Annotated in this window: 56 protein-coding genes and 1 tRNA gene (1 of these 57 cut by a window edge); 32 read left to right on the top strand and 25 right to left on the bottom strand. The window is 71.2% G+C overall.

From position 1 onward, the window contains the following. The 9 genes from ACZ6R6_RS06805 to ACZ6R6_RS06765 form a co-directional block, all read left to right on the top strand. A protein-coding gene (locus tag ACZ6R6_RS06805) for a histidinol-phosphate transaminase (protein ID WP_470090889.1) crosses the window boundary here: on the top strand, positions 1–466 show its 3' portion. The gene continues 611 nt to the left of window position 1, outside the view; 466 of the gene's 1,077 nt are visible here — the last part of the coding sequence; its start codon lies off the left edge, out of view; it ends in the stop codon at positions 464–466. Next, positions 463–1,083, top strand: coding sequence for an imidazoleglycerol-phosphate dehydratase HisB (gene hisB / locus ACZ6R6_RS06800; protein WP_470090794.1), 621 nt, complete (start codon positions 463–465; stop codon positions 1,081–1,083). The genes ACZ6R6_RS06805 and hisB overlap by 4 nt, the downstream gene beginning before the upstream one ends. 43 nt (positions 1,084–1,126) lie before the next feature. Next, entirely contained in the window at positions 1,127–1,282 is a 156-nt protein-coding gene (locus ACZ6R6_RS06795; protein ID WP_306857811.1) for a hypothetical protein, read from the top strand. Continuing rightward, the gene (gene hisH / locus ACZ6R6_RS06790; protein ID WP_470090888.1) at positions 1,279–1,908 is read left to right on the top strand and encodes an imidazole glycerol phosphate synthase subunit HisH; all 630 of its coding nucleotides are present in this window, start codon (positions 1,279–1,281) and stop codon (positions 1,906–1,908) included. The genes ACZ6R6_RS06795 and hisH overlap by 4 nt, the downstream gene beginning before the upstream one ends. Before the next feature lie 19 nt (positions 1,909–1,927). Further along, a complete protein-coding gene (locus ACZ6R6_RS06785; protein ID WP_306857814.1) occupies positions 1,928–2,269 on the top strand; it encodes a hypothetical protein in 342 nt (113 codons plus the stop codon). A gap of 4 nt (positions 2,270–2,273) precedes the next feature. Then, a complete protein-coding gene (gene priA, locus ACZ6R6_RS06780; protein ID WP_306857815.1) occupies positions 2,274–2,996 on the top strand; it encodes a bifunctional 1-(5-phosphoribosyl)-5-((5-phosphoribosylamino)methylideneamino)imidazole-4-carboxamide isomerase/phosphoribosylanthranilate isomerase PriA in 723 nt (240 codons plus the stop codon). Positions 2,997–3,021: 25 nt separating this feature from the next. Next, complete coding sequence (locus ACZ6R6_RS06775; RefSeq protein WP_470090792.1) at positions 3,022–3,414, top strand: RidA family protein; 393 nt, start codon at positions 3,022–3,024, stop codon at positions 3,412–3,414. A gap of 13 nt (positions 3,415–3,427) precedes the next feature. Next, positions 3,428–4,198, top strand: a complete 771-nt coding sequence (hisF, locus tag ACZ6R6_RS06770) for an imidazole glycerol phosphate synthase subunit HisF (RefSeq protein ID WP_470090790.1) — start codon at positions 3,428–3,430, stop codon at positions 4,196–4,198. Between the two features lie 155 nt (positions 4,199–4,353). Next, positions 4,354–4,752, top strand: coding sequence for a cupredoxin domain-containing protein (locus ACZ6R6_RS06765; protein WP_470090788.1), 399 nt, complete (start codon positions 4,354–4,356; stop codon positions 4,750–4,752). Positions 4,753–4,889: 137 nt separating this feature from the next. Here the strand turns inward: ACZ6R6_RS06765 and ACZ6R6_RS06760 are convergent, their stop codons facing one another. The 7 genes from ACZ6R6_RS06760 to ACZ6R6_RS06730 form a co-directional block, all read right to left on the bottom strand. Further along, on the bottom strand, positions 4,890–5,558 hold the full coding sequence (locus ACZ6R6_RS06760; RefSeq protein WP_470090786.1) for an SDR family NAD(P)-dependent oxidoreductase: 669 nt from the start codon (positions 5,556–5,558) through the stop codon (positions 4,890–4,892). A gap of 8 nt (positions 5,559–5,566) precedes the next feature. Beyond that, the gene (locus ACZ6R6_RS06755; protein ID WP_470090785.1) at positions 5,567–6,022 is read right to left on the bottom strand and encodes a nuclear transport factor 2 family protein; all 456 of its coding nucleotides are present in this window, start codon (positions 6,020–6,022) and stop codon (positions 5,567–5,569) included. A 271-nt stretch (positions 6,023–6,293) separates the two neighbouring features. Then, entirely contained in the window at positions 6,294–7,013 is a 720-nt protein-coding gene (locus ACZ6R6_RS06750) for a VOC family protein (protein WP_470090784.1), read from the bottom strand. 200 nt (positions 7,014–7,213) lie between these two features. Further along, positions 7,214–8,215, bottom strand: a complete 1,002-nt coding sequence (locus ACZ6R6_RS06745) for a hypothetical protein (protein ID WP_470090782.1) — start codon at positions 8,213–8,215, stop codon at positions 7,214–7,216. Positions 8,216–8,312: 97 nt separating this feature from the next. Beyond that, a complete protein-coding gene (locus ACZ6R6_RS06740) occupies positions 8,313–9,722 on the bottom strand; it encodes a glutamine synthetase family protein (protein WP_470090781.1) in 1,410 nt (469 codons plus the stop codon). A gap of 158 nt (positions 9,723–9,880) precedes the next feature. Further along, positions 9,881–10,042, bottom strand: a complete 162-nt coding sequence (locus tag ACZ6R6_RS06735) for a hypothetical protein (protein ID WP_306857830.1) — start codon at positions 10,040–10,042, stop codon at positions 9,881–9,883. Positions 10,043–10,597: 555 nt separating this feature from the next. Next, the gene (locus ACZ6R6_RS06730; protein ID WP_470090780.1) at positions 10,598–11,230 is read right to left on the bottom strand and encodes a TIGR03085 family metal-binding protein; all 633 of its coding nucleotides are present in this window, start codon (positions 11,228–11,230) and stop codon (positions 10,598–10,600) included. A gap of 188 nt (positions 11,231–11,418) precedes the next feature. On the opposite strand from ACZ6R6_RS06730, the gene ACZ6R6_RS06725 reads away from it, so the two are divergent. Together ACZ6R6_RS06725 and ACZ6R6_RS06720 are read left to right on the top strand one after the other, a co-directional pair. After that, positions 11,419–13,200, top strand: coding sequence for an ABC transporter ATP-binding protein (locus ACZ6R6_RS06725; RefSeq protein WP_470090778.1), 1,782 nt, complete (start codon positions 11,419–11,421; stop codon positions 13,198–13,200). A 70-nt stretch (positions 13,201–13,270) separates the two neighbouring features. After that, a complete protein-coding gene (locus tag ACZ6R6_RS06720; protein WP_470090777.1) occupies positions 13,271–15,043 on the top strand; it encodes an ABC transporter ATP-binding protein in 1,773 nt (590 codons plus the stop codon). Between the two features lie 38 nt (positions 15,044–15,081). Here ACZ6R6_RS06720 and ACZ6R6_RS06715 read toward each other — a convergent pair whose 3' ends face one another. The 7 genes from ACZ6R6_RS06715 to ACZ6R6_RS06685 form a co-directional block, all read right to left on the bottom strand. Beyond that, positions 15,082–15,597, bottom strand: coding sequence for an IS110 family transposase (locus ACZ6R6_RS06715; protein WP_470090775.1), 516 nt, complete (start codon positions 15,595–15,597; stop codon positions 15,082–15,084). Between the two features lie 98 nt (positions 15,598–15,695). Next, positions 15,696–16,535, bottom strand: coding sequence for an SDR family oxidoreductase (locus ACZ6R6_RS06710; RefSeq protein WP_470090774.1), 840 nt, complete (start codon positions 16,533–16,535; stop codon positions 15,696–15,698). A gap of 78 nt (positions 16,536–16,613) precedes the next feature. Further along, positions 16,614–18,476 (bottom strand): CocE/NonD family hydrolase, encoded by a 1,863-nt coding sequence (locus ACZ6R6_RS06705; RefSeq protein WP_470090772.1) that lies wholly within the window; start codon positions 18,474–18,476, stop codon positions 16,614–16,616. Between the two features lie 60 nt (positions 18,477–18,536). Further along, positions 18,537–18,944 (bottom strand): hypothetical protein, encoded by a 408-nt coding sequence (locus ACZ6R6_RS06700; RefSeq protein ID WP_470090771.1) that lies wholly within the window; start codon positions 18,942–18,944, stop codon positions 18,537–18,539. Positions 18,945–19,139: 195 nt separating this feature from the next. After that, positions 19,140–19,514, bottom strand: a complete 375-nt coding sequence (locus tag ACZ6R6_RS06695; RefSeq protein ID WP_470090769.1) for a VOC family protein — start codon at positions 19,512–19,514, stop codon at positions 19,140–19,142. Between the two features lie 652 nt (positions 19,515–20,166). After that, positions 20,167–21,060, bottom strand: coding sequence for a LysR family transcriptional regulator (locus ACZ6R6_RS06690; protein ID WP_470090767.1), 894 nt, complete (start codon positions 21,058–21,060; stop codon positions 20,167–20,169). Positions 21,061–21,232: 172 nt separating this feature from the next. Then, on the bottom strand, positions 21,233–21,808 hold the full coding sequence (locus ACZ6R6_RS06685; protein WP_470090765.1) for a TetR/AcrR family transcriptional regulator: 576 nt from the start codon (positions 21,806–21,808) through the stop codon (positions 21,233–21,235). Positions 21,809–21,919: 111 nt separating this feature from the next. Between ACZ6R6_RS06685 and ACZ6R6_RS06680 the strand changes: the two genes are divergently transcribed. Next, positions 21,920–22,615: an SDR family oxidoreductase gene (locus tag ACZ6R6_RS06680; RefSeq protein ID WP_470090763.1), complete on the top strand. Its 696-nt coding sequence runs from the start codon at positions 21,920–21,922 to the stop codon at positions 22,613–22,615. Positions 22,616–22,875: 260 nt separating this feature from the next. Here ACZ6R6_RS06680 and ACZ6R6_RS06675 read toward each other — a convergent pair whose 3' ends face one another. Genes ACZ6R6_RS06675 through ACZ6R6_RS06660 form a run of 4 tightly spaced genes read right to left on the bottom strand, consistent with a single transcriptional unit; the run spans position 22,876 to position 26,155 of the window. Next, positions 22,876–23,427, bottom strand: coding sequence for a GNAT family N-acetyltransferase (locus tag ACZ6R6_RS06675; RefSeq protein ID WP_470090761.1), 552 nt, complete (start codon positions 23,425–23,427; stop codon positions 22,876–22,878). Then, a complete protein-coding gene (locus ACZ6R6_RS06670; protein WP_470090760.1) occupies positions 23,424–24,434 on the bottom strand; it encodes a transporter substrate-binding domain-containing protein in 1,011 nt (336 codons plus the stop codon). The genes ACZ6R6_RS06675 and ACZ6R6_RS06670 overlap by 4 nt, the downstream gene beginning before the upstream one ends. A gap of 42 nt (positions 24,435–24,476) precedes the next feature. After that, positions 24,477–25,241, bottom strand: coding sequence for an amino acid ABC transporter ATP-binding protein (locus ACZ6R6_RS06665; RefSeq protein ID WP_470090758.1), 765 nt, complete (start codon positions 25,239–25,241; stop codon positions 24,477–24,479). Next, positions 25,238–26,155: an amino acid ABC transporter permease gene (locus ACZ6R6_RS06660; RefSeq protein ID WP_470090756.1), complete on the bottom strand. Its 918-nt coding sequence runs from the start codon at positions 26,153–26,155 to the stop codon at positions 25,238–25,240. The genes ACZ6R6_RS06665 and ACZ6R6_RS06660 overlap by 4 nt, the downstream gene beginning before the upstream one ends. A gap of 360 nt (positions 26,156–26,515) precedes the next feature. Here ACZ6R6_RS06660 and ppk2 point away from each other — a divergent pair, with 360 nt between their 5' ends. Continuing rightward, entirely contained in the window at positions 26,516–27,472 is a 957-nt protein-coding gene (gene ppk2 / locus ACZ6R6_RS06655) for a polyphosphate kinase 2 (protein ID WP_470090754.1), read from the top strand. Positions 27,473–27,496: 24 nt separating this feature from the next. Here ppk2 and ACZ6R6_RS06650 read toward each other — a convergent pair whose 3' ends face one another. The 4 genes from ACZ6R6_RS06650 to ACZ6R6_RS06635 all read right to left on the bottom strand — a co-directional run bounded on the left by ACZ6R6_RS06650 (position 27,497) and on the right by ACZ6R6_RS06635 (position 31,502). Continuing rightward, the gene (locus ACZ6R6_RS06650) at positions 27,497–28,306 is read right to left on the bottom strand and encodes an ABC transporter permease (RefSeq protein ID WP_306857849.1); all 810 of its coding nucleotides are present in this window, start codon (positions 28,304–28,306) and stop codon (positions 27,497–27,499) included. After that, positions 28,303–29,064: an ABC transporter permease gene (locus tag ACZ6R6_RS06645; RefSeq protein WP_470090753.1), complete on the bottom strand. Its 762-nt coding sequence runs from the start codon at positions 29,062–29,064 to the stop codon at positions 28,303–28,305. The genes ACZ6R6_RS06650 and ACZ6R6_RS06645 overlap by 4 nt, the downstream gene beginning before the upstream one ends. A gap of 169 nt (positions 29,065–29,233) precedes the next feature. Beyond that, positions 29,234–30,457: an ABC transporter substrate-binding protein gene (locus ACZ6R6_RS06640; protein ID WP_470090751.1), complete on the bottom strand. Its 1,224-nt coding sequence runs from the start codon at positions 30,455–30,457 to the stop codon at positions 29,234–29,236. Between the two features lie 16 nt (positions 30,458–30,473). Continuing rightward, the gene (locus tag ACZ6R6_RS06635) at positions 30,474–31,502 is read right to left on the bottom strand and encodes an ABC transporter ATP-binding protein (RefSeq protein ID WP_470090749.1); all 1,029 of its coding nucleotides are present in this window, start codon (positions 31,500–31,502) and stop codon (positions 30,474–30,476) included. A 144-nt stretch (positions 31,503–31,646) separates the two neighbouring features. Here ACZ6R6_RS06635 and ACZ6R6_RS06630 point away from each other — a divergent pair, with 144 nt between their 5' ends. The 15 genes from ACZ6R6_RS06630 to ACZ6R6_RS06560 all read left to right on the top strand — a co-directional run bounded on the left by ACZ6R6_RS06630 (position 31,647) and on the right by ACZ6R6_RS06560 (position 43,334). Next, positions 31,647–32,369 carry a FadR/GntR family transcriptional regulator gene (locus ACZ6R6_RS06630; protein ID WP_306857856.1) on the top strand — a complete coding sequence of 241 codons (723 nt, stop codon included), beginning with the start codon at positions 31,647–31,649 and terminating at the stop codon, positions 32,367–32,369. A gap of 30 nt (positions 32,370–32,399) precedes the next feature. After that, complete coding sequence (locus ACZ6R6_RS06625) at positions 32,400–33,107, top strand: cache domain-containing protein (RefSeq protein WP_470090747.1); 708 nt, start codon at positions 32,400–32,402, stop codon at positions 33,105–33,107. Next, entirely contained in the window at positions 33,097–33,444 is a 348-nt protein-coding gene (gene hisI / locus ACZ6R6_RS06620) for a phosphoribosyl-AMP cyclohydrolase (protein ID WP_470090746.1), read from the top strand. Before ACZ6R6_RS06625 ends, hisI begins: the two co-directional genes overlap by 11 nt. Beyond that, positions 33,441–34,115, top strand: a complete 675-nt coding sequence (locus ACZ6R6_RS06615) for a Trp biosynthesis-associated membrane protein (RefSeq protein WP_470090744.1) — start codon at positions 33,441–33,443, stop codon at positions 34,113–34,115. Before hisI ends, ACZ6R6_RS06615 begins: the two co-directional genes overlap by 4 nt. A gap of 147 nt (positions 34,116–34,262) precedes the next feature. Then, complete coding sequence (locus tag ACZ6R6_RS06610; RefSeq protein ID WP_470090742.1) at positions 34,263–34,673, top strand: DUF4190 domain-containing protein; 411 nt, start codon at positions 34,263–34,265, stop codon at positions 34,671–34,673. Positions 34,674–34,746: 73 nt separating this feature from the next. After that, positions 34,747–35,178 (top strand): DUF2752 domain-containing protein, encoded by a 432-nt coding sequence (locus ACZ6R6_RS06605; protein ID WP_470090740.1) that lies wholly within the window; start codon positions 34,747–34,749, stop codon positions 35,176–35,178. Between the two features lie 167 nt (positions 35,179–35,345). Further along, positions 35,346–36,155 carry an indole-3-glycerol phosphate synthase TrpC gene (gene trpC, locus ACZ6R6_RS06600; RefSeq protein ID WP_470090739.1) on the top strand — a complete coding sequence of 270 codons (810 nt, stop codon included), beginning with the start codon at positions 35,346–35,348 and terminating at the stop codon, positions 36,153–36,155. A 42-nt stretch (positions 36,156–36,197) separates the two neighbouring features. Next, positions 36,198–37,403: a tryptophan synthase subunit beta gene (trpB, locus tag ACZ6R6_RS06595; RefSeq protein ID WP_470090886.1), complete on the top strand. Its 1,206-nt coding sequence runs from the start codon at positions 36,198–36,200 to the stop codon at positions 37,401–37,403. Positions 37,404–37,469: 66 nt separating this feature from the next. Continuing rightward, positions 37,470–38,264 carry a tryptophan synthase subunit alpha gene (gene trpA, locus ACZ6R6_RS06590; RefSeq protein ID WP_470090738.1) on the top strand — a complete coding sequence of 265 codons (795 nt, stop codon included), beginning with the start codon at positions 37,470–37,472 and terminating at the stop codon, positions 38,262–38,264. 433 nt (positions 38,265–38,697) lie between these two features. After that, complete coding sequence (locus ACZ6R6_RS06585; RefSeq protein WP_470090736.1) at positions 38,698–39,210, top strand: MauE/DoxX family redox-associated membrane protein; 513 nt, start codon at positions 38,698–38,700, stop codon at positions 39,208–39,210. After that, entirely contained in the window at positions 39,210–39,974 is a 765-nt protein-coding gene (locus tag ACZ6R6_RS06580; protein WP_470090734.1) for a DsbA family protein, read from the top strand. Before ACZ6R6_RS06585 ends, ACZ6R6_RS06580 begins: the two co-directional genes overlap by 1 nt. A 26-nt stretch (positions 39,975–40,000) precedes the next feature. Then, a complete protein-coding gene (lgt, locus tag ACZ6R6_RS06575) occupies positions 40,001–41,152 on the top strand; it encodes a prolipoprotein diacylglyceryl transferase (protein ID WP_470090732.1) in 1,152 nt (383 codons plus the stop codon). Further along, a complete protein-coding gene (locus tag ACZ6R6_RS06570) occupies positions 41,149–41,868 on the top strand; it encodes a VIT1/CCC1 transporter family protein (protein ID WP_470090730.1) in 720 nt (239 codons plus the stop codon). Before lgt ends, ACZ6R6_RS06570 begins: the two co-directional genes overlap by 4 nt. Next, positions 41,865–42,674 carry a hypothetical protein gene (locus ACZ6R6_RS06565; protein WP_470090728.1) on the top strand — a complete coding sequence of 270 codons (810 nt, stop codon included), beginning with the start codon at positions 41,865–41,867 and terminating at the stop codon, positions 42,672–42,674. The genes ACZ6R6_RS06570 and ACZ6R6_RS06565 overlap by 4 nt, the downstream gene beginning before the upstream one ends. A gap of 39 nt (positions 42,675–42,713) precedes the next feature. Beyond that, a complete protein-coding gene (locus ACZ6R6_RS06560) occupies positions 42,714–43,334 on the top strand; it encodes a hypothetical protein (RefSeq protein ID WP_470090726.1) in 621 nt (206 codons plus the stop codon). Here the strand turns inward: ACZ6R6_RS06560 and ACZ6R6_RS06555 are convergent. Further along, positions 43,300–44,850, bottom strand: coding sequence for a bis-aminopropyl spermidine synthase family protein (locus ACZ6R6_RS06555; protein WP_470090724.1), 1,551 nt, complete (start codon positions 44,848–44,850; stop codon positions 43,300–43,302). The genes ACZ6R6_RS06560 and ACZ6R6_RS06555 overlap by 35 nt on opposite strands. A 201-nt stretch (positions 44,851–45,051) precedes the next feature. Between ACZ6R6_RS06555 and gltB the strand changes: the two genes are divergently transcribed. From gltB to pyk, 4 genes are all read left to right on the top strand, one after another. Beyond that, a complete protein-coding gene (gltB, locus tag ACZ6R6_RS06550; protein WP_470090722.1) occupies positions 45,052–49,557 on the top strand; it encodes a glutamate synthase large subunit in 4,506 nt (1,501 codons plus the stop codon). 77 nt (positions 49,558–49,634) lie between these two features. Next, positions 49,635–51,113: a glutamate synthase subunit beta gene (locus ACZ6R6_RS06545; protein ID WP_470090720.1), complete on the top strand. Its 1,479-nt coding sequence runs from the start codon at positions 49,635–49,637 to the stop codon at positions 51,111–51,113. A 132-nt stretch (positions 51,114–51,245) separates the two neighbouring features. Further along, positions 51,246–52,907 (top strand): S8 family peptidase, encoded by a 1,662-nt coding sequence (locus ACZ6R6_RS06540; protein WP_470090718.1) that lies wholly within the window; start codon positions 51,246–51,248, stop codon positions 52,905–52,907. A gap of 232 nt (positions 52,908–53,139) precedes the next feature. Beyond that, a complete protein-coding gene (pyk, locus tag ACZ6R6_RS06535; RefSeq protein ID WP_470090717.1) occupies positions 53,140–54,570 on the top strand; it encodes a pyruvate kinase in 1,431 nt (476 codons plus the stop codon). Between the two features lie 425 nt (positions 54,571–54,995). On the opposite strand, the gene ACZ6R6_RS06530 is transcribed toward pyk, so the two are convergent. Together ACZ6R6_RS06530 and ACZ6R6_RS06525 are read right to left on the bottom strand one after the other, a co-directional pair. Beyond that, positions 54,996–55,568 carry a GNAT family N-acetyltransferase gene (locus ACZ6R6_RS06530; RefSeq protein WP_470090715.1) on the bottom strand — a complete coding sequence of 191 codons (573 nt, stop codon included), beginning with the start codon at positions 55,566–55,568 and terminating at the stop codon, positions 54,996–54,998. 188 nt (positions 55,569–55,756) lie between these two features. Beyond that, positions 55,757–55,829, bottom strand: a tRNA-Leu gene (locus ACZ6R6_RS06525). Positions 55,830–55,833: the final 4 nt, after the last annotated feature.

The following is a 55,833-nucleotide window of genomic DNA, read 5'->3' as shown; positions in this document are numbered from 1 at the left end:
GTCCGCGCTGACCCTGCTGCCGGACAACCCCCGGCTCATCGTCACGCGGACCATGTCCAAGGCGTTCGCCATGGCGGGCACCCGGCTCGGCTATCTCGCCGCCCACCCGTCGGTGATCGAGGCGCTGCTCCTGGTCCGCCTGCCGTACCACCTGTCGACGCTCACCCAGGCGGCGGCGCGCGTCGCGCTCGCCCACCGGGCCGAGCTGCTCGGCACCGTCGACGCGCTGCGGGCCGAGCGGGACGCCACGGTGGAGTGGCTGCGCGGCAAGGGGCTGCAGGTCGCCGACTCCGACGCCAACTTCGTGCTGTTCGGCCGCTTCGCCGACCGGCACGCGGTCTGGCAGGCCGTCCTCGACCGAGGGGTGCTGATCCGCGAGGTGGGGCCGCCGGAGTGGCTGAGAGTTTCGATCGGAACGACCGAGGAGATGGCGGCCTTCCGCGCCGCCCTGGAGGGAATCCTGTGAGCAGTCTCGCCGGAGACGGGTCCGCCAAGCGCTTGGGCCGCGTCGAGCGCGTCACCAAGGAGACCTCGGTGCTGGTGGAGGTCGACCTCGACGGCACCGGGCAGGTCGAGGTGTCCACGGGCGTCGGGTTCTACGACCACATGCTGAACCAGCTCGGCAAGCACGGCCTGTTCGACCTGACCGTCAAGACCGAGGGCGACCTCCACATCGACTCCCACCACACGATCGAGGACACCTCGCTCGCGCTGGGGGCGGCGTTCCGCGAGGCCCTGGGTGACAAGTCGGGTATCCGCCGGTTCGGCAGCGCGTCCTGCCCGCTCGACGAGGCCCTCGCCCAGGTCACGGTCGACCTGTCCGGCCGGCCCTATCTGGTGCACACCGAGCCCGGGGGCATGGCTCCGATGATCGGCGCCGAATACGACACGACGATGACCAGGCACATCCTGGAGTCGTTCGTCGCCCAGGCCGCCATCTGCCTGCACGTCCACGTCCCCTACGGCCGCAACGCCCACCACATCGTCGAGGCCCAGTTCAAGGCCCTGGCCCGGGCGCTGCGCGAGGCCTCCGAGCTCGACCCCCGCGCCACCGGCGTGCCGAGCACCAAGGGCGTGCTGTGAGCGGGCGCGGCGGCCCGTCCGTCCGCCCGGCCCGGAGACAGATGTGAGCGACAACTGGACCGCCGTCGCCATGGCCTTCGTGGCGCTCTTCCTGGTCGGCGGCATCATCTCCTTCTTCAAACAGGGGCTGAAGGTCGGCGCGCTGCTGCTGGCCGTCCTGGCGGCCCTGGCGACTACCGCGGCGGTGCTCTGGTGGTGAACGTAACCGTTCTTGACTACGGATCCGGCAACCTCCGCTCGGCGGAGCGCGCCCTGGCCAGGGTCGGGGCCGAGGTCACGGTGACCTCCGACTACACGGAGGCGATGGAGGCCGACGGCCTCGTCGTCCCTGGCGTCGGCGCGTTCGCCGCCTGCATGGCCGGGCTGCGCGCGGTGCGCGGGGAGCGCATCATCGACCGGCGCCTGGCGGCCGGCCGGCCGGTCCTGGGCATCTGCGTCGGCATGCAGATCCTGTTCGGCACGGGCGTCGAGCACGGCGTCACGACCGAGGGGTGCGGCGAGTGGCCCGGCACGGTCGAGCGTCTCGACGCGCCGGTCCTGCCCCACATGGGCTGGAACACGGTCAGCGCGCCCGAGGGCAGCGTGCTGTTCGACGGGATCGACCCCGGCACGCGCTTCTACTTCGTCCACTCCTACGGCGTGCGGAAATGGGAGCTGGAGGCCGGGCCGGGCTTCAGCGACCCCCTGGTCACCTGGTCCGAGCACGGCGTCCCGTTCGTCGCGGCGGTGGAGAACGGCCCGCTCATGGCGACCCAGTTCCACCCGGAGAAGTCGGGTGACGCCGGAGCGCGGCTGCTCGCCAACTGGCTCGGCACTCTCAGGTGAGCCCTCAGGTGAGCCGCCGGTGAGCAAGGAACGTGCCAGGCGCAGGGCCGAGCGTGAGGCCGAGCGGGCGCGTCAGGCGGCCCTGCGCGCCGAGCGCGAGGCCCGGCTGGCCCGGCGGCGCGAGCGGGTCGGGCGGGTCACCGCGCTGCTGCCCCGCAGGCCGGTCCGGATCGCCGTCCAGGGCGGCATCGCCGCCCGCCGCCGCCGTGCGCAGAACGGCCTGGTGGCCGTCCTGTTCTTCATCGTCCAGGTGATCGCCTGGCTGCTGTGGTCCTCGTGGGCCGCGCGGTTCGGCGTGTTCGTTCTCTCGGTGCTCTTCGTGCCGCTTTTCGTCACCCTCGTCTTCGACCGGAGGTCTTGATCAGATGTCGCTAGAGTTGCTGCCCGCCGTGGACGTCGCCGACGGCCAGGCGGTCCGCCTGGTCCAGGGGGCGGCCGGCACCGAGACCTCCTACGGCGACCCCCTGTCCGCGGCGCTCGCCTGGCAGGAGGCCGGCGCCGAGTGGATCCATCTGGTCGACCTCGACGCCGCCTTCGGCCGCGGCTCCAACCGTGAGCTGCTGGCCTCCGTCGTGGAGGCCCTCGACGTCAAGGTGGAGATGTCCGGCGGTATCCGCGACGACGCCTCCCTGGAGGCCGCGCTGGCCACCGGCTGCCGCCGGGTGAACATCGGCACCGCCGCCCTGGAGAACCCCGCCTGGTGCTCCAAGATCATCGCTGAGTATGGCGACCGGGTCGCGATCGGCCTCGACGTCCGCGGCACCACCCTCGCCGCCCGCGGCTGGACGAAGGAGGGCGGCGACCTGTGGGAGGTGCTGGAGCGCCTGGAGGCCGACGGCTGCTCCCGTTACGTCGTCACCGACGTCACCAAGGACGGCACGCTGCGCGGCCCCAACCTCGACCTGCTCCGTGAGGTCTGCGCCCGCACCGACCGGCCGGTGGTCGCCAGCGGCGGTGTGTCCTCCCTCGACGACCTGCGCGCCCTGGCGGAGCTGGTCCCGATCGGGGTCGAGGGCGCGATCGTCGGCAAGGCCCTCTACGCGCAGGCCTTCACCCTCGAAGAGGCCCTGGCCGCGGTGAGCTCGTAGGTTGCGGCCGGTGAGAGGAGACGCGGTGAGCCACCGCTCGGGCACCCGGGTGTTCAGCGGTGGCGTCTGGGAGGAGCGCTACGGCTACGCCCGCGCCGTGGTGGCGGGGCCATGGGTGATCGTCTCGGGGTGCACCGCCACTGTCGGAGGCGAGGTCCAGCACGTCGGCGACGCCTACCGGCAGTCGCTGACCGCCTTCGGCGTCGCGCTGGACGCCATCGAGAAGGCCGGCCTGTCCCGCCACGACGTGGTCCGGGTCCGTTACTTCGTGGTCGACGACGAGCATTACGACGAGGTGGGCCGCGCGCACGCCGAGCTGTTCGGCGAGGTCCGCCCCACCTGCACCGGGGTCCGGGTGGCGGGCCTGATCGACCCGCGCATGCTTGTCGAGGCCGAGCTCGAGGCCTACCGTGAATGAGGAGCTGTAGAAGATGAGTGTCGCGGTAAGAGTGATCCCCTGCCTGGACGTGGACGCCGGGCGGGTCGTCAAGGGTGTCAACTTCGAGAACCTCCGTGACGCCGGCGACCCGGTCGAGCTGGCCCGCCGCTACGACGCGGAGGGGGCCGACGAGCTGACGTTCCTCGACATCACGGCCTCCAGCTCCGACCGGTCGACGACCTACGACATGGTCCGCCGGACGGCCGAGCAGGTGTTCATCCCGCTGACCGTGGGCGGGGGAGTGCGCTCGGTCGAGGACGTCAACCTGCTGCTGCGCGCGGGGGCGGACAAGGTGGGCCTGAACACCGCCGCGATCGCCCGGCCGGAGCTGCTGACCGAGGCGTCGCAGCGCTACGGCGCGCAGTGCATCGTGCTGTCGGTGGACGCCCGCCGGGTGGTCGACGGCCCGCCGACCCCCTCCGGCTACGAGGTGACCACCCACGGCGGCCGCCGCGGCACCGGCATCGACGCGGTCGAGTGGGCCCGCCGTGGCGAGGAGCTGGGCGCGGGGGAGATCCTGCTCAACTCCATGGACGGTGACGGCACCCGGCACGGCTACGACCTGGAGATGATCCGCGCCGTCCGGGCCGTGGTGTCGGTCCCGGTGATCGCCAGCGGCGGCGCCGGGGCGCTGGAGGACTTCCCCCCGGCCGTCGAGGCGGGGGCGGACGCGGTCCTGGCCGCGTCGGTGTTCCACTTCGGCCAGCTCAAGATCGGCGAGGTCAAGGACACGCTGCGCGCGGCGGGTCACCCCGTCCGCTGACGGGCGCGGCGTCCGGGGCCGGGCGTCGGAGCCGCCGTGGCGGACAGTCTGCACACCGTTGAGGATCCCGTGGGCCTGGCGTTGCGCGCGCCCGGGAATACGGATAGGGCATCTGCCATGGCTGACATCGACGACACGGTGAAGGGATGGCGATCATGTTCGCTGCGATCCGTTCCAGGGGCACGCCCCGCCCGGTGGCGGGGATCGCCGCCGCCGCGCTGACGCTGGCGCTCTGCGGTGGCACGGCCGCCGCGGTGGCGCCGCAGGCCCGGGCGGCCGACACCTCTGTGAAGGTGACCGCGTCGGAGTTCTCGCTGAAGCTCTCGACCGAGGACTTCAGGCCGGGGACCTACACGTTCGAACTGGAGAACGTGGGGGCCGCTCCGCACGGCCTGTCGATCAGGGGGCCCGGGGTCGACGCGACCTCCGACGTCATCCCGGCCGGGAGGACGACGGAGCTCAAGGTCGGGCTGCGCAAGGGTGACTACCAGCTGTGGTGCCCGGTGGGCGACCACCGCGCGCGGGGGATGATGACGACGATCAGAGTGAAGTAGCGGACCCGCGGGGCGGCCTCACTTGAGCTCGCGGGTGTGGACGACCCGGTCCACGGGCCGCGCGGACCGGCTCGGCGCCCACATTCCCCGTGCCGCCCATTACCAAGATCATTAAATTCTCCTCCGTGGAGCGGCGCTCACCAGGGGAGCGGGCGACCGTCGCGGAAGAAACCGCCGGTGGGGCCGCCGTCGGGCAGGGTGGCGGCCCACACGACGCTCGCGGCGCCCTCGGGGACGGGGCGGCCGCCGGGCCCGCCCATGTCGGTGGCGACCCATCCCGGGCAGACGGCGTTGACCAGGATCCGGTCGGAGCGCAGTTCGGCGGCGAGCATCCGGGTCAGGGCGTTGAGGGTGACCTTGGACGAGGTGTAGGCGGGGGTGCCGCCGCCCATGTTGGTCAGCGACGCGGCCTCGCTGGAGACGTTGACGATCCGGGGATGGGCGCTCTCGCGCAGCAGCGGCAGCAGCGCCTGGGTCAGCCGCCACGGGCCGTACAGGTTGGTCTCGGCCGCCTGCCGTACGACGTCCAGGTCCGCGGTCGAGGCGCGCTGCCAGGTGTCGTAGGTGATGGCGGCGTTGTTGACCAGCACGTCCAGCCGTCCGAACCGTTCGGCGACCTCTCCGGCCACCCGTACGGCGTCGTCCTCGGAGGTGACGTCGAGCCGCACGGGATGCACCTCCGGTCCGAGCTCCGCGGCCGCGGCGGTGGCCGCCTCCGCCGATCGGGCGGTGAGCAGCACGGTGTGGCCGAGGGCGGCGAGCTGCCGGCAGACCTCCCGCCCGATGCCCCGGTTCGCACCGGTCACCAGCACGATCACGATGTGCCCGCGGCCAGGGCCATCAGGTCCTTGTTGCCGTCGGCCCAGGTGGCGGTCATCACCACACCGCTGATCCGCCAGTCACCGTCGGCGCGGACCAGGTCGAAGCGGTAGGTGCCGCCCAGCGTCCACAAGGGTGACCCGAAAGGGTTCGCCAGGCGGTGGGTGGCCTGGAAGGACGCGGTGCAGACCGCGGTGTCGCCGTCCACGGCCACCAGATGGTTGGTGATCAGATGCTGGGTGGCGTCGAAGCCGCCCAGCACCACCGACCAGGCGCCGACGATCTGCTCGGGGGTGAGCGTCGCGGGCTCGCCGCCGTTGAGACTGGTGTAGTCCAGCGTCACCGTGTCAGAGAAGATCGTCTTCAGCCGGTCCCACTCGCGTTGGTCGGCGTGCCATCCCATCCGGGTACAGACCTCGATGATCGCCAGGCGGTCCTCGACGCGGCTCATGATTCACTCCTCGGATAATCGGTCACCGGTGCTCCCACCGGGCATGAGGATCATGCTGCCCCGATATCTGGCGTGTCCAATATCCGCTGTGATAACCGTCCGTTATGGGCATCCACCTGCGTGACCCGCGATACTTCTCGGTCCTCGCGGAGGAGCTCAACTTGAAGTACTGGCTGTCTCGTAACTGTTCATGACTCTTTCAGCGCCTGGAGATCGAGCATCTGGCAGGCGGCTTGCCGCTGTCCGGCACACAGGCGGGGGAGGCTCCGCGTCAGGCCGGGGTGAGGACGCAGAACTCGTTGCCCTCCGGGTCGGCCAGAACCGTCCACGGGACGTCGCCCTGGCCCACGTCGGCGGGCGTCGCGCCGAGGGCCTTCAGCCGGGCCACCTCCGCCGCGTGATCGTCACCGGGGTACGGCCGGAGGTCGAGATGGATGCGGTTCTTCACGGTCTTCACGGTCTTCGCGTCGGGCGTGCGGAGGAACTCGAGATACGGACCGACGCCCTTGGCGGAGCGCAGCAGCGCATGATCGTCGGTGACCTCGTGCAGGGTCCAGTCCAGCGCCTCGTCCCAGAACCGGGCCATGGCCCGCGGGTCCGCGCAGTCGACCACCACCGTGGCGATCGGCCCGGTGCCCCGGTGGATCTCCCGAGGCTCCAGCACGCAGAACTCGTTGCCCTCCGGGTCGGCGAGGACCGTCCACGGGACGTCGCCCTGGCCCACGTCGGCGGGCGTCGCGCCGAGATCCTGGAGGCGCGCGACCAGGTCCGCCTGATGGGCCGCGGAGGTGGTGGCGAGGTCGACGTGCACCCGGTTCTTCACCGTTTTGGGTTCCGGGACGCGAAGGACGTCGATACAGACGGCGACGGGGTCGGGATAGGTGAAGCCCACGGGTTCGAGGTTGGTCACGCCGGGTCCCTCGCTGGAGACACCCCAGCCGAGCGCCTCCGCCCAGAACCGGCCGACCACGGAGTCATCCTGAGCATTCATCGCAATCTGAACAAGCCGCAACGTCATGCCGCCGATCTTATGCCCACGTGGACGGACCGCGAGGAACCGCACGACCGGCACGCCACCCCTGCGGTGTCCTCCATCAGAGCAGTCCAGGGGTATGTCCGGTGGATTTTCCGCGGTTACTGCGGAGCAGTGGCACGGTGCAGGTGGCGGTCATGAAATGTGAAGAACCAAGATCACGTGTGTCCGTCCGTGGTTTCCGGGGCATCGTGTGCGGCTATGAGCGCCTCGGACACCTGCCGGAGCCCAGGAAGGCCGGCCACCACCGTCCTGGCCTTCTGCCGCATCGCCGCCGGCGTGCCGACGCCCAGATCATCAAGCAATTCTTGCAGGGCGGCGGTGCCGTAGGGGTCGAATGTCAGACACCGCGCGAAGGTGACCACTATCCACCAGGTCGCCTCCCGGTGCAGGCCCCGCTCGATGAGGTCGCGGGTGCCGTCGATGGAGATCTGCCGGGCCTCGGGGGTGAGATCGGTCCCGTACGGCCGTGCCGGGTCGTACGGCACGCGGTCGTAGACGTCGCTCAGCCGCCGCAGGTGCGCGGCGACCTGGGACCTGGAGAAGTGGGCGCACCCGAGCCAGTCGAGCAGTTCCTCGTGGAAGTCGGCTCCGCCGCACCTCATGAGGACCTCTCGGGCCGCCACGTAGCGGCGGCGGACAGTTGGGTTGGCGCGGGCGGCCGTGAGGATCACCAGCGTGGGCAGGCTCGCCGGGAACGCCCAGGAGAGGACCCGCTCGGCGAGCGGTCGGCTGACATCGAGCCGGTCCAGGCTGGCGATGCGGTCTTCCAGCGCCGCGCATCGGGTGCGGACCCAATGCGGGCGGGCGAACTCCCTTGCCACGGCGGTCTGCAGTGCGGCCAGCGATCCGTCCGGGTCGGCCAGGAGGACGCCTCTGCTCAACCCGGGTGCCAGAGCCGGCGAGGCCAGTACGGTCTCCGCGGGCTGCAACGGCGCGTAGCCGACCTCGAGCAGCACGCCCTCATGCCGGAACTTGCCCAGCTTGGGCGGGACCTCGCCGTCCACCATGATGACCAGATCTACGTCGGAGGAGGTCGGAAGCTCCGCCTCGGCCGGGAGCCAGGCGGCCGAGCCGCTGACGTAGGCGCCGGCGAAACCGGGGACCTGGTGGCCCGCCACCCAGCGCGCCGCCACCGCCCGCGCTTTCCCGACCTTCATGGTGTGACCCTAGAGGAGGTCACCGGCCGCTACAACCGATCAGGACCCCATCCGCCCAGGTGGCTCCCAGCTCGCCGCCCCGGCGCCGGCCGGGGTCCTAGAAGACGCGGAAGTGGTGGAACAGCTCGTAGGAGACGTCCTCGGCGGCGAAGGCCCGGGCCTCGGAGCGTTTGACGGCCAGGTAGGCGGAGGAGCGGAGGGGGCCGAGGGCGTCCATGAGGACGTCGTCGGCCTCCAGGGCGCCCAGGGCCTCGTCCAGGGTCGCGGGCAGGCGGCGCACGCCCAGGGCGGCCAGCCGGCTCTCGGTGAGGGTGGCGGGATCGACGTTGACGGCCTCGCCGGGGTCGAGCCCGCGGCGGATGCCGTCCAGGCCCGCGTGGATGACGGCGCCGAGCGACAGGTAGGGGTTCGCCGAGGAGTCGGAGGGCTTGATCTCCAGGTTGGCCGACGCCTCGGCGTCCTCTCCCACCGGGGAGCAGATCCGCACCGCCGCCTCCCGGTTGTCCATGCCGTAGCAGGCGTAGGCGCTCGACCACATCCTCGGCGCCAGCCGCCGGAAGCTGTTCACCGACCCGCAGGTCAGCGCGGTGAGCGCCGGGAGATGGGCGATCAGGCCGCCGATGAAGCAGTAGGCCGTGGCCGACAGGCCGTAGCGGTCGGAGGCGTCGCCGAAGGCGTTGACCCGCAGCGCGGGGTCCCACAGGGACAGATGGAGGTGGGCGCCGTTGCCGGCCTGGTCGGCCAGCGGCTTGGGGGCGAGGGAGGCCCACAGCGACATGCGGGAGGCGACGCCGCGGACGGTCTCACGGTAGATCATCTGGTTGTCGGCGGCCCGCATGGCGGAGGCGTGACGGATGGACAGCTCCTGCTGGCCGTGGCCGAGCTCGGGGTGGTAGTGCTCGACCCGCAGCCCCTGCGTCTCCAGGGCGTGGACCAGGCGCATCGTGTAGTCGTGGGCCTGGTCGAAGCCGGTGGTGGCGTAGCAGAGGCTGTCGTCGACCGGGACCAGCCGGTCCCGCCCCCCGTCGGGGCCGGGCACCCGGCGGCCGAGGGTGAACTCGGGCTCGTAGGCGGCGACGGCGACATGGCCCTCGTCGGCCAGGGCGGCGATCGCCTCGCGCAGGAAGGTGCGGGGACAGGCGGCCCAGGGGGAGCCGTCGATCTGGCGCAGGTCCGACAGCATGGCCGCGGCGCCGGGGGCGTAGGGGAGGGTGACGAAGGTGGCCGGGTCGGGGACGAGACGCACCTCACCGACCGGGCCGAGATGCTCGACCTCCTGGAGTTGGTCGAGCATGTTCATCGCCATCATCGCCACGGTGTGCCCGATGCCGGAGACGAGCCGTTCGGCCAGCCGGGAGCGCGAGGTGGCCTTGCCCCGGATCACCCCGCCGTGGTCGGCGTAGAGGAAACGGACCAGCTCCACGTGCTCCGTCTCGGCGTGTTCGACGACGCGAAGACCCGCCGGGTCGAGCCGATGAACCCCGGTGACGTTGTGACGATCTCCCATGCTCTCTGCGTAACACGTCCTCGGGGACAGTGGAAGCACATCGCGCGGGGCTCGGCGTCACGGGGATGCGGTGGTCCCGCGCTCCCGCGTGGATCGGACGGGAGCGCCGGGTGAGAGAACGGCAAAAGGTCATGGGCGGGGGCCGGCCCCGCCGGCGGTCAGCTCAACACACGTGTGAAGAACAGGGCCAGTTGGTCCGCTCCCCTCACGATCCCGTCGAAGACTCCGTTCACCGCGTTCGCCGCCTCCGCGGGTTTGGTGAACAGATAAAAGGCCACGAACGCCACCGCTACGTAGGTAGCGACCTTCTTGACCTGCATGGGGGCCTCCTGCAGTTCCAGTCCCAGCCTTATATACCCGGATTTTAAGGATCTTTGGCATCTTCGGCCCGGGTGGCTCCCGGATTTTGATGATCATACCTGTCCGGCCGGGGCGATCCATGGCCAGACCGCGGATTGGCATGAGTCCCCCCACGCCATCGTGCGGGGGATGCGGGCTCCTGTCCAACCCCTACTGCCAGATGTACCGCCGGGGCTAGGGAGGCGGCCAGGTCATCGCCCTGCCGGGGCCGGCGCCCCGGACGATCGCCGCACTGTCGGAGTCGCCGCCCCGCCGGGGACGGCCTGCGCGGGAGGGGGCACGGGGCCGGGTGGACGGCCGGTCCGGGAGGCTCCGGCGGCCTTCCCCCAGAAAGCTAAGGGTTCTTGGCAAAGGGGGCGTCCGGATCTCCGACGGCTCGGAACAAGAGATCAAAACGATCCGAGGGGCCCTATATGACCAGACCCGCCCACGCTGCCCTGATCCCGCCCGCCCGCCGGCCGCGCCGCCGGTCAGGCGCCCAGGAGGGCGCGCTGACCCCGGCCGCGCCGGACGCCTCAGACGCCCAGCGGGGCGTCCATCAGCCGGGCCACGGCCTCGTCGGGGCCGGTGACCTCGGCCCGTGCGTGGGACTGGCGGCCGAAGCAGAACAGCAGCAGCTCGCTCGCCGGGCCGGTCACCTCGACCCTGGGCGAGTTCTTGGCGCCGCCGAGGGCGACGCCGCCGCCGATGCGGTGCAGCACGACGCCCACCGGTGACCTGCGCAGGAACAGGCGCCGTCCGGTGCGGATCCGCTTCCAGAAGGTCTCCTCCAGGTCGGCCGGGAGCTCGCGCGGCTCCCAGACCCGCTGTGCGCGCCGTACGTCCTCGTGATGGACGAAGAACTCCAGGGTGTTGACCGCCTGGTCCATGCCGGGCACCAGGCCGTAGATCCCGGCCGGGCCGGAGCGGACCAGCTCGACGAGGCCCGCGTAGCCGTGCCTGGCCTTCAGGGACTCCTGCACCGAGGCGGTGTAGCGGGCCAGCGGCCGGAGCGCGATGCCGCCGGCGGCGTCGGGGCGGCGCTCGCGCAGGACGAGGTGGGCGGCGAGGTCGAAGGTGGTCCAGCCCTCGCAGAGCGTGGGAGCGTCCGGGCCGAGCTGGACGAACAGGTCGCTGAGCGCGAGGCGTTCGGCGCGGGCGTGAGTCATCTGATGATCCTAACAACGTTGCTGTCCGGATAATCGAGGCCTATCACAGCGGATCGGGGCGGGAAACGACACTCCGAGGAGGGGCTTGGGGGAATAAGGACATGATCCAGCGTGATAGTGACTTAAGTAGCAATGTTCCTCTCTGAAAGGACACCCCCCGAGTGGCGAGCAAGGTGACTTCCGCCGTCATGCGTAAGGGACTCCGCGTGCTCGGGGTGGCCATCCGGGCCGAGAAGGCGGTCTTCGCCGCCGCCACCCTGTCCAGCGGGCTGTACGGCGTCATGACGGTCGGATCGGCGTGGGCGCTCGGCTGGGCCACCGAGCACCTCGTGCTGCCCGCGTTCGAGAAGGGGGAGGTGACCACCGGCGCGCTCGTCGCCGGGACGCTGCTGATCCTCGGCGTGGCGCTGCTCAAGGCGCTGGGCGTGGCCGGGCGGCGCTTCTTCGCCGGAGTCATGCAGTACCGGATGCAGGCACGGTCGCGCCGGGAGGTCACCCGGCAGTACCTCAGGCTCCCCCTGGCCTGGCACCACCGGCACCCGACCGGCCAGCTGCTGTCCAACGCCAGCTCCGACGCCGAGGCCGCCTGGGCGCCGCTCGCGCCGCTGCCGATGGCGGTCGGCGTGGTCGTCATGCTGGTCACCGCGGCGGTCGCGCTGGTGCTGACCGATCCCGTCCTGGCCCTGGTCGGCTTCCTGATCTTCCCGGCGATCGCCGTCCTGAACCTCGTCTACCAGCGCAAGCTCAGCCCGCTGGCCACCCGGGCCCAGCAGCTGCGCGCGGAGGTCAGCGAGATCGCGCACGAGAGCTTCGACGGCGCCCTCGTCGTCAAGACCCTCGGCCGCGAGGACGAGGAGACCCTCAGGTTCCAGGCCAAGGCCCAGGAGCTGCGCGACGCCAACGTCGCCGTCGGCCGCATCCGCGGCCTGTTCGACCCGATGCTGGAGGCCCTGCCCACCCTGGGCGTGCTCGCCGTGCTGCTGGTCGGCGCGGCGCGGCTGGAGAGCGGCGCGATCGCCTCGGGCGTCCTGGTCCAGGTCGCCTACCTGTTCACCCTGCTGGCCTTCCCGATCCGCGCGCTCGGCTGGGTGCTCGCCGAGCTGCCCCGCGCGGTCGTCGGCTACGAGCGGGTCCAGGCCGTGCTCGCCGCGACGGGCTCGATGGACTACGGCACCGCCACGCTGTCCGGCGCGTCCCCGGCCAGGCTGGAGGTGCGCGACCTCGACTACGCCTACGACGACTTCCCGGTCCTGCGCGGGGTGAGCCTCACCGCCGAGCCGGGCCGTACGGTCGCGCTGGTCGGGCCCACCGGCTCCGGCAAGTCCACGCTCACCCAGACCTTCGTCCGGCTGGTCGACCCGGCGGCGGGGGCCGTGTCCGTGGACGGGGTGGACCTGCGCGAGGTCGCCCGGGGCGGGGTCAGCGACACGGTGGCGCTGGTGCCCCAGCAGACGTTCCTGTTCGACGACACCGTGCGCGGCAACGTCACCCTCGGCCTGCCGGTGGGCGACGAGGACGTCTGGGCGGCGCTGCGCCTGGCCCAGGCCGACGGCTTCGTCAGCGCCCTCCCCTCCGGGCTCGACACCAAGGTCGGCGAGCGCGGCACCACCCTGTCCGGCGGCCAGCGGCAGCGCCTGGCCCTGGCCCGCGCGCTGGTCCGCCGCCCCCGGCTGCTCATCCTGGACGACGCCACCTCCAGCGTGGACCCGCAGGTCGAGGCCAAGATCCTGTACGGCCTGCGGGACGCGGCCCAGGCCTCGACCGTGGTGGTCGTGGCCTACCGGATGGCCACCATCGCCCTGGCCGACGAGGTCGTCTACCTGGAGCACGGCAGCGTCGTCGACCGGGGACCCCACGACCTGCTGCTCGCCCGCTGCGAGGGCTACCGCAACCTGGTCACCGCCTACGAACGCGAAGAGGCCGAGCGCGAGGCGCTCGGGGCAGAGGAAGAGGAAGAGGTCAGCGCGTGAGCGAGCTAGTCGGTCGACACAGCGGTCCGCAGGGCCCCCGGGGCGGCGGGCCGCTGGGCGAGGTGCGCGCGTGAGCTCGCTGCAGGGGATCGAACGGTCGGCGCTGGCCACCGTCCGGCACGGGCTGTCGCTCACGCCGGAGTTCCGTAAAGGACTGGCCGGGACGCTCGCGCTGGCCGTGCTGGCCACGCTGGGCAAGGTGATCGTGCCGATCGCCGTCCAGCAGACCATCGACCGGGGACTCAAGGGGACGGTCCCGGACCTGCCCTACATCCGCACCGCCGTGCTGCTGTGCGCCGCGGCCGTGGTGCTCACCGCGCTGTGCGCGTATCTGATGAACGTCCGCCTCTACAAGGCCACCGAGACCTCCCTCGCCGGGCTGCGGGTGCGCGGTTTCCGGCACGTGCACGATCTGTCGGTGCTCACCCAGAACTCCGAGCGGCGCGGCGCCCTGGTCTCCCGGGTCACCGGCGACGTGGACCAGATCAGCGTGTTCATGCAGTGGGGCGGACTGATGATCATCATCGCCCTGGGGCAGCTCCTGGTCGCCACCGTGCTGATGTTCGTCTACTCCTGGCAGCTCGCCCTGCTGGTCTGGCTCTGCTTCCTGCCGCTCATCGTCGTGCTGCCACGTTTCCAGCGCTGGCTGTCGGGCGCCTACACGCTGGTCCGCGAGCGCACCGGCGACATGCTCGCCGCCGTCAGCGAGTCGGTCGTGGGCGCGGCGGTGATCCGGGCCCACGGGTCGGAGTCCCGTACGGCGGGGCGGCTGGACAGCGCGATCGACGCCAACCGGGCCGCGCAGGCCCGCACGCAACGGATCGTCGCGACGGTGTTCCCGCTGACCGAGATCGTCGCGTCGGTGGCCATCGCCGGGGTGGTGCTGCTCGGCGTGCGGCTGGGCATCGGAGGCGAGATCACCGCCGGCCGCCTGATCGCCTTCCTGTTCCTGATCACGCTGTTCGTCTCGCCCCTGCAGATCGCCACCGAGGTGCTCAACGAGGCGCAGAACGCGGTCGCCGGCTGGCGGCGCGTCCTGGGCGTCCTCGACACCCCGCCCGACGTCGCCGACCCCGGCCCGGATGGCGTCGAGCTGCCGCGCGGCCCCATCTCGGTCTCCTTCGAGGAGGTCGGCTTCGCCTACCCCGGCGGGGCCCCGGTGCTCCGGGAGGTGTCGGTGGACATCCCGCCGCGCTCGCGGATCGCGGTGGTGGGCGAGACGGGCTCGGGCAAGACGACCTTCGCCAAGCTCCTTACCCGGCTGATGGACCCCGTCTCCGGCCGGGTCACCGTGGACGGTGAGGACCTGCGCACGGTCCGGTTCTCCTCGCTGCGCGAGCGGATCGTCATGGTGCCGCAGGACGGCTTCCTGTTCGACGGCACCCTGGAGGACAACATCCGCTTCGGCCGCCCGTCGGCGACCGAGGCGGAGATCCGGCTGGCCATGACCGAGCTGGGGCTCGCCGACTGGTTGGAGGGCCTGCCCGCGGGCCTGTCCACCCAGGTCGGCCAGCGCGGGGAGTCGCTGTCGGCCGGCGAGCGCCAGCTCGTGGCGCTGGCCCGCGCCTACCTGGCCGACCCCGATCTGCTCCTGCTGGACGAGGCCACCTCCGCGGTGGACCCGGCGACGGAAGTACGGCTGGCCCGCGCGCTGGAGGGCGTCACCCGGGGCCGTACCGCCATCTCCATCGCCCACCGGCTGTCCACCGCCGAGGCCGCCGACGAGGTGCTCGTCTTCGACCGGGGCCGGATCGTGCAGCGGGGCCCGCACGCCGAGCTCGTCGAGGAGCCCGGCGTCTACGCCGACCTGCACGCCTCCTGGGTCTCGGCGGCCCGCTCCTAGTGGGTGTTTGATCCCGCGAGTTCCGTCTGGCTTGGCTTTCAGGTGTTTCGCCAGGTTGGGGTGGATTCGCGGGTGAGGCGGCGGGTCATGAGGTCGATCATGGCGATGTGGATCATGGCTTCGGAGCGGGCTGGCAGGGCTTCGTGGTCACGCGTCAGGCGGCGGTGGAACATCAGCCGGCCCAGGGTGCGCTCGACGGCCCAGCGCCGAGGTGGGACGGTGAATCCCCTGGTGGCGGGGTCGCGGCGGATGGCTTCGACGTCGATTTCGACCCGGCGGCAGGTGAAGGCCTTGACGCCCAGCGGGTGGGCCAGGTGGACCTCGGCGCCGGCCGTCTGGAGGGTGTCGGCGGCCCAGTACCAGCCGTGGGCCGCCTCCAGCACGACCTTCGGCTCGGGGCCCGCCTGGGCGAGCGTCTGGCGAAGCGCCGCCGGACTGTTGTCGATCTTCTCGGTCCACAGGCGCTCGCCGTCGGCGGTCATGGACACCAGCACGCTGCGGTGGCGATGCGGGTCCATTCCCACGTACTGGATGCCGTCGTAGTCTGTCCTCATCAGGGGCCTCCCTCGTCGTGAGGACGCGTGACACCCCAAGCATCCGCTTACGGACCAGGGGACGTCGCGGGGAGCGGAGGCCCCGCTCCTTATCAAGGTCAGCCGGCGCTCCCGGGAGCGGGTATGGCGTGCTCGGCGGCCCGGCTGACCTCCTCCCAGCCCGCCCACTCCGCCATCCGCCGGCGCGAGATGTCAAAGGCCAGGTCGTACACCATGCTCCCGAGCAGCAACCGCAGCGGCGGCTCCGGGCTGTCGACCAGCTTCAGCATCGCCTTGGCGGCCAACCTCGGATCACTGTCGATCGACCCCTCGGCCCACTGCTTGGCCAGCTCGGCACGGAGCGGGTCGTACGGCTCCGCAGGAGCGGTCGAGGTCATGCTGGTGTACAGATCGGTCCAGTAGCCGCCCGGCTGGACGATGGTGACCTTGACCCCGAAGGCCGCCGCCTCCATCGCCAGCGCCTCACTCATGCCCTCCAGCGCGAACTTGCTCGCGCTGTACAACCCCGTGCTCGGGAAGCCTCCCAGGCCACCGATGCTGGAAATCTGGACGATGTGCCCGGCCCCCTGCTCGCGCATCCGTCCCAGGGCCGCCTGGCTGACCCACAGCGCGCCGAAGAAGTTGACCTCCAGCTGGGCGCGGGCTTCGGCCTCGGTGAACTCCTCCACCATGCCCGAGGACATGGTCCCGGCGTTGTTCACCACGACGTCGAGGCGTCCGAAGCGCTCGACCGCGGTGGATACCGCGGCGAACACGGCGTCCCGGTCGGTCACGTCGACCGCCAAGGGCAGCACGCGGTCGCCGTGGGCGTCGTCGAAGTCGCCGCGCACGACGCTTCGAGAGACGGCGACGACCTGGTCACCGCGCTCCAGCGCGGCCTCGGCGTAGGCGCGGCCCAGACCGCGGCTGGCACCGGTGATGAACCAGGTGGTTTGCATATGCGGATACTCCTGAACTAGTAGGAGACAAGACGGACCGCCTTGTCCTGCATGAGTGAAGGGAAACCCGGCTCGCTGTCAGCCGGAGATCACCAGCGGCAGCGCGATCGAGGTGCCGGCCAGGTCGACGGTAACCCTGGCCCCGGTGGCGGTTTCGCCCTCGCCGAGGACGGCCTGATCCAGGTCGGCGTTGGTTCCGGTCAGCACCAGACCCAGCCGGTGCCCCGCCTTGAACTCGTAGTCCTGCGGCAACATCTCCCAGGTGATCTGGTACGGCCGGCCCGGGGCCAAAGGTGCCGGACGGCTCAGCGACCTGCGGTTCTGCGCGTCGATGATGCCGCGGGAGACCACCTGGAAGCCGGAGGTGATCGTGTTGTCCCCGGCCCTGAGGTAACAGCCGTCGTCGTCGGCCGTGCCCTTGCCGACGCAGTCGTGTCCGTCGATGAGCTTGAGGCCTTGCCCCTGGGCGGGGTCGACGCCGTGGATGCGGGTGTCGGTGCCGTAGTCGACGAGCAGGACGCCCAGGTTGGCGGCGGGCTTGTCGATCTTGACCTTGAGGCTCACCTTCGGCGTCCCGGACAACCGCACCGCCTTCTTCAGCGGCGGCGTCAGGTAGGCCAGCCGGTCCGGGTTGACGGTGGCGGGGCTCTCGGCCATCGCGAGCTCGGTCTGCTTGGTGTCGAGGAAGCTGCCCGCGCCCTTGGAGGGGCCGCGGACCAGCGAGCCGTCCTGCCGCGGCCTCAGGGTCACCGTACGCGCCGGCGCCGGCCAGTCGGCCTGGGTGATCCAGCGGTCCGGGCCGAGCTGCACGTCGGCGCGGGGCCGGCGCATGATGTCGTTGGCCACGCCCATCAGCTCGTGGTCGAACCACTTGTGCAGGGTGTCGACCCACGCGTCGCGGCGGGCCCAGAACGGGTCCAGGTGCCCGTACTGCGTGACCCACACCTTGCGCTCGACGCGGCGGGGCAGCGCGGCCCACCACTTGGAGAACTGGTCGCCCATCACGTTGCGGTCGTGCATGCCCACCACCGGGAAGACGCTGGCGCGCACGTTGCGCGCGCTCGAGATCGGCCCGTCCCGGTAATCGAGCTCGTCCCAGTAGGCGTTGTAGTCGCCGGTGGCGTCGTCCGATCCGGTGGTCATCCGCTGGTGCACCGCCGCGCACTTCTCGGGCGGATCGGCGTCGACCCGCTTGGCCAGCCACGCCTGCCCGCCCTTGAAGTCCGTGAGGGTGCCGTTCGCTCGCCACATGTCGTACCAACTGCTCGGCGCGGCGAGCGGCACGATCGTTTCCAGCCCGGCCACCCCGGTGCCCGCCACCCCGATGGCCAACGCGCCCTCATAGGAGTGACCGATCATGCCGGTGCGCCCGGTGGTCCACGTGGCCTTCACCGGGTCGCCGTCGTCGTCGTAGGCGGATGCGCGGCCGTTCAGCCAGTCGACGACCGCTCTGCCGCCCAGCACGTCGGACGGCCCGCCTCCGGTCGGGCAGCCCTCCGACAGCCGGGTGCCGACCATGTCGACCGACACGAACGCGTAGCCGCGGGGCACGAAGTAGTTGTCATAGAACAGCGGAAACTTCGTCAGATTGCCGTTCGCGTCGTATTTCTTGTGATCTAGCTGGAAGCCGACGCCGGGGTTGTCGAAGTACGGGCTCTGGTGCATGATCACTGGGACCTTGAGCCCGGAGCCGGACTCCTTCGGCCGGATGATGTCCACCCGGACCAGGTCCTTCTTGCCGTCGCCGTCACTGTCGAGCGGCGACTGCACCCGGACGTGCTCGCGGATGGCATCGGTGTAGGAGAAGACGGGCTGGGTGACTCCGCCGGAGACCGTGATCCCCGGCTCCGCGGTCGCGGAAGCAGCGGGAGCCCCTGCGACCGCGGTCACGGCCGCGAGGGGGAGTGCGGCGAGCGAGGCTCGCCATGGGGGAACAGACATGGACATCCCTGGTTGTTGTTCGTAGCCGGCCGGCTGTGGTCGCGCTGGGCGACCGGCTCGTCAGACGGCGTCGAGAGCTGTGGTGATCTTGCGGGTCATCTCGGCCGCGGTCGGGCTGGGCTCGCCCCGGTGGGAGCGGGCCGCGGCGTCGACGGCGACCAGGACGGTGTGGCGGAAGTCCCCGGCCACGGCCGGGTCCTGCTGGGTGAGCAGGGTCATGGAGGCGGTCAGGGCGGGCAGCACGTGGTCGGCCATCGCGGCCACCGTCTTGCCCTCCAGGTGGACGCCCGGCTTCTTCTCGGCGAGTACGTGCCCGACCGGCCCGGTCGCGCTGTACAGGGCCAGGGAGCCGGCGGTGGCGGCCTTGTGCGGCGAGCCGGCGGCGTCGGCGGACGCCAGCAGCGTGACGGCGCCGTAGGCGGCGGTGCGGAGGGTGAGCTTGTCCTGGGTGGTGAGGGTGAGGGACATGGTGGTGAGCTCCCGGGGATCGGTTGCGAAGTTCGGTAGGTTGACGATCGCTGGCCGCCCTGATGCGGTACCGTCGCCGCTCTGACGCGGCCGCTGACATCATCCGGCGCGCCTATCGGTGCGCGGTGCGATGGGGACGGGCCGTTGCTCGGCCGCAGCAGCGGCGTGTGCTCCCGGCAGAGCCGGTGGAGTGGATCAGGTGCCGCTCGGCGGGATCCATTCGGTCAGCTCGACGACGATGCCGTTGGGGTCGGTCAGACGTATGAGCCGCTCGCCCCACGGGCTGCGCCACAGCCGCGTGGTGACGGGCGCGCCCTCGGCGCTCAGGCGCGCGGACTCTCTGACCAGGTCGGTGACGGCGAACGCCACCATCGGCTGGGCGATCCGCTCGGGCGGCCGCTCGAGGTCACGCTGGTGCAGCATGATGTCGACGGCCGCGTCATCGCGGTTCAGCCAGACGAGATCCGGCGTGTCGAGCACCTCGCGGAAACCGAGGTGGGTGGTGAAGAAGTGGCGGGACCTCGGCAGGTCGTCGATGGTGAAGACAACTGTGGAGGTGACAATATTCATGAATATGCTCGTATGTGGTTGTATGCCACGTTTTCCCTCTCATGTGCTGATTCGTCCTGGATCAAGACTGCCGGTACGGCTCGCCGTCGGCAATGCGGGATCCCGCAACGCCGCGTTAACCGCAGACTTAACGGGGTTCTCGTAGCAAACGGTGAAAATCCAACAGATTTACGTCTGACCTGTGGCTTCTCGCCTTCCGTGCTTCTTATTGATCATCTCCGCTACGGTTCGTCACGGCCTAGGTGATCTGTAGCGCTTGGAGTGGTTGATCTGGATAAGGTTTCTGCCGGATAAGCAGTCGGAGCGACTTCGGTCGTTCCAGGACATCGGGCGTGAGGGGTTGATCAAGCACGCACGCTGACGTCGCGCGAGCACGCGCTCTTGGACGCGCCGCGTTGGGGACCGGAAGCAGGCTTGGGGCTGGCCGTACAACTGCGCTGATCGACATCATCCAGGAGGCGATCCTGCGCGCCGGCTGCCTGGTCGAGGCGACCGTGGGCACCGGCGCCGGCCACATGAGTGCCCGGGTGCTCGCACCGGTCACCTCTGCCGGTGATCAGCTGAAATGGGCCGCGGTTCTACCCAAGGCGGCGCTGCACCTGATGGCGTCCGGACCGCCTGACGCTTCCGGGTTCACCGTGTTGTTCGGCGATCAGCTCTGTTGCGCGAGGGGGCCGAGGTCGCGGGCGACCTCGGCCAGGGCGCGGATGGGCTCGTTCTCCGTCTCGCTGCGCCACACCAGCGCGTACGGCAGCGGCCCCATGTCGGTGACCGGCAGGTAGGTGATGTCCGGCCGTATCCAGTAGCGGGTCATGTGGGCGGGGAAGAGCACGACGATCTCGGCCATGCTGGCCAGGGTGATGGCGCCTTCGGTGTCCTGCACCAGCGGGCCACGCTCGATCGTGCGGCCGCGGCAGGTCTCGCGCGGAATGGCGGCGTCGTACCAGTAGTCGGGCCGGGTGTCGGACTGCGGGTGCTGGAAGTCGGCGGCGATCTCCAGGGAGACCGACGTGCGGCGGGTGAGCTCGTGGCCGGTGGAGACGGCCAGCACCCGGGGGTCGGCGAACAGGACCGGTCCCACGGTGAGGTCGGGCTCGTCGATGGGCAGCCAGGCGATCAGGACGTCGATGTCCCCGCGGCGCAGCGTGGCGAAGGCGTCGCTGAACTGGATTTTCTGGACGCGTAGCTTCCACTGCGGGTGCCGCAGGCGGAAGGCGTCCCAGTAAGGGCGTAGGTCGTAGGCGTTGGCGGGCAGCATGCCGACGCGCAGGACGCCGGTGATGCCCTGGCCGGCGAGCTGGGCGCGTTCCATGCTGTCCTTCAGCCCGGCGTAAAGAGGCCGGAGGTCGTCGTGCAGCTGCCGCCCGACCGGCGACAGCCGTACGGTGTGGCTGTTGCGCTCGAACAACGGCGCGCCGATCTGCCGCTCCTGCTTCTGGATCGCCTGGGAGATACGGGCGGGTGATACGTGCAGTCGGGCGGCGGTGCGACCGAAGTGCAGTTCCTCGGCCAGGGTCAGGAAGATCTCGATGTCGCGCAGTTCCACGCCTGGCCTGCCCCGTCTACTCCCACTGAAGGTGATCTTTCAGGATTCGTCGTTTTTCCGGGTGTTCACCGTACTGGATTCTCGAAACGCACAAATCAGGACATTCGCACCACGAGCACAAATAGGTGTGGTATCGCAAACTGCCTCGGCGACCCACCCGCGGGGTGGCCGCCTACGGGGCGAACCGGTTGCTGGTGCCGGCCGATGCCGCGCGCGCGGCGGCGAGGATGTCCTCGGACAGCGGGCTGCCTGTGGTGGCGCGGGCGAGGACGAGGGCGCCGACCATGGTGCACAGCCGGGCGATGCCGTCCTGGTCTTCGGTGGCGAGCCAGGCGGCGGTGTCGCCGACCTGCTCGGTGAAGACGCGGCGAGCCTCGGTGTCGCCGTGACCGCGGGCGATGTCGACGGCAAGCCCGGCGACAGGGCAGCCGTCCGCGGCGTTGTCGCGGTGCCCGGTTGAGAGGTAGGCGTCGATGAACGCCCGCTGGGCGGCCTCGTGGTCCCCGGCGTGCCGTTCGAGTGCGGTGGCGCGCAGGCGGGCGTTTTCGTCGAAGGCGTGCGCGGTCGCCTCGCCGATGAGTGCCTCCTTGGAGGCGAACTGCTTGTAGAACCCGCCGTGGGTCAGCCCGGCCGCTTTCATCAGGTCGGCGACGCTGACCTCGGTGCCCTGTTCGCGGAAGAGCCGGGACGCCGTGTCGACGACACGCTCGCGGTTCTGCTGCGCCTGCGCCTGTGATCTGCGACCCATTTGCTCCCCCTTGTTGGATGTTGGACATCATCTATTCTATGTTCCTGCTATAGATTATAGCCATAATCTATTTTGAGGTCCGAGGCCGGGCCCACGCCCAAGGAGGCAGACATGGAACTGAACGGCGCGATCGCGGTCATCACCGGCGCGAACCGGGGTCTGGGACGTCACCTGGCGACTCAGCTGCTGGAGCGCGGCGCATCGGTCTATGCGGCAGTACGCCGCCCTGACGAGCTGGACCTGCCAGGCATCACCCCGCTCCGGCTCGACGTCACCGACCACGAATCAATCCGGGCCGCCGCTCAGATCGCCACCAACGCGAACCTTCTTATCAACAACGCCGGGATCTCCACCGGCACGCCGCTGATCGCCGGCAACATCGACGCGGTGCGCCGGGAACTGGAGACGAACTTCTACGGCCCCCTTGCCGTCACACGGGCGTTCGCGCCGGTCATCGAGGCCAACGGCGGCGGCGCGATCCTGAACATCCTGTCGGTGATCTCGTGGATGCACCCGGCACGGGCCGGGGCGTACGCGGCAGCCAAGGCCGCCGCATGGGCCCTGACCAACGCAGCCCGTGAGGAACTCCAGCCCCGCGGAATCAGCGTCTCGGCGCTCCATGTCGGCTTCATGGACACCGACATGACCGCCGGGATGCCCGGCGTCCCGAAGGCCGACCCCGCCGACGTCGCCGCCCAGGCACTCGACGGTCTCGCCAAGAGCCAGCCGGAAATCCTGGCCGACGATCTCACCCGCCAGGTCCGCCAGGGCCTGGCGCAGGGCCCCGTTCCAACTCGCCTCGCCTAACCAACGGCGCGACCGGGCCGACCAGGGCCTGTACGGAATTCGGCTGAAGGCGGCCGGGCCGGGCCGCTCGCGAGGCGGGCTGACCGGCAAGGTGCATCTGTCGGCCGAACGGTGCATCAACCGGATCAAAGAATGGCGCGGACTGGCCTTCCGCTTCGCCAAGACCCCCCACAGCTACCTCGCCGGCCTTCACCTACGCGGAGCCATCCTGTGGATCCGAAGCCTGCAACCCACCTGAAGATCCGAAGTCCGTACAGGCCCTAGCTCCGCTCCGCGGGCCCGGCCGCGCCCGGCGGCCGGCGGTCGGCGGAACAGACCTGGAGGGCTCTCCCGGGCGGGTCCCGGAGGATCTTCTCGAAGGGGTGGGGGCCGACCGTCTCGGGGTCGGCCCCCAGGTCGTAGAGGGGGACGTACCCACCCGCCAGGTAGAGCCCGGCGGCCTCGGGCTGGCGGGGGCCGGTGGTCAGGTAGATCCTGCGGTAGCCCTGCCGCCCGGCCTCCCGCTCCAGCTCGCGCACCACGGCCAGGCCGAGACCGCGCCGCCGGTGGTCGGGGTGGGTCCAGATCCGCTTGAGCTCGGCGGTCTCCTCGTCGTAGCGGCGGAACGCGCCTCCGGCGACGGTCCGCCCGTCCTCGACCAGGACCAGGAAGGCGCCCCCCTGCGCCGGGGCGAACTGCTCGTCGGGATAGCGGCTGAGCTCCTGGTTGGGGCCGTAGCGGCTGGTGTACTCGTGGTGCAGGTCCTCCAGGAGCGGCCTGACCTCGGGATCGCGGACCGAGACGTGCCGCACCTCGACGGCTCCGACGCTCACTCGGCCTGCCGGGGCAGGCCGGGCGGGTTGATCAGGGACTCGGCCACGGCCTCGTTCTCAAGTCCCCAGCGCTTGAGCGCCTCGGCGTACTTACCGTTGTCGATCAGCGTGTTCAGCGCCTCGCTGACCGGCTTGACGAGGCCGTTCCCCTTGAGGGTCATGGCCGCGATCAGGCCCTCGGCCGAGCCGCCGCCCGAGAGCGTTCCGACGATCCTGCTGTCGCCGCCGACGGCCACCTGGTAGGCGATGGGCGGGTTGGGGCCGAGGTAGGCCTGGAGGCGGCCGGACTTCAGGGCGAGCAGGACGTCGCCGTACTTCTGGTAGTACTGGATCCGGGCGGCCTTGAGACCGGCCTTCTGGTTCTGGGCGTCCCACTCCAGCAGGATCTTCTCCTGGTTGGTGCCCGACCCGACCGCCACGTTCAGGCCGGCGATGTCGGCGGCTTTCTCGATCTTGGTGATCGGACTGTTCCCGGCCGTCTGCCAGGCCAGCTGGTCCACCCGGTAGGTGGCGAAGTCGTAGATGTCCTTGCGCTCCTCGGTCACCGTGACGTTGTTGAAGACCAGGTCGTACTTGCCGGACTTCGCCGCGAGGAACAGGTTCTCCCAGGAGGAGTTCTCCTCCTTGAGCTTCAGGCCCAGGACGTCGGCGACGAGATGGGCGATGTCGGTCTCGACGCCGATCAGCGTGGTGTCGTCGTCGGCCAGGGAGACCAGCGGCGGAGTGCCCTCGCCGTCGAAACCGGCGGCGAGCTCGCCCTTGGCGCGGATCGCCGCCGGGACCTGCGCGGCGATGGAGTCGACCCTGTCGGCGCGGATCCGGTTCTGCTCGGCGGAGGTGTTGATCCTCAGCCCGCCGCTCCCGGACGGGGCGGCGGCGGGTGCGGCCTCGGACCCGGCGGCGGTCCCGGAGGTGGTTCCGCCGGCGCCCCCGGAGGCGCCGCAGGCCGCGGCCAGCAGAAGGGGGAGTGAAGCTGCGACGGGGGCGAACCTTGATAACAGGGACATGTCGATCCTTGCATGGTGACGGGAGCCCGTCCGGTGACGGGGTCAGAGGACTTTGCTGAGGAACAGGCGGGTGCGTCCGTGCCGGGGGGCGTCCAGCACCTGCGCGGGGGTACCCCGCTCGACGACGCGGCCCCCGTCCATGAACACGACCGTGTCGGCGACCTCGCGGGCGAAGCCGATCTCGTGGGTGACGACGATCATGGTGGTGCCGCTCCGCGCGAGGTCCTTCACCACGTCGAGCACCTCCCCGACGAGTTCGGGGTCCAGGGCGGAGGTCGGCTCGTCGAAGAGGATGACCTTGGGCTCCAGGGCCAGGGCCCGGGCGATGGCGACCCGCTGCTGCTGGCCACCGGACAGCTGCCGGGGGTAGGCGCCGGCCTTGTCGGCCAGCCCGACGCGCTCCAGCAGCCGGGTGGCCAGCGCGTCGACCTCGGCCCTCGGCCTGCGCTGGGCGGCCAGGGGAGCCTCGGTGACGTTCTGCCGCACCGTCAGATGCGGGAACAGGTTGAAGTTCTGGAAGACGAAGCCGATCTTGGTCCGCTGCCGGAGGATCTCGCGCTCGGGCAGCTCGTGCAGCCGGTCGCCGACCCGGCGGTAGCCGACGAGCTCTCCGTCCACGCTGATCGACCCGCTGTCCACCTTCTCCAGGTGGTTGACGGTGCGCAGCAGGGTCGACTTGCCCGACCCGGAGGGACCGATGATCACCGTGACCTCGCCGGCGGCGACCTGGAGGTCCACCCCGCGCAGCACCTCCAGCGGTCCGAAGCTCTTGTGCACCTCCCGCAGGTCGACCATCGCGGTGCTCATGCGCGGCCCTTTCCGTAGTGGCGCTCGAGGTAGTGCTGGACGACGGACATGACCGTGGTCATCACCAGGTACCAGATGGTCGCGACCAGCAGCAGCGCGATGACCCGGCCGTTGCGGTTGTAGATCACCTGGACCTGGTAGAAGAGCTCGGGCAGGGCCATGATGTAGACCACCGAGGTGCCCTTGACCAGGCCGATGATCTCGTTGCCGGCGGTGGGCACGATCGAGCGCATGGCCTGCGGCAGGACGATCCGCATCAGCTGCCTCGTCCTGGGGATGCCCAGCGCGGCGGCCGCCTCCCGCTGGCCGTGGTCCACCGACAGCAGCCCCGCCCTGACGATCTCCGCGGCGTAGGCGGCCTGGTGGAGGGCGAGGCCGAGCGCGGCGGCGGTGACCGGGCCGATCAGGTCCATGGTGCCGATGTCGAAGAAGGCCGGGCCGAACGGGACGCCGAAGGAGAGCCGCGGGTACAGCAGTGCCAGGTTGTACCAGAACAGCAGCTGCAGGATGAGCGGGATCGACCGGAACAGCGCGATGTAGCCCCAGGCCACCGACGACAGCAGCGGGTTGCCCGACATGCGCATCAGCGCCAGCACGGTGCCCAGCAGGAAGCCGAAGACGATCCCGAGCGCGGTCAGCTCCAGGGTGAACAGCACCGAGCGCAGCACGGAGGGGGCGAAGAGGAACTCCCCGACCACCTCCCACTCCCACGCGGGGTTGGTGATCAGCGCGCTGGCCGCCATGGCCAGCAGCACGGCCACGGCCACGGCGGCCGCCCACCGCCCCGGATGCCTGGTGGTGACCACCTTCGGCGCGGGGGCGCCGTCGCCCGCCGGTCCCGCCCGCCGGCCGGGGGCGGGCGCCGGTCGCGCTCCGTCGTGCGTGTCACCTACGTCCAGGAACTCCACAGCCATGGTCGAAGCCTCTCCGCAGGTCGTCTGGGGGGTTGGGGACGGCGGGCGCCGGGAGGGCCGGCGGCGCCACGGTGCGGTACGGGCGGCGCGGGCCGATGTGACGCGGGCCGCCGGTCGGAGCCCGGCCTGCATGGCCTTCACTCCAACACAGGCGTCCAATTCCGTCAAGACCTACTTGTTTAGTAGGTTTTTAACACGGCCTCCGGGACCACCCTCCGCCGGGCGCCGGGACCGGCCCGCCGGAGGGCCGGGCCGTGCCTGGAGAGAGGATCGAAGAGCCTGCTCGGCGGGAGGATTAGCGCCCGCACGCGGAGGTAGGTGGCAGGAGTGGGCACGGACCTTTTCCGGGGGTGGGGATTCATGACAGGCGTGCTGGGCGAGGAGCCCGCAGAGGGGCGGTTCCCCGTGCTCGACGTGCGCACGGCCGCGGCCCGCAGCGATCTGCTGGAGGAGCTGCCGAACCTGCGGGTCCTGGACGATGACGACGACGATCCCGTCCTGGTACGGCTGGACGGCACACCGGTGGACACCTGGCGGGAGAAATATCCCTACGGCGAGCGGATGGACCGCTCGGAGTACGACCGCCTCAAGCGACTGCTCCAGATCGAGCTGCTCAAGCTGCAGTACTGGATCAAGGACACCGGCGGGCGGCTGGTCGTCCTGTTCGAGGGGCGCGACGCGGCGGGCAAGGGCGGCACCATCAAGCGGTTCATGGAGCACCTCAACCCTCGCGGGGCCAGCGTGGTCGCGCTGGAGAAGCCGAGCGAGCGCGAGAGCACCCAGTGGTACTTCCAGCGCTACGTCTCGCACCTGCCGGCCGCGGGGGAGATGGTCTTCTTCGACCGCTCCTGGTACAACCGCGCGGGGGTGGAGCGGGTGATGGGCTTCTGCTCGCCCGAGGAGTATCTGGAGTTCATGGAGCAGGCCCCCGAGTTCGAGCGCATGCTCGTGCGCGACGGCATCCGGCTGGTGAAGTTCTGGTTCTCGGTCTCCCGCTCCGAGCAGCGCACCCGGTTCGTGATCCGCCAGGTCGATCCGGTGCGGCAGTGGAAGCTGTCGCCCATGGACCTGCAGTCGCTGGACAAGTGGGAGAACTACACCGAGGCCAAGGAGGACATGTTCCTCTACACCGACACCGAGCACGCGCCGTGGACGGTGATCAAGAGCAACGACAAGAAGCGCGCCAGGATCGAGGCCATGCGCCACCTGCTCAGCCAGTTCGAGTATGACAACAAGGACCACGAGGTCGTGGGCGAGCCCGACCCCAGGATCGTCGTCCAGGCCGCCGACCTGTTCGACGACGACCGCACGCGCTGAAGCGGCGCCGGGACCGCCGCCCGGTCAGCGGGTCCCGGCGCCGCCGCCGGACAGGCGCTGGGCGAGGTAGATGGGGACGACCGACAGGATGATCAGGGCGGCGGCGACCACGTTGACCACGGGGGCCTGGTTCGGGCGGAAGAGGTTCTCGAAGATCCACAGCGGGAGGGTCCTGACCCCGGCCCCCGCAGTGAACGTGGTCACGATGATCTCGTCGAAGGACAGGGCGAAGGACAGCAGGCCGCCCGCGAGCAGCGCCGAGCGCACCATCGGGAAGGTGACCAGCCGGAAGGTGGTGAAGGTGTCGGCCCCCAGGTCGGCCGAGGCCTCCTCGACGGAGGCGCCCAGGCGGCCCAGGCGGGCCAGCATGTTGTTGTAGACCGTCACCACGCAGAAGGTGGCGTGCCCGACGATCACGGTGAACAGGCCCAGGCCCACGCCGAAGGGCTCCAGCACCGTCCGGAAGGCGTTGTTCAGCGCGATGCCGGTGACGATGCCGGGCAGGGCGATCGGCAGCACGATCAGCAGCGAGACCGTGTTCCGGCCGAAGAAGGCGTAGCGCTGGATCGCGAAGGCGACCATCGTGCCCAGCACCAGGGCGATCGCGGTGGCCCCCACCCCCGCCTGGACCGAGGTCCACAGCGCCTCGCGCACGCCGGCGGAGTTCCAGGCCGCCTCCCACCACCGGACGGTGAACCCGGTGGGCGGCCAGCCGAAGGTGCGGTCGGCGTTGAAGGAGTTGAGCAGCACGATCAGCAGCGGCACGTAGACGACGCCGAGACCGGCGGCCAGCGCGGTCCACAGCGCCACGCGGGCCGGGCGGGACAGGTTCACAGGTTCTCCAGGGCGCCGGTGCGGCGGACCGCGGCGAGGTAGACCAGCATGATCATCACGGGGACGGTGGCGACCGCCGCGGCGAACGGCAGGTTGTTGGCGGCGCCGATGTTGTCGTAGACGACGTTGCCGATGAGCTGCGACTTTCCGCCCACGATCTTCACGGCGATGTAGTCGCCGAGCGACAGGGAGAAGGTGAAGACCGAGCCCGCGACCGCGGCCGGGAAGGTGAGCGGCCACACCACCGTCCGGAACGTCCGCCAGCCGCGCGCCCCCAGGTCGCCCGCCGCCTCCAGCAGCGAGCCGGGCAGCCGTTCGAGGCCGGCGTAGATCGGCAGGATCATGTACGGCAGCCACAGGTAGGACAGGGTCAGGACGGTGGCGGTCAGGCCGTATCCCCAGCCGAGGACGCCGTCGGAGGAGAGCATGACCCGCCAGGCGTAGGCCTTCACCAGGTAGGAGGCCCACAGCGGGGTCAGCACCGCGATCACCAGCCAGCGCTGCGCGCGGGGGGAGGCCAGCTTGGCCATCGCGAACGCCATCGGGAACGCGATCACCAGGTCGATCAGCGTCACCGCGGCGGCCACCCCCACCGAGCGCAGGGCGATCGTCCGGTATACCTCGCCGGTGAACAGGTCCTGGAAGTTGGCCCAGGTGAACTCCTTGACCAGGTCTCCGGTGAAGGTGTCGGTGCTCCAGAAGGCCGTGACGAACAGGGCGGCCAGGGCGCCGAGGTAGGCGACGCCGAGCCAGAGCATCGGGGCCGACAGCAGCAGCGACAGCCGTACGCCCGCGTGCCGGTGCAGGAAGGCGGCGAGCCTGCGTCGCGGCGCGCGGCCCGCCGTTGCGGTGGTGTTCAGCGTGGGCTCCTTGCCATGTGGGGGGAGGCGGCCGGTGCGGCGGGCGCCGGGACGCCCGCCGCCGGGGTCAGCCCTTGATCTCGGTCCAGGCCCTGGTCCACTCGGAGTAGTCCTTGCACTTGACGTCCGTGCGGCCGTCCAGGCACTGGGCGATCGGCGTGGTCCAGAACCAGACCTTGGAGAAGTAGGTCTCGTCGGTGGCGTGGAAGGTCTCGCAGTGCTTGGGGTCGGCGGTCAGCTCGCAGGAGGCGGAGTTGGCGGGAGCCTCCCCGAAGTATTCGGCGACCTGGGCGTTGGCCTTGGGGGAGATGATCCAGTCCATCCACTTGTAGGCGCAGTTCGGGTGCTTGGCCGCAGCGGCGACCATCCAGGTGTCCGACCAGCCGGTCGCGCCCTCCTTGGGCAGGGTCACCTCGACCGGCGCCTTGTCGGCCCTGGCCACGTTGGCGATGACCTGCCAGGTGGTGCCGACCACCGAGTCGCCGCTCTTGAAGGCCTGGACCTCCTTGGTGTAGTCGGACCAGTATTCGCCGACGAGCTTGCGCTGCTGCTTTAGCAGGTCCACCGCGGCCTGGAACTGCCCCTCGTCCAGCGCGTAGGGGTTCTTGATGCCGAGGTCGGGCTTGGTCGCCATCAGATACAGGGCCGCGTCGGCGATGTAGATGGGCGAGTCGTAGGCGGTGACCTTCCCCGCGTACGGCGAGGCAGGGTCGAACACCACGCTCCAGGAGTCGGGCGCGGGCTTGACCGTGTCGGTCCGCCACATCAGCAGGTTGGCCCCGCGGCCGTGCGGCACGCCGTAGGCGACCCCGCCGACCGAGTTCCACGCCTTGTTCTTCAGGCCCTCGAAGACGCCGGCGTAGTTGGGGATCAGCGAGGTGTTGACCGGCGCGACCGTCCCGGAGGCGATCAGGCGCAGCGAGGCGTCACCGGAGGCGGAGACGGCGTCGTACTCGCCGGTCTTCATCAGGTTGACCATCTCGTCGGACGTGCCGGCGGTCTTGGAGTTGACCTGGCAGCCGGTGGCCTTCTCGAACGGGGTCACCCAGTCGATCTTGGGGTCGTTGGTGCCGTCTTCGGCGTAGCCGGCCCAGTGGACCAGGTTGACCTGGCCCTCGCCCGCGCCGAGCGACTTCGGCGCGTCGAGCTTGGGCGGGGTGAAGCCGCTCCGGCCCGGGGCGGCGGCGGTGCCGGGCTCCGGGGCGGAGGAGCCGCCGCAGGCGGTGGCGGCGGCGAGGGTGAGCGCGGACAGGGCGACCGCGCCGTTCCTGACGAGAATCCGGGGACGCATGTGATGACGACCTTTCTTACGGGACGATCGCGAACTCGTGTCTGCGGTTCCAGACGAGCCGGACCCTGGTGCCGCGCAGGCCCATCACGTCCATGGACGAGACCTGCAGATTCTGCTGGAGCGCGATGAGCCGTCCGCCCGCGTCGAGGTCGACCACGAAGCGGGTGGCGGGCCCGGCGTAGACGACCTCGCCGACGGTGCCCGTCGCGCTGTGCTCGGCGTCGCCGACCTCGTCACTGAGCCCGGCCACGCGTAGTTTCTCCGGCCGTACGCTGAAGGTGCCCTCTCTGCCGAGCACGACGCGCGCGGCCTCGCCGGAGATCAGGTTGGAGGTGCCGACGAACCCCGCGACGAACGTGCTGGCCGGCTGCTCGTAGATCTCGGCCGGGGTGCCGACCTGCTCGATCCGGCCCCGGTCGAACACCGCCACCCGGTCGCTCATGGTCAGCGCCTCCTCCTGGTCGTGGGTGACGAACAGGAAGGTGATGCCGACCTCGCGCTGGATGGACTTGAGCTCGACCTGCATCTCCTCGCGGAGCTTGAGGTCCAGCGCGCCGAGCGGCTCGTCCAGCAACAGCACACGGGGGCGGTTGACCAGGGCGCGGGCCAGGGCGACCCGCTGGCGCTGGCCGCCCGACAGCTGGCCGGGCCTGCGCCGCTCCAGGCCCTCCAGCCGGACCGAGGCCAGCGCGGCCAGGGCCCGCTCGCGCCGCTCGGCCCTGGGGACCCGCTTGACGCGCAGGCCGTACTCGACGTTGTCCACCACGTTCATGTGCGGGAACAGCGCGTAGTCCTGGAAGACGGTGTTGACGTCCCGCTCGAAGGGGGCGAGCCGGGTGACGTCGACGCCGCCGAGCTCGACCGTGCCCGCGGTGGGGGTCTCGAAGCCGGCGATCATCCGCAGCACGGTCGTCTTCCCCGAACCCGAGGGCCCGAGCATGGCGAAGAACTCGCCGTCGGCGATGTCGAGGTCGACACCGGTGACCGCGTCCACGGCGCCGAAGCTCTTGCGGAGGCCGCTCAGCCTCACAGCTGGGTCTGACATGGCCGAAAACATATGGGGTTAAATGTTTTGTTGCAAGGCCCGATCCGGTATCACTGGTGCGGGCGCCGGGAAATGCGGCGTTTGCGACAGTCCCTGCAGCCGGGCGGGGATCCGCGTGACCGTCGAGGGGCGGAGGGTGCGACCGTGGCCGACATCTCGGGGGGCGCCCGGCTGGCCGCGTTCGCGCCGGTGGACAGCACCGCGCGGGTGGACGCCGTGGTCAGACGGCTCACCGACGCCATCGCCCTGGGCCTGCTCGCCGACGGCGAGCAGCTACCGAGCGAGGCCGAGCTCGCCGCCCAGCTCGGCGTCTCCACGGTGACGCTGCGCGAGGCCCTGATGGCCCTGCGGCAGCAGGGCATGGTCGAGACGCGGCGGGGCCGCGGCGGCGGCAGCTTCGTGCGGGTGCCCAAGGAGGCGCCCGGACTGGCCGGGCGGCTGCGCGCCTTCACCGTGGAGGAGCTGCGCGACCTGGGCGACCACTACGCGGCCATCGCCGGAGCGGCGGCCAGGCTGGCCGCCCAGCGGGCGCTGCCGGAGGACCTCGCGCCGCTGCGGCGGACGCTGCGGGAGATGTCCGAGGCCCGGGACGAGGCGCAGCTGCGCAGGCTGCACGGCCGTTTCCACATCGAGGTGGCGGCGGTGTCGCAGTCGGCGAGACTCACTCAGGAGGAGATCCGGTTACAGGCTGACATCGGACCGTTGCTCTGGCTCGCCCACGTGGGAGAGGATGGGCCGTCGGCTCGGCACCACGCCATCGCCGAGGCCATCAGTCGAGGCGACGACGGCCAGGCCAGGAGCCTGGCCGAGCGGCACGTCCTCGACGCGGTGGAACACCTCATCGAACTGCGTCTGCGGCAGCCGTGACGGTCAGCGTGTCTAGGGCGGTGGGGCGACGTGAGCGAACAGGGGACGCTGCTGGTGTCCGGCGCCGCGGCTGAGGCGGCCGAGGCGGTGGGCGAGATCGTGGAGGGCGTCTTCGCCCGGCTCCACCGGGTGCGCGAGGCCGCGGCCGGCGCCGTGGGCCAGGCGCCGGTCAGCGCCGACCTGGCCGCGCTGCGCCCGGTGCTCTTCCCGCTGCTGGGCGGCCTGGTCTCCGGCATCGGGTTCATCGCCGCGCCCGGCCTGCTGGCCGACGCGCCGTGGCACCTGGAGTGGTGGCAGGAGAGCGCCTCGGGCGAGCCGGTGCGGCTGATAAGGGACATGGACCCTTCCAGCAGCGCGTTCTACGACTACACCCACTGGGACTGGTTCGCCGGTCCGCGCTCCGGCGCCGGGCACACGCTCGCCGGCCCCTACGTCGACTTCCTGTGCACCGACGAATACTCCCTCACCCTGTCGGTGCCCGTGCTCAGGGGCGGGGAGTTCATCGGGGTGGCGGCGGCGGACGTGTTCGTGCGCCGCTTCGAGGTGGCCGTCGCGCCGGTGCTCCGCGGGATCGGGGGCCCGGCCTTCCTGGTCAACGCCTCCGGCCGGGTGGTGGCCTCCACCACCGCCAGATGGCTGGCCGGGTCGGTCTTCCGCGGCGCCCCCGGCATGACCCTCCGGCCATGCCGGACGTCACCCCTCTCCCTGGTTGCGGCACAATTGCCGCATGTCCCTTGACCCCACCGTCGCGGCACGGCTGAAGCGCACCGATGACGGGCTGGTGCCCGCGATCGTCCAGCAGTACGACACGGGCGAGGTGCTGATGCTCGCCTGGATGGACGACGAGGCCCTGCACCGCACGCTCACCACCGGCCGCGCCACCTACTGGTCGCGCAGCCGCGGCGCCTACTGGGTGAAGGGCGACACCTCCGGTCACGTCCAGCACGTCAAGTCCGCCGCCCTCGACTGCGACGGCGACACGATCCTGCTCAAGGTCGACCAGGTGGGCGCCGCCTGCCACACCGGTGACCGGACCTGCTTCGACGCCGGCGAGCTGGCGGTGGAGGCGGAGTGACGGCCGGGCGGGCGCTGTGGACCTGGGTGGCCGTCTGCGTGACGGGCGCCGCCCTCGTGCTGCTGGCGGCCGGACGCGACTGGTTCACCGTGACGTACGGCGCGCGCAAGGTGGTGGTCTCCGCCGCGGAGCTGGCGCCCGCGCTCGGCCCGGCGGCCTGGGCGGCGCTCGCCGCGGTGGTCGCCGTGCTCGCCACCCGCGGGGTGTGGCGCAGGGCCGTCGGCGTGGCGATGGCGCTCTGCGGCGTGGGCACGGTCGTCTGGGCCTGGCAGGGCAGCCGCGCCGGCGCGGCGCTGGAGGCCGCGGCCCAGCAGATCCCGATGGCCCGGACCGGCGACCTGGACCTCGCCCCGGCCGTCGCCTGGCCGCTGGCCGCCGGCGCGGGCGGGCTGCTGCTGCTGGGCGCGGGGATCGTGGCCGTCCTCAAGGGCGCCGGCTGGCCCGGCATGTCCGACCGCTACGACCGTCACGGGTCGGGCCCCGGCGGCGGGGCCGCCGGCGGCGGCGCCCCGAGTGAGCGGGCGCTGTGGGACGCGATCGATCTCGGCGCCGATCCGACGGTCGGACCGGACGACGCTCCGGCGGCCGGGCGGGAGGCCAGGCGGGGGATCGACCGGGAGGCCGGGCGGGAGGAGAACCCAGCCGCGGGCCGGGACGACGGGGAGCGCTGACCGCCGGGGTCGCGGCCGTGATCGGCGGCGCCGTCCGTGTCACCTGACCACCCGGTCACAAATTGCCCACGGAGCAGGCGCTGTCCCTCGTGGGAGACGCGGGTTTCGCTAGGATTTCGCCGCAACTCGCACAAAGGGGAGTCATCCATGAGCTACGACAATCAGTCCGGTGGTTACGGGCCGCCGCCGGGTGGCGGGTACGGATCCTCCGGCGGCGGTTACGGCTCCCCGGGCGGGTACGGGCCGCCTCCCGGAGGCGGTTACGACCCCTACGGCTACGGCGCGCAGCCGCCCCGCGGCAACAACGGCATGGCCATCGCCGCGCTGATCCTGGGCATCGTCGGGCTGTTCAGCTGCGGCGTCACCTCGATCGTCGGCATCGTGCTCGGCCACATCTCGCTGGGCCAGATCAAGCGGACGGGCGAGGAGGGCCGGGGGATGGGCGTCGCCGGCCTGGTCCTGTCCTACTTCGGCGTCGCGTGCTGGCTGGTCGTGCTGGTGGTCTGGCTGGTCGCGATCGGGGTCCTGGCCGGTTCCGCCTCGCTGTCGGGTTACTGACGGGCTTGCGCCCCCGCTTTGAGTATCGTGGCCGGTGAAGGCAGTCACCGGTGGGAGAGGTGCGGGCGGGCCGATGCTGACGGGAAAGGCCGCGGGTGCGCGGGGGAGGCGGGCGCGGGCCGTGCTGGCCCCGCTCGGCGCCGCGCTGGCCGCCGGGGCCGCGCTCGGCTACGTGCGCGCGGTGGACCCGAACGAGCCGGGACATTATCCCGCGTGCCCGTTCCTCGTGCTCACCGGACTTTACTGCCCGGGCTGCGGCGGTCTGCGGGCCGTCCACGCGCTCGCCCACGGCGACCCCGTCACGGCTCTGGGGCTCAATCCCCTCGTCGTGGCCCTGATCCCGGTCCTGGTCTTCCTGTGGGGACGCTGGGCGCTGCGTTCCTGGCGCGGTGCGCCATCTGGTGGGATATCCATACGTCCTGTCTATGTATGGGCATTTCTTACTTTAATGATCGTTTTTTGGATAGTGCGAAATATGCCCTTTGGGGAATTCTTGGCCCCATAGTCACCTTTAGCCGTCACCCGGTGGCGGGGTGACCTCGGCGAGGCCGATAGCATCGGCTGGACAAGCAATCGATCGGGAGGGGCCTTACTCGTGAGCGAGTGGAGCGAGCGGACCAGGGATACGGCAGCGTTCGCGAACTTGACCTCCGAGTTTCGCGAGGAGGGCAAGTGAGCGTGCTGGAGGAAATCCTCGAAGGGGTCCGCGCCGATCTGGCCGAGCGGCAGGAGGCGGTGTCGCTGGCCGAGCTCAAGGAGCGGGCCGGGCGGGCGCCGGCCCCCCGTGACGCCTACGCGGCGCTGGGCGGCGACCAGGTGGCGGTCATCGCCGAGGTGAAGCGTTCCAGCCCGTCCAAGGGCGCGCTGGCCGCGATCGCCGACCCCGCCGCGCTCGCCGGCGACTACGAGTCGGGCGGCGCCCACGTCATCAGCGTGCTGACCGAGCGGCGCCGCTTCGGCGGCAGCCTCGACGACCTGGCGGCCGTGCGCGCCGTGGTCGACATCCCGGTGCTGCGCAAGGACTTCGTCGTCACCTCCTACCAGCTCTGGGAGGCCCGGGCCTACGGCGCCGACCTGGTGCTGCTGATCGTGGCCGCGCTGGAGCAGAACGCGCTGGTCTCGCTCATCGAGCGGGCTGAGTCGATCGGGCTGGCCCCGCTGGTCGAGGTGCACACCGAGGAGGAGCTCGACCGGGCGCTCGCCGCCGGAGCGAAGATCATCGGCATCAACGCGCGCAACCTCAAGACCCTCGAGGTGGACCGCGAGGTGTTCGCGAAGCTGGCCCCGAAGATCCCCGACGGCGTCATCAAGATCGCCGAGTCGGGTGTGCGCGGCCCGCACGACCTGCTCGCCTACGCCAGGGCCGGCGCCGACGCCGTCCTGGTCGGGGAGAGCCTGGTCACCGGCAAGGACCCGCGGGCCGCAGTGGTCGACCTGGTCACCGCCGGCGCCCACCCCGCATCTCGACCTGAGGGGCAGTAAGCAGTGACAGCGACAGACGGAATCCTCCTCACCCGGGCCGACCTGGCCGGCAACGGCGCCCGTGGCGACGACCCGGACGTCCACGGCAAGTTCGGCGTGTTCGGCGGGCGTTACGTGCCCGAGGCGCTCATCCCGGCGCTGGACGAGGTGGCCGCCGAATACGAGAAGGCCAAGAACGACGTCGCGTTCCTGCGTGAGTTCGACCACCTGCTGCGCACCTACGCCGGGCGGCCGACCACGCTCACCGAGGTGCCCCGCTTCGCCGAGCAGGCGGGCGGCGCCCGGATCATCCTCAAGCGCGAGGACCTGACCCACACCGGCGCCCACAAGATCAACAATGTGCTCGGCCAGGCCCTGCTCACCAGACGCCTGGGCAAGACCAGGGTGATCGCCGAGACCGGCGCGGGCCAGCACGGCGTGGCCACCGCCACCGCCGCGGCCCTGCTGGGCCTGGAGTGCGTCATCTACATGGGGGCCGTCGACTGCGAGCGCCAGGCGCTCAACGTCGCCCGCATGAAGCTGCTCGGCGCCACCGTCGTCCCGGTCACCAACGGCAGCCAGACCCTCAAGGACGCCATCAACGAGGCCTTCCGCGACTGGGTCGCCAACGTCGACCACACCCACTACCTGTTCGGCACGATCGCCGGCCCGCACCCGTTCCCGGAGATCGTCCGCGACTTCGCCCGCATCATCGGCGTCGAGGCGCGCAGGCAGATGCTGGAGCTCACCGGCCGGCTGCCGGACGCCGTCGCCGCCGCGGTCGGCGGCGGTTCCAACGCGATCGGCATCTTCCACGCCTTCCTCGACGACGAGGGCGTCCGGCTCCACGGCTACGAGGCCGCCGGCCGGGGCCTGGAGACCGGCGAGCACGCCCTGACGCTCACCGAGGGCTCCATCGGGGTCCTGCACGGCGCGCGCACCTACGTCCTGCAGGACGAGGAAGGCCAGACGATCGAGTCGCACTCGATCTCCGCGGGCCTCGACTATCCGGGCGTCGGCCCCGAGCACGCCTGGCTGAAGGACACCGGCCGGGCCACCTACCACGGCATCACCGACGCCGAGGCGATGGACGCCTTCGCGCTGCTGGCCCGCACCGAGGGCATCATCCCGGCGATCGAGTCCTCCCACGCGCTCGCCGGAGCCCTCAAGCTCGGCCGCGAACTGGGCCCCGAGGCGACCATCCTGGTCAACCTCTCCGGCCGCGGCGACAAGGACATGGGCACCGCCATGAAGTACTTCAACCTCTGACGACCGACTTGCTTCCCCTCCGGCGCGCCGGAGGGGACGGAGGCCACGAACCGCAACGGAACAACCATGACGACTCTTCAGACGGTGTTCGCCAAGGCGAAGGCGGACGATCGCGCCGCTCTCATCGGATACCTTCCCGCCGGGTTCCCCACGAAGGACGGCGCGATCGCGGCCGCGGCCGCCATGGTGGAGGCGGGCTGCGACGTGATCGAGATCGGCCTGCCCTACTCCGATCCGCTCATGGACGGCCCGACGATCCAGGACGCCGTGCACCGGTCGCTGACCAACGGCACCCGCATCGCCGACGTCCTGCGCACCGTCGAGGGCGTGGCCAGGACGGGCGCGGCCACGCTGGTCATGACCTACTGGAACCCGATCGACCGCTACGGCGCCGACCGGTTCGCCCGTGACCTGGCCTCCGCGGGCGGGGTGGGCACCATCACCCCCGACCTGACCCCGGAGGAGTCCGAGCCCTGGCGCGCCGCCAGCGCCGGCGCCGGGATCGACACCGTCTTCCTGGTCGCGCCGAGCTCCCCCGAGAGCCGCATCAAGGCCGTCGTCGACTGCTGCACCGGTTTCGTCTACGCCGCCTCGCTGATGGGCGTCACCGGTGCCCGCGAGTCGGTCGGCGAGGCCGCCCACGGGCTGGTCGAGCGGACCCGCCTCCAGACCGACCTGCCGGTCTGCGTCGGGCTGGGCGTCGGCACCGGCAAGCAGGCCGCCGAGGTGGCCGGCTACGCCGACGGCGTCATCGTGGGATCGGCGTTCATCCGCCGCCTCCTGGACGCCCCCGACGAGGCCTCCGGCCTGGCGGCGGTCCGCGAGCTGGCCGCCGAGCTGGCGGCGGGCGTCAGGCGGTAGCCGTCGTGTCAGGAGCGCGGTCGTCCTGCCGGACGGCCGCGTTCCCGTCTCCGGCCCGTGCGCGCGGCCTCCCGGTCCAGGACCGCGACGCGCGGACCCCGCTCGCGGGGCCCGAGGGGTCATCGGGGGAGGGACGCCGCCGTGCGCAATGATGGAGAGGCCGTCCGGCGCGATCGGAGCCCGGCTTCGCCGTAGGATATCTGCCTGCGCCAGGCCGTCACCTGCGCGTTTCTGGTGTGGCAGTTCTGCGGTTCTCTGCCCGGTAGTTGATTTATTCGACGCTTATCTGGCTCGTGATGGGGTTCTCCCAGATGGTGCCTTTCCATTGAGATCGGCCATAACCGGGGGCCCGGAATAGGAGACGATGGTGCTCGTGACTTCTGACAAGCCCGTGCTTCCGCGGTCGCACTCGGCGAGTTGGGCGCTACCCTGGGTGACGACTGTCTCGCGGCTGGTGCTGGCGGGTGTGCTGGTCTACGCCGGTTGGGGCAAGATCGGCGCGCCGGTGCTGTCCGTGCAGGCGGTCAGAGCATACGAACTGCTTCCGGACTCACTCGCCACGGTGATCGGCTACGGCCTGCCCATCGTGGAGATCGTCGTAGGGGTGTTGCTGATTGTCGGGCTGCTCACCCGCGTGGCGGGCATCATCTCCGCGCTGCTCATGCTGGCGTTCGTCATCGGCATCGCCTCGGCGTGGGCGCGCGGGCTGCGGATCGACTGCGGCTGCTTCGGCGGCGGCGGCCAGCTCAAGGCCGGCGTGGAGCCCGAATACCTCATCGACATCCTGCGGGACTTCGGTCTCTTCGTGCTCGGCGTGGTCATCGCCTGGCTGCCGCCGGGACGGTTCGCACTGGACTCGGCGCTGGGCCTGACCCCGGCACGGAAGCCGTATGACGACGACATCGAGGGCGACGACGAGAAGCCCTATGAAAAGGAGAACCACTGATGGGCAAGGCCGCGCGGGATCAGTCGGCGCGTGACCGGATCAAGGCGCAGCGCGAGGAGGAGCAGAAGAAAGAGCGGCTCAAGCGCATCGCGACGATCACGACCGTGGCGGTCGTCGCGCTCGCCGCCGTCGGGTCCGGTTGGTGGTTCGCCGCCCAGGGCAGCAAGTCCGAGGAGCTCACCGGGGCGCTGGCGCCCATCACCGCCGCCGCCGACGGCTCCGTGGTGATGGCCAAGGCCGGCGTGGAGAAGCCGGTGCTGGACGTCTACGAGGACTTCCAGTGCCCCGCCTGCAAGGCGCTGGAGGAGACCAGCAGCGCCACGATCAAGAACCTGGCGGCCGAGGGCAAGGTCAAGGTGGTCTACCACCCGATCACCATCTTCCCCCAGGAGATGAACAGCGGCGTCACCCGCGGCAACTCCCTCCGTGCCGGCGCGGCGGCCCGCTGCATCCCCGGCGGCGTCCCGTGGATCAAGTTCCACGACACGTTGTTCAAGGAGCAGCCGTCGGAGACCGTCGAGGGCTTCAAGCTCGACGACCTGGTCAGCTGGGGCAAGGACGCCGGCGTCACCGACCCCGGCTTCGCCAAGTGCGTGACCGGCCAGGAGAAGGCGGCCACCCAGACCGACTACAGCGCCAAGATCCTGCAGAGCGCCAAGCTCCAGGGCACCCCGACGCTGAAGCTCAACGGCGTCGAGCTGGCCAACGACGTGGCGTTCAAGCCGGGCGATCTGCGCAATGCGATCCTTGATGCGGCCAAGTAGGCCGTGACACGGTAACGTCACCTGACATGCCCCTCGCCTCGATTCCCAGCCCCTCCCAGGGGGTCTGGCATCTGTTCGGCGTGGTCCCCATCCGGGCCTACGCACTGTGCATCGTGCTCGGCGTCATCGTCGCCGTCGCCCTCGGCGAGCGCCGCTGGCGAGCCCGCGGTGGCGCGCCCGGCACGATCGTGGACCTCGCCGTCTGGGCCGTGCCGTTCGGCCTGGTCGGTGGGCGTCTCTACCACGTCATCACCGACTGGCAGCTCTACTTCGGGCCGGACGCGCCCAACGAGCCGATCGAGGCGCTGTTCATCTGGAACGGCGGGCTGGGCATCTGGGGGGCCGTCGCCCTGGGTGCGCTGGGCGTGTGGTTCGGCTGTCGCGGCCGAGGGATCTCCCTGTCCGCGGTGGCCGACACCGTCGCCCCCGGCATCGCGCTCGCCCAGGCCATCGGCCGCTGGGGCAACTACTTCAACCAGGAGCTGTTCGGCGGCCCCACCGACCTGCCCTGGGGCCTGGAGATCGACCCCGACCGGCCGGGCACGGTGCCGGGCGAGTCGACCTACCACCCCACGTTCCTGTACGAGTCGATCTGGGACCTGGGTCTGGCCCTCGTCCTGATCTGGGTCGGCGGCAGGTTCGCGCTCCGTCACGGCCGGGTGTTCGCCCTCTACGTCGCCGGCTACACCGTGGGCCGGTTCTGGATCGAGGGCATGCGGGTGGACACCGCCCACCACATCCTCGGCCTGCGGCTCAACCAGTGGACCTCCATCGTCCTGTTCGTCGCGGCGGTGGCATATTTCTGGTATGCCGGGCGGAAGACCGGTGAGGAGTCCGTCGGCCTGCCCCAGGAAGCCACGCCGGAGGGCGCGGCGGCCGTCGACCCGGCGCACCCGTCCGACCAGGCCGACGTGGCCGCGGAGGCCGGTGACGGCGCGGAGAGGGCGACCGCGGACAATGAGGGGGAGACCGGTGACGCCGGGAAGGACGGCGAGTCCGCCGGCGTGATCCGGGGGGCCGTGCCGGAGGGCGCGGCGGCCGTCGACCCGGCGCACCCGTCCGACCAGGCAGACCAGGAAGAGAAGGCCGGCGGGGCCGGCGGGACAGACGCCTCGGGGACCTCCGGCGAGGGGGTCGCGGTGCGGGCCGTGTCCGAGGGAGAGACAGGCAGATCATGAGCGCAGGCGAGTCCGGGGGGCGCGCCGAGATCCATCACGCACACCGTGACGTCAACGGCGGCTGGCTGCGGCCCTCGGTGTTCGGTGCGATGGACGGACTCGTCTCCAACTTCGCCCTGATCGCGGGTGTGGCGGGCGGCACGGCCAGCACCAAGGTCATCGTGCTGGCCGGGGTGGCCGGGCTGGCGGCGGGCGCGTTCTCCATGGCCGGGGGCGAATACGTCTCGGTGGCCAGCCAGCGGGAGCTCGCCCTCGCCGAGATCGACGTCGAGCGGCGCGAGCTGCAACGCCATCCCGAGGCCGAACAGCAGGAGCTCGCCCAGCTCTACGAGTCACGCGGCGTCGAGCCCGCGGTGGCGGCCGAGGTGGCCAGGCAGATCTCCCGCAACCCGGACAAGGCGCTGGAGGTGCACGCCCTGGTCGAGCTGGGGGTCACCCCGGACGACCTGCCCTCGCCCAAGACGGCCGCCGTCTCCTCGTTCCTGTCCTTCTCCGTGGGCGCGATCCTGCCGCTCCTGCCATACCTGCTGGGGGTCACCAGCCTGGTGAGCTCGGCGGTGATCTCCTGCCTGGCGCTGTTCGGCGCCGGCGCGCTGGTCTCCCGGGTCACCGCGCGCAGTTGGTGGTACAGCGGGCTGCGCCAGCTCGTCGTCGGCGTGGTCGCGGCCGGCCTGACCTTCGCCCTCGGCCATCTCCTGGGAGGGAGCGGACTGTGACGACCCCCCCTGCCCGCAAGCGCCGCCGCGCCCCGGCGAAGGCGCAGACCAGGAGCGCCCCTCCGGCGGAGGAGCGGAGGCTGAGCCGGGGCCAGCAGCGGCTGTTGGTGGCCGTCGGCTCGGTGGCCGGGGTGCTGGCCGCCGCGGTCGTCCTCGCCTTCGTGATCGACTCGATGGGCAACGACTTCTCGCCGGAGCGGGCCACCGCCGCGGCCATCTCCACCCAGCCCCGGCCCGACGCCTACAAGGGCTGGGTCTCCCCGAAGCTGTTCGCGCCGATCGCGCAGAGCAAGGCCGACACCGCCCCGCTGACCCTGAAGGACGTCTTCGCCGAGAAGGTCCTCAAGGAGGGCAGGACCACGCTCAGGCTGGCGGCCACCAAACTCGACGCCGACTGCTCGGCGGCGGTCTGGGGGCAGGGGCTGGCCGGCCGGCTCACCGAGGCCGGGTGCACCCAGGCCGTCCGGGGCCTGTACGCCTCCGCCGACGGCCACCACGTCGCCCAGTACACCCTGCTCAACCTCCGTGACGCCGCCGCGGCCGACGCGCTCGTCCAGTCGCTGACGACCATGCACCGGGGCGGCTGGCCCCATCCGCTGGAGTCGGCCAGGGCGCGCTTCCCGGCCGGCGGTTACACCGAGGCCAGCGGCCACGCCATGGGCCACTACGTGGGCCTGGTCTGGATCGGTCGCGCCGACGGCGCCGAGCCGGGCGCCAAGGACGACTTCATCTCCCTGTCCCTGGCGGTCCGGGGCGCGGAGAAGGCCGTCTTCCGCCGTGTCGTCGCGGCCGCTCCCGCCCCTTAGACCTGCGCGACCTACCCGGTCGCAGTAGGCTCATCGGTCATGCGCAAGTGGATCGCCGTCGCCGCCGTGCTGCTCGCCGTCGCCGCGGGGGCGGCGTTCCTGTGGCTGGGCGGCGGTGCCGACGCCCCGCGCCCGGCCACCTTCCGGGGCGAGCCGACCACGGCGCACTACGCGCCGATCGCCACCCGTGCGGCCGACCCCGACCCGCTGACCGTCGCGGAGATGTTCCCCGCCGGGCCGGTGAGCGCGGGCGGGACCACGCTCACCGTCAAGGGGACCGAGGCGCTCACCGACTGCGTCCCGGCGGTGTGGGGGAGCGCCGAGGCCGCGGTCGCCGGATGCAGCCAGGCGCTGCGCGCCCACTACGCGACCCCGGACGGCCGGATCTCCGGGCAGTTCGTCGTCTTCAACCTGGCCGACTCCACCGCAGCCGACAGGCTCGTGGCGGCCCTGAAGAACGGCGGGTTCGTACGGCCCGCCCCCGGCACCCCGGCCGGCTTCGACGGCTCCCGGAGCTGGGCCCAGGCCCGGGCCCTGGGCCACTACGTCACGGTGAGCTGGGTCGCCCCGGTGGGGGGCACGGGCCGGGTGGACCTCACCTATCCGCAGGTCGCGATGGACGGCCTCAGTCTGGTGATCCAGCGACGTCTGGTTCGGTGAGGGAGGCCGCCACCGCGGCGGGGAGTTCCCGGAGGCGGCAGGCGGGCAGTTCGAGGACGGTGACGTCGTCGGCCCAGGGGGCCAGGCGGCCGACGATCGCCCTGGCCTGCTTCTTGGTCAGCCCGTCACGGGCCCTGATGAGGGCCTCGCGCCAGGTGTTGGCGACTTTGCCGTGGGCGTTGTCCAGGACGCGGCGCAGGATCCGCCCCTCGGCCGTGGCGGGGGGCGGCAGCCGTACGGCGTGGACGGTCGGGCCCTCGACGGTCAGTCCGTAGACCGCCGAGAGCAGCTCGGTGGGCAGGTCCTTCGGCGGTCCGGCCAGGGTGACCTGGACGTGCTGGGCGCGGGTGGCCAGCAGCAGCCGGGGGAGCGCCGCCTCCAGCCCGGCGGGCACGGCTATCGCCACCCTCGCGGGGTCGCTGGCGTAGGGCTTGGCGAGCCAGGTCGCCAGACGGGCCCGGGGCGTCTTGGCGAGCAGGTCCTTCGGCCACTCGCCCACGAGCACCTCGGGGGCCGGGCCGGCGGCGGCCGGCGCGGGGGCGGGGGCGGGGGCCGACTCGATCGACTGGGGGCCGTGCGTGTAGATGGCGGCGCCGAAGCCGTCGACGCGGGCGGCCACGGCGGGCCAGGTCTTGGTGGTGGGGCGCAGGATGTACAGGTCGGCGGCGGAGCCGATGGCCTCGGCGCCGAAATAGCGGTTGAAGTCGGGGTAGATGGCCTCGTTGACGAGGTTGAGCTGGGACAGGGCGTGCTGCACCTTCAGCGCCAGCGCCGGGGTGCGCTCGCTCGCGCCGTAGGCCAGCAGGATCCGGCCCCGCTCGCGGTCGCGCAGCCCCTCCACGGCGCGGGAGACGAACAGGCCGATGCCCTCGGGGGTGTAGGGCGGGTCGGTGACGGCCAGGTCGGCCCACGACTGCGCGGAGGCGGGCAGACCCAGGCGCAGGTCGGCCCAGCGGGTCCGCACGGCGAGGCCGAGCCGGTCGGCCTGCTCCGAGATGTAGGCGAGGATGCGCTCGTCGACGTCCACCACGGTCACCTCGACGCCCGGATGCAGCATCGCGGTGGCCAGCGAGGTCAGGTCGTGGTCGCCCACGCACAGCAGCCGGGCCCCCTCCAGCCAGAAGCGGGCCTCCAGCAGCAGCGCCCGCCGGACCACGGTGTCGGCGGTGGCGGCCACGTGGTCCAGCGCCTGGCGGCCGCGGGGCGCCTTGGCGATGAGCTCCTCCATCCGCGCGACCAGGCCGGCGTGCCCGGGCAGCAGGTGGGCCACCGGGTCGGCCGGCGCGAGGCCGCCGCCCGTCAGGCCGATCAGCGGCTCGCGGAGCCGGAAGCGCTCGCCGGAGCGCTCCAGCTCGACCTCGCGCAGCAGGGCCTCGACGGTCCGCCGTGACGTCGCGCTCTCCCGGACCAGATCCGCCAGTGTCCACCAGCGGCCGTCGCCCAGGAGCGTCAGCACCGTCCGCAGCCGCCTGCCGTCCACACCCGCCTGCGCGATGAGCGCCGCAATCGCTTCCATGGGGCCACCCTAGAGCCCTCACCTGGAATGTTCCGCCGTGCCGTCATGTTGTACGAAGCGGTCAAACCGGTACTAAATGGTTGTGATATGGGTCGGGTAGGCAGGTTTCCGGCAGGGTACGGTAATGTCTACACACCACGCAGCAGGGCCAACGTCGTCCCTTTGCTTGTTCCACAGAAGCGAGACGACGGGAGGGATTCAATGCCTGCTGCCCACCTCGGCTTTCCCGAGCCCCAGGGCCTGTACCACCCCTCGCACGAGCACGACGCCTGTGGCGTCGCCATGGTCGCGGACGTGGCCGGGCGCCGCAGCCACGACATCGTCGCGAAGGCTCTGACGGCGCTGTGCAATCTCGATCATCGGGGGGCCCAGGGTAGCGAACCGGACACCGGCGACGGAGCCGGCATCCTGACGCAGATCCCCGACACCTTCTTCCGCACGGTGACGGACTTCCCGCTCCCCGCGGCGGGCTCCTACGCCGTCGGCACGGCCTTCCTGCCCAGCGACTCCGAGGCCCGCGAGATCGGCGTGCGGATGATCGAGGAGATCGCGGCGGAGGAGGGCCTGACGGTCCTCGGCTGGCGCGACGTGCCGACCGACTCCGCGCTGCCCGGGCCGAGCGCCCGCGCCGTGATGCCGTTCTTCCGGCAGCTGTTCGTGGCCTCCCCCGGCGGGGAGAGCGGGCTGGAGCTGGACCGGCTGGCCTTCTGCCTGCGCAAGCGGGCCGAGCACGAGGTGGACGTCTACTTCCCCTCGCTGAGCGCCCGGACGATCGTCTACAAGGGCATGCTCACCCCCTCGCAGGTCGAGCCGTTCTTCCCCGACCTGAGCGACGAGCGCTACGAGACCGCGATCTCGCTGGTCCACTCGCGCTTCTCCACCAACACCTTCCCGTCGTGGCCGCTGGCGCACCCCTACCGCTACATCGCCCACAACGGTGAGATCAACACCGTCAAGGGCAACCGCAACTGGATGCGGGCCCGCGAGGCCATGCTGGAGACCGCCGCCATCCCGGGCGAGCTGTCGCGGCTGTTCCCGATCTGCGACCCCGACGGCTCCGACACCGCCTCCTTCGACGAGACGCTGGAGCTGCTCCACCTCACCGGGCGCAAGCTGCCGCACGCGGTGCTGATGATGATCCCCGAGGCGTGGGAGAGCCACACCGAGATGGACCCCGCGCGGCGGGCCTTCTACGAGTTCCACTCCACCCTCATGGAGGCCTGGGACGGCCCGGCCTCGATCACCTTCTCCGACGGCACCCTGGTCGGCGCGGTCCTCGACCGCAACGGCCTGCGCCCGGGACGGTTCTGGGTCACCGCCGACGGCCTGGTCGTGCTGGCCTCCGAGGCCGGCGTGCTCGACATCGCGCCGGGGGACGTGGTCCGCAAGGGCCGCCTGCAGCCCGGCAAGATGTTCCTGATCGACACCGCGCTCGGCAAGATCATCGAGGATGACGAGATCAAGGCGGAGCTCGCCGCCGAGCTGCCCTACGACGAGTGGCTGCACGCCGGTCTGGTCCGCTTCGAGGAGCTGCCCGCCCGTTCCCGCGAGATCCCGACCCACGAGGCGCTGATCAAGCGGCAGCAGACCTTCGGCTACACCGAGGAAGAGCTGCGGATCATCCTGTCGCCGATGGCCAGGGTGGGGGCCGAGCCGATCGGCTCGATGGGCACCGACACCCCGGTCGCGGTGCTCAGCGAGAAGCCCCGGCTGCTGTTCGACTACTTCAGCCAGCTCTTCGCCCAGGTCACCAACCCGCCGCTGGACGCCATCCGCGAGGAGCTCGTCACCTCCCTGGCCAGCACGCTCGGCCCCGAGGGCAACCTGCTCGACCCGGGCCCGGCCTCCTGCCGTCAGCTCGTCCTGCCCTACCCGGTGATCGACAACGACGAGCTCGCGAAGATCATCCACATCAACGACGAGGGCGCGCTGCCGGGCTTCCACCCGCGCGTCGTCTCCGGCCTGTACGAGGTCGCCGGTGGTGGCGAGGCGCTGCTGCGCCGCCTTGAGGAGATCCGCTCCGAGGTCTCGGCGGCGATCGAGGGCGGGGCGCGGATCATCGTGCTGTCGGACCGGGGCTCCTCCGACGTCCTGGCGCCGATCCCGTCGCTGATGCTCACCGGCGCGGTCCACCACCACCTGATCGCCGAGAAGACCCGCACCCGGGTCGGCCTGGTCATCGAGACCGGCGAGGCCCGCGAGGCCCACCACATGGCGCTGCTCGTCGGCTACGGCGCGGGCGCGGTCAACCCCTACCTCGCCATCGAGACCGTCGAGGACATGGTCGACTCCGGTGTCCTGGCCATCGACAAGCACAAGGCCGTGCGCAACCTCATCAAGGCCTACGGCAAGGGCGTGCTGAAGGTCATGTCCAAGATGGGCGTGTCCACCGTCGCCTCCTACACCGGCGCCCAGATCTTCGAGGCGCTCGGCCTCGGCAAGGACGTCATCGACGCCTGCTTCGCCGGGACGACCTCGCGCCTGGGCGGCGTCGGCTTCGACGTCCTGGCCCAGGAGGTCGCGCTCCGCCACCGCCGGGCCTACCCGCGGGCCGAGAACGCCCACCGCCGCCTGGAGGTCGGCGGGGAGTACCAGTGGCGCCGCGAGGGCGAGCCGCACCTGTTCAACCCCGAGACGGTCTTCAAGCTGCAGCACGCCACCCGCTCGCGCCGCTACGAGATCTTCAAGGAGTACACCGGCCTGGTGGACTCCCAGGCCGAGAAGCTGATGACGCTGCGCGGCCTGTTCAAGTTCAGGGACGGCGTCCGCGAGCCGGTCCCGATCGACGAGGTCGAGCCGGTCTCCGAGATCGTCAAGCGCTTCTCCACCGGCGCGATGTCCTACGGCTCCATCTCGATGGAGGCGCACGAGACCCTCGCCATCGCGATGAACCGGCTGGGCGGCAAGTCCAACACCGGCGAGGGCGGCGAGGACCCCGAGCGGCTCTACGACCCGGCCCGCCGCTCGGCCATCAAGCAGGTGGCCTCCGGCCGCTTCGGCGTGACGTCGGAGTATCTGGTCAACGCCGACGACCTGCAGATCAAGATGGCCCAGGGCGCCAAGCCCGGCGAGGGCGGCCAGCTGCCCGGCCACAAGGTCTACCCGTGGATCGCCAAGACCCGGCACTCCACCCCGGGCGTCGGCCTCATCTCGCCGCCGCCGCACCACGACATCTACTCCATCGAGGACCTCGCCCAGCTCATCCACGACCTGAAGAACTCCAACCCGGCCGCCCGCGTGCACGTCAAGCTCGTGGCCGAGGTCGGCGTCGGCACGGTCGCGGCGGGCGTGTCCAAGGCCCACGCGGACGTCGTGCTCATCTCCGGTCACGACGGAGGCACCGGCGCGTCCCCGCTGACCTCGCTCAAGCACGCGGGCGCCCCCTGGGAGCTGGGCCTGGCCGAGACGCAGCAGACGCTGCTGCTCAACGGCCTGCGCGACCGGATCGTCGTGCAGGTGGACGGTCAGCTCAAGACCGGCCGCGACGTGGTCGTCGCCGCGCTGCTCGGTGCCGAGGAGTACGGCTTCGCCACCGCCCCGCTGGTCGTCTCCGGCTGCGTGATGATGCGCGTGTGCCACCTGGACACCTGCCCGGTCGGCGTCGCCACCCAGAACCCCGAGCTGCGCAAGCGCTTCAGCGGCAGGCCCGAGTTCGTGGTCAACTTCTTCGAGTTCATCGCCGAGGAGATCCGCGAGCACCTCGCCGCGCTGGGCTTCCGCAGCCTCGACGAGGCCATTGGCCACGCCGAGCTGCTGGACACCACCTCGGCCGAGCACCACTGGAAGGCCGCGGGCCTGGACCTGGCGCCGATCCTGCACCAGCCGGAGCTGCCCGCGGGCACCGCGCTCCGCCGTACGCAGGAGCAGGACCACGGCCTGGACAGGGCCCTGGACCACACGCTGATCCAGCTCGCCGAGGGGGGGCTGGCCAACGGCCGGCGGGTCACCCTGGAGCTGCCCATCCGCAACGTCAACCGCACGGTCGGCACCATGCTCGGCCACGAGGTGACCAAGCGGTACGGCGGGGCCGGGCTCCCCGACGACACCATCGAGGTCCGCTTCACCGGCTCGGCCGGCAACTCCTTCGGCGCCTTCGTGCCCCGGGGCGTCACGCTGCGGCTGACCGGCGACGCCAACGACTACCTCGGCAAGGGCCTGTCGGGTGGCCGGATCACGCTCCAGCCGCACGACGAGGCCCCGCTGGAGGGGCACATCATCGCCGGCAACGTCGGCCTGTACGGCGCGACCTCCGGCGAGGTGTTCGTCCGCGGCGTGATGGGGGAGCGGTTCTGCGTCCGCAACTCCGGCGCCACCGCGGTCGTCGAGGGCGTCGGCGACCACGGCTGCGAGTACATGACGGGCGGCAAGGTCGTCGTCCTCGGCCCGACCGGCCGCAACTTCGCGGCGGGCATGTCCGGTGGCGTCGCCTACCTGCTCGACCTCAACGCCGACCGGGTCAACCGCGAGATGGTGGAGATCGAGGCGCTGGACGAGGCCGACTCCGACATGCTGCGGGAGGTCGTCGAGGCGCACCTGACCGAGACCGGTTCCACGGTGGCCAAGGCGCTCCTCACCGACTGGGACCCGGCCCGGTTCAGCAAGATCATGCCGACGGACTACAAGCGGGTCCTCAGGGCCGCCGAGGCCGCGCGCCTCGAGGGCCGCGACATCGACGAGGCGGTCATGGCCGCCGCGGTTCAGGGATGACGCCGATGCCGACACATACCGGAGTGGTCATGACCGGCCGCGCTCACGAGACTGTTCAGGGATAAGGGGGCATACCGATGGCTGACCCGAAGGGTTTCCTCACGCACGGGCGCGAGCTGCCGGCGCGCCGCCCGGTGGACGTGCGCATCCGCGACTGGCGGGAGGTCTACCAGGACTTCCCCCGGCCCGCGCTGACCAAGCAGGCCGCACGCTGCATGGACTGCGGCATCCCGTTCTGCCACAACGGCTGCCCGCTGGGCAACCTCATCCCCGAGTGGAACGACCTGGTCTACCGCGACGACTGGCAGGAGGCCATCGAGCGCCTGCACGCCACCAACAACTTCCCGGAGTTCACCGGCCGCCTGTGCCCGGCTCCGTGCGAGGCGGCGTGCGTGCTCGGCATCAACTCCGACCCGGTCGCGATCAAGCGGGTCGAGGTCGAGATCATCGACCGTGCCTTCGACGAGGGCTGGGTCACCCCCCAGCCGCCGAGTTCGAAGACCGGCAAGCGGGTCGCGGTCGTCGGCTCGGGCCCCGCGGGCCTGGCCGCCGCCCAGCAGCTCACCAGGGCCGGGCACGACGTGGTGGTGTTCGAGCGCGCCGACCGGATCGGCGGCCTGCTCCGCTACGGCATCCCCGAGTTCAAGATGGAGAAGCGGCACATCGACCGCAGGCTCGCGCAGATGCGGGCCGAGGGCACCGAGTTCCGCACCGGCGTCAACGTCGGCGTCGACATCACCGCGGCCCGGCTCCGCGAGGAGTTCGACGCGGTCGTCCTGGCGGGCGGCGCGACCCGGTGGCGCGACCTGGCGGTCGCCGGACGCGACCTGAAGGGCGTCTACCAGGCGATGGAGTATCTCCCCCCGGCCAACAAGGTCCAGGAGGGCGACTACCCGGTCTCGCCGATCAGCGCCGAGGGCAAGCACGTCGTCGTGATCGGCGGTGGTGACACCGGCGCCGACTGCATCGGCACCGCGATCCGGCAGGGGGCCGCCTCGGTCACCCAGCTGGAGATCATGCCCCAGCCTCCGGCCGAGCGCCCGGGCAGCCAGCCGTGGCCCACGTTCCCCATCCTGTTCAAGATGGAGAGCGCCCACGAGGAGCTGGCCGACGGCGGCGGCGACCGGGTCTACGCGGTCTCCACCACCGAGTTCGTCGGCGACGCCGACGGCAACGTCCGGGCGCTGCGCCTGGTCGAGGTCGAGGGTCCGGCGGCCGGTTTCAGGCCGGTCCCCGGCACCGAGCGGGAGATCCCGGCGGAGCTGGTCACGCTGTCGATGGGCTTCGTCGGCCCGGAGAAGGGCGGCCTGCTGGAGGAGCTGGCCGAGCTCGCCTCCGGCGAGTTCTTCGACGCGCGCGGCAACGTCGCGCGGGACAAGGGCTACATGTCCTCGGTGGACGGCGTGTTCGTGGCCGGCGACATGGGCCGCGGCCAGTCGCTGATCGTCTGGGCGATCGCCGAGGGCCGCTCGGCCGCGTCGGCGGCCGACCGCTACCTCACCGGTCAGACGGCCCTTCCGGTGGCGATCCCGCCGACCGCCCGGCCGCTGGTCTGACCGTTCCCCGGTGTTCCCGGTACGGCGGCGCCCGCCGTACCGGGAACACCGCGGGGATCAGTGTGCGAGTTGCTGTGCCGGATATATCCCTGAAATATTATTCATCCTTATCTATGTGAATATGGGGGATATATGAGCCGGTGGAGCGGTCGCCTGACCAGCGCGGTGACGGTGGTGGCCCTGGCCGGCACCCTCACGGCGACCCCCCCGACCGGCGGGGCGTCCGCCGCCACCGGGCAGCTCGGTGACTACCTGGTCTTCTACGCCGACGGCGCCCGGGACCGGGCGGTGGAGGCCGTCAGGGCGGGCGGCGGCACCGCGCTGTCCACCGAGCCCAGGCTCGGCTACGTCGTCGCCCGCGGTCCCGGCGCCCGTTTCGTCGAGAGCCTCGCCGGCAGCGACGCCGTGGCGGGCGTCTCCTCCGACCGCAGGATCGGCTCCGCGACGGCGGCACCCGCCGCCGCCCCCGCCACCCGCGCGAACGCCTCCGACATCCGGGAGGTCGAGCTGTCCTCCGGGGGCGAGCCGCTGGCCGGGCGGCAGTGGGACATGAAGATGATCGGCGCCACCCCCGACGGCTCCTACGCCACCGCGCGCGGCAGCAGGAAAGTGCTCGTGGGCATCATCGACACCGGTATAGACGGCAGGCACCCCGACATCGCGCCGAACTTCAACCGCGCGCTGAGCCGCAACTTCGTGACCGACCGGCCCACCGACTCCAAGGGGGAGACCTTCGACGGGCCCTGCGAGTTCAAGGGATGCAAGGACCCGGCCGACTGGGACGACGACGGCCACGGCACCCACGTCGCCAGCACGGTCGCCTCGCCGATCAACGGCCTGGGCGTCGCCGGCGTCGCCCCCCAGGTCTCCCTGGTCAACCTGCGCGCCGGCCAGGACTCCGGCATGTTCTTCCTCAAACCCAGCATCGACGCGCTCACCTACGCCGCCGACGCGGGCATCGACGTGGTCAACATGAGCTACTACATCGACCCCTGGCTGTTCAACTGCAAGGCCAACCCGGCCGACTCCAAGGCCGAGCAGCTCGAACAGCGCGGGGTCGTCGTCGGCATGCAGCGCGCGCTGGACTACGCCCGCAAGCGCGGCGTCACCCTCATCAGCGCCCTCGGCAACGACCTCATCGACCTCGGCAGGCCCCGCTACGACATGTCCAGCCCCGACTACCCGGCCGACTCCGAGCGCGTCCGCAAGGTCGACAACTCCTGCCTCAGCGTCCCCTCCGAGTCGAAGGGCGTCATCTCGGTGGCGGCGCTCGGCGTCAGCAAGCGCAAGGCCTACTACTCCGACTACGGCGTCGAGCAGACGGACCTGGCCGCCCCCGGCGGCGACGAGTTCGACGGCACCGGCGGGTCCGACGTCACCCGGACCATCCTGGCCGCCGCGCCCGAGAACATGCTCCGCGCCGAGGGCCTGATCAGCCGCGACGGCGCTCCCAAGAACCGCTCGGTGGTCCGCGACTGCCACGACGGCACCTGCGCCTACTACCAGTATCTGGCGGGCACCTCCATGGCCGCCCCGCACGCCACCGGCGTCGCCGCCATCCTCATCAGCCGCTTCGGCAGGCCCGGCAAGGGCGGCCTCAGCATGCCCCCCGCCGAGGTCGAGCGCCTGCTCTACGCCACCGCCACCAAGCACGCCTGTCCCTCGCCGCGCAAGTACGTCTACCGCATCAAGGGCCAGAAGATCCCCCAGACCTGCCAGGGCGCCAAGTCCCGCAACGGCTTCTACGGCCGGGGCATCGTCAACGCCGCCAAGGCCGCCACCGTCACCCGGTGACACCCGCCGGGCGGCGCCCGTCTCGACCACCGTGGCTCTGTCCGCACATCCATGGGCCCGCTCCCGGAGGTCCCCTCGACAACCCCCTCGTCGGCCCATGAAGATCCGATGAACCCCGCAGGCCGATTCGCCGACCATCGGTGACCGGAGGTAGCGTAATGTCACTGAGTTTTTCATCGGTGCTACGGCCAACGTAACAACCAAGTGGTCTGTACCAATTAGGGTGGGACCCGTGACCCGTCGCGCGAAAATCGTCTGCACTCTCGGCCCTGCCACCTCCTCTCCCGAACGCCTCCGCGAGCTCATCGCCGCGGGCATGGACGTGGCCCGTTTCAACCTCAGCCACGGCAGCCACGAGCTGCACAAGGAGGTCTACGACAGGGTGCGGGAGGCCGCCGCCGAGCTCGGCCGTGGCGTAGGCGTGCTGGCCGACCTGCAGGGCCCCAAGATCCGGATGGGCAAGTTCGAGGAGGGCCCGGTCCGCCTCGGCTTCGGTGACGTCTTCACCATCACCACCGAAGAGGTCCCCGGCGACCGCGAGCAGGTCTCCACGACCTACCTCGGCCTGCCCAAGGACGTCCGCCCGGGCGACAGCATCCTCGTCGACGACGGCCGCGTCCACCTGGAGGTGACCAGGGTCGACGGCCAGCGCATCACCACCCGCGTGATTATCGGCGGCATGATCTCCGACAACAAGGGCCTCAACCTGCCCGGCGTCAACGTCAGCGCCCCGGCCCTCACGGACAAGGACGAGACCGACCTGCGCTGGGCCCTGCGCACCGGCTTCGACCTCATCGCGCTCTCCTTCGTCCGCCGTCCCTCCGACGCCGACGTGGTGCGCAACATCATGGAGCAGGAGGCCGTCCGCCTCCCGCTGCTCGCCAAGATCGAGAAGCCGCAGGCCGTGGAGCGGCTGCCCGAGATCATCGAAGCCTTCGACGGCATCATGGTCGCCCGCGGCGACCTCGGCGTCGAGCTGCCCCTCGAAGAGGTGCCGATCGTGCAGAAGCGCGCCATCGAGCTCTGCCGCGAGAAGGCCCGCCCGGTCATCGTCGCCACCCAGATGCTCGACTCGATGATCAGCGCGCCCCGCCCGACCCGCGCCGAGGCCTCCGACGTCGCCTACGCCGTCATGGACGGCGCCGACGCGGTCATGCTCTCCGGCGAGACCTCGGTCGGCAACTACCCCATCGAGGCCGTGCAGACCATGAGCCGCATCGCGACCACGGCGGAGAAGACCTCGCTGCAGGCCACCCACAGCCTCGACCGGCTGCCGGAGACCACCGGCGGCGCCATCGCCCGTGCCGCCGCCGAGGTCGGTGCCATCGTCGGCGCCAAGGCCCTGGTCGCCTTCACCATGTCCGGAGAGACCGCCCGCCGCCTGGCCCGCTACCGCTCGCCGATCCCGCTGCTGGCCTTCACCTCCTCCCCGCACGTCCGCTGCCAGCTCGCGCTGACCTGGGGCGTGGAGACCTTCGAGGTGCCGTTCGTCCACCACACCGACGACATGGTCCGCCAGGTCGAGGCGTCCCTGTTGGCCAACGCGCGCCTGGAGAAGGGCGACAAGGTCGTCATCGTCGCCGGCTCGCCCCCCGGCACGGCCGGCTCCACCAACGCCCTGCGCGTCCACACCATCGGCGCGGCCGTCTCCCACCCCGCCTGACCGCCCCGGCGGCGCCGCCGCGGGGCCCCCGTCGCACCGGGCCCCGGCCGCGGACTCGACACGGTCCCTGTTTCCCGTGATGATTCCGGGGTAATCGGTGCTCCCGGTCCCCATGTGGTCTCCGGGGGCACCGGACCACTCCGGTCCCGGTGGCGGGTCTGCGTCGGCCACCGGGACCGGGGCGCCGCACGCGCCCTGCGGGACTTCAGCCGCGCCGCACGCGCCCTGCGGGACTCAGCCGCGCCGGGCGCCGGCCTCGGCCCCGCCCGGGCCTCGTACGGCCACGGCGGTCTCGCGCTGGTCCACGACGCGCTGACGGTCCCCGGCAGCCGTCCGGGCCTTCGTATGGCCACGGCGGTCCCCAGAGGTCACACGGTGACTCTCAGCCCCGTACGGCGCCGAGGGGCCGCGGGCGGCCCGTGCCGCTAGAGGTGGTCGTAGGCCCACGTCCGCAGCGACAGCGGACGCCCCTTGTCCTCCCCGGCGATCGGCGGCACGTCCGTCAGGCGGTATCCCGCCGCGCGGGCGACCGCCGCGCTCGCGGCGTTGCCCGCCTCGATCTCCAGCAGCAGTTGGACGACGCCCACCGTGTCACGGGCGAAGTCCGTCATCACCCGCACCGCCCGGGAGGCCAGCCCCCGCCTCCGGTGCGCCGCCCCCACGACGTAACCGATCTCCGCGACGTCCAGGTCGGCCCCGGTCAGCATGAGCAGGACCTCGCCCAGCGGCTCGCCGCCGTCGGCCGTGATGGCCAGCTGGACCCGCTGCCCCGCGGCCCGTCTCTCCCGCGCCCGCTTGAGATAGACCCGCGCGGCGTTCAGGTCGAACGGCGAGACCAGCGGCGTCCAGTAGGCCACGTCCGGGTCGTCGAACAGCCCCACCATCGCCGCCAGGTCCCCGTCGTGCCACTCCCGCAGCACCAGGCCGTGTCCGCTCAGCCGGAGCTCGGCGGGGAAGCTCACCGGGATGCCGCCGCGCCCCTCCGCGACGTGGCTCACCGATCACCCATGCCGTCAACTCCCGATCCGTCCGTCCCCGGCAACCTACTCGATCGCTGCCCGCCTCTCCCACATCCCGTCGGATCATCGGGCCCGGATCTCGCCGGCAGGTGGGGGCGCCCGCGCGCGGAGGGTTCCGCCTGCGGATACGGAAAACCGCCCGGCTGCCCGGCCGAGCGGTTGTGATGTGCCCCGAGTGGGATTCGAACCCACACTAGATGGTGTTTGAGACCATTTCCTCTGCCGTTGGGATATCGGGGCGTAT

The organism is Streptosporangium sp. NPDC048886, from assembly GCF_055586905.1.
Note: the sequence above shows the minus strand (reverse complement) of the source record. Positions and strands in the feature narration are given on the sequence as shown.

Bases quoted from the DNA above. Each gene is read 5' to 3' on its own strand.
- priA (WP_306857815.1), top strand. From the start codon at position 2,274: ATGTCGCTAGAGTTGCTGCCCGCCGTGGACGTCGCCGACGGCCAGGCG.
- hisF (WP_470090790.1), top strand. From the start codon at position 3,428: ATGAGTGTCGCGGTAAGAGTGATCCCCTGCCTGGACGTGGACGCCGGG.
- ACZ6R6_RS06765 (WP_470090788.1), top strand. From the start codon at position 4,354: ATGTTCGCTGCGATCCGTTCCAGGGGCACGCCCCGCCCGGTGGCGGGG.
- ACZ6R6_RS06755 (WP_470090785.1), bottom strand. From the start codon at position 6,022: ATGAGCCGCGTCGAGGACCGCCTGGCGATCATCGAGGTCTGTACCCGG.
- ACZ6R6_RS06750 (WP_470090784.1), bottom strand. From the start codon at position 7,013: ATGAATGCTCAGGATGACTCCGTGGTCGGCCGGTTCTGGGCGGAGGCG.
- ACZ6R6_RS06745 (WP_470090782.1), bottom strand. From the start codon at position 8,215: ATGAAGGTCGGGAAAGCGCGGGCGGTGGCGGCGCGCTGGGTGGCGGGC.
- ACZ6R6_RS06740 (WP_470090781.1), bottom strand. From the start codon at position 9,722: ATGGGAGATCGTCACAACGTCACCGGGGTTCATCGGCTCGACCCGGCG.
- ACZ6R6_RS06735 (WP_306857830.1), bottom strand. From the start codon at position 10,042: ATGCAGGTCAAGAAGGTCGCTACCTACGTAGCGGTGGCGTTCGTGGCC.
- ACZ6R6_RS06730 (WP_470090780.1), bottom strand. From the start codon at position 11,230: ATGACTCACGCCCGCGCCGAACGCCTCGCGCTCAGCGACCTGTTCGTC.
- ACZ6R6_RS06725 (WP_470090778.1), top strand. From the start codon at position 11,419: ATGCGTAAGGGACTCCGCGTGCTCGGGGTGGCCATCCGGGCCGAGAAG.
- ACZ6R6_RS06715 (WP_470090775.1), bottom strand. From the start codon at position 15,597: ATGAGGACAGACTACGACGGCATCCAGTACGTGGGAATGGACCCGCAT.
- ACZ6R6_RS06710 (WP_470090774.1), bottom strand. From the start codon at position 16,535: ATGCAAACCACCTGGTTCATCACCGGTGCCAGCCGCGGTCTGGGCCGC.
- ACZ6R6_RS06705 (WP_470090772.1), bottom strand. From the start codon at position 18,476: ATGTCTGTTCCCCCATGGCGAGCCTCGCTCGCCGCACTCCCCCTCGCG.
- ACZ6R6_RS06700 (WP_470090771.1), bottom strand. From the start codon at position 18,944: ATGTCCCTCACCCTCACCACCCAGGACAAGCTCACCCTCCGCACCGCC.
- ACZ6R6_RS06695 (WP_470090769.1), bottom strand. From the start codon at position 19,514: ATGAATATTGTCACCTCCACAGTTGTCTTCACCATCGACGACCTGCCG.
- ACZ6R6_RS06685 (WP_470090765.1), bottom strand. From the start codon at position 21,808: ATGGGTCGCAGATCACAGGCGCAGGCGCAGCAGAACCGCGAGCGTGTC.
- ACZ6R6_RS06680 (WP_470090763.1), top strand. From the start codon at position 21,920: ATGGAACTGAACGGCGCGATCGCGGTCATCACCGGCGCGAACCGGGGT.
- ACZ6R6_RS06670 (WP_470090760.1), bottom strand. From the start codon at position 24,434: ATGTCCCTGTTATCAAGGTTCGCCCCCGTCGCAGCTTCACTCCCCCTT.
- ACZ6R6_RS06665 (WP_470090758.1), bottom strand. From the start codon at position 25,241: ATGAGCACCGCGATGGTCGACCTGCGGGAGGTGCACAAGAGCTTCGGA.
- ACZ6R6_RS06660 (WP_470090756.1), bottom strand. From the start codon at position 26,155: ATGGCTGTGGAGTTCCTGGACGTAGGTGACACGCACGACGGAGCGCGA.
- ppk2 (WP_470090754.1), top strand. From the start codon at position 26,516: ATGACAGGCGTGCTGGGCGAGGAGCCCGCAGAGGGGCGGTTCCCCGTG.
- ACZ6R6_RS06645 (WP_470090753.1), bottom strand. From the start codon at position 29,064: ATGCTCTGGCTCGGCGTCGCCTACCTCGGCGCCCTGGCCGCCCTGTTC.
- ACZ6R6_RS06640 (WP_470090751.1), bottom strand. From the start codon at position 30,457: ATGCGTCCCCGGATTCTCGTCAGGAACGGCGCGGTCGCCCTGTCCGCG.
- ACZ6R6_RS06635 (WP_470090749.1), bottom strand. From the start codon at position 31,502: ATGTCAGACCCAGCTGTGAGGCTGAGCGGCCTCCGCAAGAGCTTCGGC.
- hisI (WP_470090746.1), top strand. From the start codon at position 33,097: ATGTCCCTTGACCCCACCGTCGCGGCACGGCTGAAGCGCACCGATGAC.
- ACZ6R6_RS06610 (WP_470090742.1), top strand. From the start codon at position 34,263: ATGAGCTACGACAATCAGTCCGGTGGTTACGGGCCGCCGCCGGGTGGC.
- ACZ6R6_RS06605 (WP_470090740.1), top strand. From the start codon at position 34,747: ATGCTGACGGGAAAGGCCGCGGGTGCGCGGGGGAGGCGGGCGCGGGCC.
- trpA (WP_470090738.1), top strand. From the start codon at position 37,470: ATGACGACTCTTCAGACGGTGTTCGCCAAGGCGAAGGCGGACGATCGC.
- ACZ6R6_RS06580 (WP_470090734.1), top strand. From the start codon at position 39,210: ATGGGCAAGGCCGCGCGGGATCAGTCGGCGCGTGACCGGATCAAGGCG.
- lgt (WP_470090732.1), top strand. From the start codon at position 40,001: ATGCCCCTCGCCTCGATTCCCAGCCCCTCCCAGGGGGTCTGGCATCTG.
- ACZ6R6_RS06570 (WP_470090730.1), top strand. From the start codon at position 41,149: ATGAGCGCAGGCGAGTCCGGGGGGCGCGCCGAGATCCATCACGCACAC.
- ACZ6R6_RS06560 (WP_470090726.1), top strand. From the start codon at position 42,714: ATGCGCAAGTGGATCGCCGTCGCCGCCGTGCTGCTCGCCGTCGCCGCG.
- ACZ6R6_RS06555 (WP_470090724.1), bottom strand. From the start codon at position 44,850: ATGGAAGCGATTGCGGCGCTCATCGCGCAGGCGGGTGTGGACGGCAGG.
- gltB (WP_470090722.1), top strand. From the start codon at position 45,052: ATGCCTGCTGCCCACCTCGGCTTTCCCGAGCCCCAGGGCCTGTACCAC.
- ACZ6R6_RS06545 (WP_470090720.1), top strand. From the start codon at position 49,635: ATGGCTGACCCGAAGGGTTTCCTCACGCACGGGCGCGAGCTGCCGGCG.
- ACZ6R6_RS06540 (WP_470090718.1), top strand. From the start codon at position 51,246: ATGAGCCGGTGGAGCGGTCGCCTGACCAGCGCGGTGACGGTGGTGGCC.